Raw genomic sequence first — 43,450 nt, 5'->3', positions numbered from 1 at the left:
CGGTGGCAGACGCTGTCGCGCTGCCTGTCGGTGGCCGGGCCCTTGTGGCCGGGCTGACGGGCGGCGCGATCCCCTTGTTGGCGTTCATTGGCAAGGAGCTTTTAACGCGTTGCTCTGCCTTGCCCCACGTGCCACCGCCAAATTCAAACCCTTCTTTATTTCTTTCCAGAAATAAAGAAGGAAATACAGACACACCGAAACAACAACACCCCCACCCCCTTCTCAGGTGTCCCCACACCCCACCCTTTTTTACCTAGCCCTGCTTGCGTTGTTTTATATAGCGTGAAGGTTTCCAGCCGGGCTCCTACTCCACTGCCGCAGAGGCAGCCAAAAGAGCCGCGATCCGTGCCGTGATTCACCACTGGATGGGAAAGCACCAGCCCACTTCTCAGGCCCACCGCTAAGAACCACCCCCGCTCCGTTCCCTCGCGGCCGCTCTCCCGGCGACCGCGAGGGAACGGATAAGAAAGGACAACGAAACGCCATGGAACGGAACTACATTCACACCTACACCCGCGAGCAAGCCATCGCGGATGGACAGCTCGTAGATGTCAGCGCGGCCGCGGTGGAGTCCGGCTTCCGCATGCCCGTCGCCGTTACTGCCGGCACCTGGTACGAGGCCATCGCCTGGGACGAAGGGCAGAGCGGCCTCCAGGACGAAACCGGCCGACTGTGGGACGTACTCACCACCGCCCACCATGCAGCCCGCGCCAAGAGCCGGAACCGCGAGCAAGGAACGCAATGCGCCTTCACCGTCTATCGGATCCCCAACCACCCCGCAGCAGAGGAACCAGAACCCCTCGACCTCATCCTCCAGCTCTGCCCCGGTGACCACTCCGAGCCGGTACTAACCATCACCCTCCCCGACGAGGACTAACCCCAAACAAACCCCGGTCCTGTCCCCCCCCGGCCAATAGATAGGCAAGACCGGGACAGGAACTGTTCCTTGGCCATTTTGACCAACTCACGGGCAGTCTCGGCCTCGGATTTGTCGCTCTTCGTGTTGGGCCGGATACACCGTTATTCACACAGTCCCGCTACACTTTTTCGGGTGAGGTGGAGTCAAGACCAAGGAGGCGTGTGATGCCGTATACCGATGCTGCTCAGTTGTGTTCCCGGCTGATTCGTTTCGATACCACGAACTACGGCGGGGGCAGCAGCCAGGGGGAACGGGGTATTGTCGAGTACATCGCCGGGCTGCTGATTGAGGCCGGATATCAGCCGACCGTCCTCGGTCCCACCTACGAACGGGCCTCGGTCATGCTCCGGGTACCAGGCACAAACCCGGATCTGCCCGGCCTGCTGGTGCACGGCCACCTCGACGTGGTTCCGGCTGAACCGGACCAATGGAGTGCCGACCCGTTTGCTGGCACAATTGAAGACGGCTACATTAACGGCCGTGGTGCCGCGGATATGAAAGACATGGTCGCTATGTCTTTGGCCACTCTGCTAAACTGGGCCGCCGCCGGTGTCCGGCCCCAGCGCAATGTCGTCTTCGCCTTCGTCGCCGACGAAGAAGACAAAGGTGACTACGGTGCCGTGTGGCTGGCCGAAAAGCATCCGGAACTCTTCGAAGGCGTAGAAGCAGCCATCGGTGAATCCGGTGGCACGGCGACACTGTTGGAAGCGGCAGATGGTTCAACCGTGCGCCTGTATCCGGTGGCCACTGGAGAGCGCGGCACCGCACACATACAGCTGCGCGCAACCGGCACCTCAGGCCATGGCTCCCGGCCGAATGAAGATAATCCGGTCAAGCATTTGCTGGACGCGCTGCAGCGGATCAGCAACCATAATTGGCCGCTCGCCTTGTCGAAAACAGTGCAGAGCTATTTGGAGCAGAGCAACGAGGCCCTGGGGTACTCAGTTGACCTTAGTACCGAGGCCGGAGTCGATGCTGCTGTGGAGCATATCGGTGAAGCCGGCGAGGTGGCCAGGGCGACCATTCGCTGCTCTGCCACCCCGACAGTGCTTAAAGCCGGCTACAAGGTCAACGTCATTCCAAGTGTTGCTGAAGCCGAAGTTGATGTGCGCTGCGTGCCTGACAGCGAAGCGGAAACGCTGGCGACCATCGACCAATTACTCGGCGAAAAGGTGTCCCGCGTCTTCCTCTCCCATCAGCCGCCCCTGGAGTCTCCAGTTGACTCACAGTGGTTCGCTGCGATACGGGATGCTCTACTGCGGCACGACCCGGAAGCTGTCGTCGTTCCACATTGTCTGGGCGGCGGAACGGATGCCAAGGCGTTTGCCCCCTTAGGAATCCAGTGCTACGGCTTCGTCCCCCACGGGGCCGATCCCGAGGGACGGACATACCAGGGAGTACATGGCATCGACGAGCGAATTCCGGTGAGTTTCGTACGGACCGGGCAGCGGATCCTGCACGACTTTCTCACCGCTGTTTAGTCGACGAGCAGGACGTCAGCGCTGAGTGCGGCAATGCTCTGAATGGCCTCGTCGGCTTCGTCCTGCTGGTAAGCGCGGGTACAGACCGCAAGCACATAGCTGCCGACGGCGCTGCCGTTGGCAGGCTGAAAGAATGCCACATCGTGCCGGATGCCGTCCACCCAGCCGGATTTGCTTCCCCATTCCGTGCCTGGCGGAAACGCTGGACCGATAATGCCGATCTGTTGCGCCCGCAGTAGCTCCAACATCAGTTCAGTTCCAACAGGTCCTGCTGCCGCTCCGGTGATTATGGAATGAAGGACAGCGGTGAGATCACGTGCGGTGACATCGCAGGTGCGGCCGGCTCCGCGGGCCGGCAAGTCCCCAATCAGCCGTTCCATTTTGGAATCTGACGCTCCGCAGTTTCGCAGCGCAGCGTTGATTGAGTCCAGACCGACCAGTTCCACCACCATGTTGGTCGCCTCGTTCGACGAGACGGTGATCATGCGACGCAGCACCTCGTTCAGGCTGACTTTCGCTCCGGGCGGGGGCATTCCCGGATCTGCCTCCTCCGGATCGAAAGCGAAATCACCGGCGCCGCCGATCGCGCTGGTGAAGGTGTCCTGGGAAATCAACTGCTGGTCCAGGCGGAGGCCGCCTCGTTCCACTTCCTGTACCGCGGCCACCAGGACGGCGAGTTTCATGGTGCTGGCTGCATAAAAGCCCGTCCCTGCGTTCCGCGACGCCAGTATGTTGCCGGCAGGATCCAACAGACAATAGGAAATGGCGGGAACTCCGTCGCTGTAGTCAGAGAGGACTGGCATGGATTCCTTCCAGCCTAGAGACGGTTGGGGGCAAACGGCAGGTGGGGCAGTGTCTGGTACCAATACGCCACAGACGAGTATGCGTCTCCACGCTTGTTGGCGTGCCCGTGTTCAATGCTCACCCTGATTTCGGTACTGAAGGTCACTGGGTCCTCGACATGGAACCGGTACATCGAAATCTCCCCACTCCAGTTCTCTCCCCCGGGTAGAGTCAGGCCGTGATACGGCGCGGCATAGGACTGGGTAGGGCACCACGCCGTGTTGAAGTAGTCCTCGGTTCCGGTGCCGTGCAGGCTTGGAGGAAACGGCTCGCCATCGATGAAGATCATGTCATCACCCTCGCCATACCAGTTCCATTCATCAGTCTCGCGCAGGTTCTTGATCGACAACATACACCCGACATAGTGCCCGCGACCACGGGCCTCAAGAATCGTGTAATTATTCCGGCCATCCAGATTGGTGCCGGTCGTTTGGAACTGATGATTGGTCTCATCACCTTGGTCAGCGGGGGTGAAAGTCTGCTCCCGGTATTGCGCATGGAAGTAGCCAAGCTCGGCGTTGAGAGCATCAAGTTCTTCCCAGTCAATGTAGTAGTAGAAGTAAACCTCGGTCTCGGTCAGCTCGCTGATCAATTCAAACCTCGCGCGCTGGGCAAAGGGCATGTGGAAGAAGCAGTTCAGCCCCTGCCCGTCCTCCGGGCTCATTTGCAGGGGCACGGAGATGAAGTTCACTGTCCGCCCGTGACCCATGCCGAAGAAGTCCGACAGCGGAGCGAGCACGCTGGCGGACGGTTCGTCGTCCCACGTGACTTTTAACCAGAGTTTGCGCAGGTAGTCCGGCTCCCTGTCCGGTGATCCGGCCACCGGTGCAACAGTTGTCCAGATGTGCTGCACTGAGCCGGGCCCGCTGATGTCTGCGAGCTGCACGGTTGCTCCGGGAGCCACTTGGAGCCGGTCCCGATTACCTCCGGTGCGGTCCCAGCTGGATTCCCTGCGCCGGCGGGAACTTCGCAACCGGGGTAAGTCTCTCAAACTCGAGCCAAAATCTCCGTATTCTTGCTGCACTTGCTTTTGTCCTGTTGCCATGTGGCGTGCTTATCCCGTCTCTGATGGTGGTGTAGTCGTTGCGGTTAGCGCAGTTCCGGTTCTGGCTTGAAGCGCCCGTCGTTTCGTCCTTTCCGCAGGTCTTCAACGGTGAGGAAGATGGTGTAGTCCTCGCCATCCGGCCCGATTAATCCAAGGTCGCATTTGGCTCGTAGCGCGACGGCTTCCGGATCCAGCACTGAACGCAGAGCCGTCTCGCATTCTGCCAGCACCGGTATGTATCGGGCTTCGCCTGCCAGATCCTGCAGCTCCTGCGGATCTTGGTGGATATTGTAAAGAGTGGGACGCTCATTGCAGTAATAGGTGTACTTATAGTCTCGGAGCCGGATCATGTACCAGCTGTCCTTGAAGAAGTTGCCGTGGTGTTCGGAGAACACCCACTCGGGGCGAGCCGTGGCCTCGTCCCGGATCAACGACAGCCAGCTTGTTCCCCGCCGGTCAGGCTCGACATCCAGGCCGGCCATACCCAACACGGTTGGGTAGAGGTCCACCAGCGACACTGGTTCATCGCGCACCTGCCCGGCCGGCAACTCCGGCCCACTGACGATCAATGGGATACCGACGGAGCCCTCGTAGGAACACTGTTTATAGAATAACCCGTGCTCGCCAAGACTCTCGCCGTGGTCGGAGGTGTAGATGATGTAGGTGTTGTCGTACAGGCCTTGCGCCTTCAGCTCATCAATGATGCGGCCAATCATCGCGTCCATTGCGGTAACCATGCCGTAATAGGCGGCTACCGTCCGCCGAACATCCTCCTCCGTGATGCCATCGGTACCTTGGGCACGCTGGAAATGCCGCAACGCCGGGTGCAGGTTCTCATTGGGGAACGAAGCATCGAACGGCATCTCGACCTCGTCGGGGTAGTACTGATCGAAATACTCCTCGGGTACGCAGTATGGCCAATGCGGATACAGCAATCCGACGTACAGCGCCCATGGCTCTTCACCGCCGGCTTTTCCCTTTTCCCGTAGATAGTCGACTGCCCAGTCCATCACAATGCGGTCATGGTCCCAGAAGCCATCCCGATCGTCATGGCCGGTTCGGCCATCAGTTAGGTGCGGCTGACGAATACCGGAATTTTTGATGTGTGCCAGCTTGTCCGGTCGAACATAACCCTCCAAACGAGGCGCGAACGGTGTCTGCCGGGGATACTCGGTCCAGGCCGGCCGGTATTCGAGAATCTTATGCTCGTTAAAACCGGCATCCTGGTAGTCGCCGCACATATCGAGTTTGCCCAGCATGGTGGAAGGAATGCCGGCTTCCCGCAGCCTTCGCGACCAAGTCGTCTCGCTTCGCTCCAGCGGAATGTACAAGAACCAACTGCCCACCTCGTGCGCATATTTACCAGTCATGAAGCTCATTCGGGACGGCACGCACACCGGAGAGTTGCAGTATGCGTTGGTGAAGTACGTGCCGGCGTCCGCTAACGCGTCAAGATTGGGTGTCTCGACGTAGGGGTGCCGGCGGTAGCCGGACATCAACGGATGATGCTCATCGCTGCAAATCACTAGTATGTTTGGTTGCGTCATCGGTTCCTTTGGTGGTCCTGCCGCTCCGGCCGCTGAACGCCCGTGCCGTCAGCTCATTTGAAGGCCGGAGGCATGGAGCGGCTTCCTGTCAGCGGGCGCTATGACTTCTCCCGGCCGATTATCGCCTCTGCTTGGTTGCCCGCAGGCACTGTCTGGATTTTCTTTATTAAGCCATGTGCTGGACATGACCACACAAAAGATCATAAGTGCCAATAATTGCCAATACAATATCCCTATTGTTACATTACAATGATGAGTGAAGTGACGACCGCGACCACACTGGGATGGTCACCGGAAGAGCCGACGGCTCGAGGCGTAGCCAACGCGGTCAGCCGGGCAATACGTGAAGGTACCTTGAAACCGGGCATGAAGCTGCCCCCGATTCGATCAGTAGCCGCAGAACTCAGGCTGTCGCCCACCACCATTAGTGCCGGCTGGTCGCTATTGGCCAGGTCCGGAGCGATCCAGACCGATGGTCGACGCGGGACCACTATTGCAGAGATCCATCCCGGTTCGGCGCGATACCGGAAGGCCATGGATCGGCACAGTTTTTTCACACAGGATTTGTCTACCGGTGTGCCCGATCCCTCGCTGCTGCCGGATCTGTCGACGGCCCTGCAAACGCTAACCACGGCTGCCACCCCCGGGGGATATTTAGACGAACCGGTAGTGCCGGAATTACTTGCACTCCTTCGGCAGGACTGGCCGTATCCAGCCGAACAGTTCACGATCGTCGACGGTGCGATGGACGCCATCGAGATGGTCAGTCGCGCCATGGTGCGCTTCGGCGACCGCGTCGTCGTCGAACATCCCACCTTTCCGCTGTTGCTCGATCAGTTGGAGGCAGCGGGAGCCGACGTTGTCGGGGTCCCCCTTGATGATCAGGGCATGCTGCCTGGACCGCTGGCGGAGGCCCTCTCCGTATCGGCCGCAGCCGTACTGGTACAACCTCGGGCACACAACCCCACCGGGGTGTCACTCACGACCACGCGGGCCCAAAAGCTGGCAGACATCATCCGCGCTGCTGGCTCAACAGTCATAGAGGACGACTCGGCCGGCTCAGTCGCCGTAACCGAAGCGATCAGCCTTGGTTCCTGGATCCCTCAGCAGACACTGCATATACGCAGCTTCTCGAAATCTCACGGTCCAGATTTGCGTCTGGCCGCGATGAGCGGACCAGAGACGGTAATCGATGCGATCGTCTCGCGCCGCCAGCTCGGCCAGGGTTGGAGCAGCCGGTTCCTCCAACGGATCCTGCTTGGCCTGTTGATCGAAGAGGAGCCCGTCGCCCAGGTGGCGCACGCCCGCGAGGAATACCAACGCCGTCGGCAGTCGGTCATCACAGCACTGGCCGAACGGGGCGTCGAAGTGGGAGGAAATGACGGCATTAACATTTGGGTTCCGGTCGCCGATGAGTCTGCCGCCATTGTTCGACTGGCCAGTCAAGGGATAGGCGTTACGCCCGGGGCCCCGTTCACAGTTCTGGCTGACTCCCCCGGACACATCCGGGTGACAGTTGGAGCGGTGGCCCATTCGCACACCGAACTGGCCGAGATGATCGCACAAGCCTCCCGCGCCGGCGGGTGGGTCGGCGGCCGCTGACGGTGGATTCGGTCAGAGACAGCAACCAGGCGAGCCGAGGTTATGAAAATTTTCGGGGCATTGCCCGTGAATTAGCCTCGGAATCGACACCGTCGTGGCCACCGGAGCGCCGAGCAGCCTCCGGCGCCCCGAACGTGATCGTCGTGCTGCTGGACGACATGGGTTTCAGCGATGTCTCCCCCTATGGCAGCGAGATCGATACCCCACATGCGCAGGCCCTGGCGGATGCTGGCTACTGCCTGACCAACTTTCACAGCGCACCGGTCTGTTCGCCGGCTCGGGCCGCACTGCTCACCGGACTCAACCCTCACCGGGCCGGCTTTGGCAACGTTGCGCACAGTGATCCTGGCTACCCGGGTTATAGCATGGAAATTGCCGAGAACGTGCCCACCATCGCTGAGTCCTTCCGCGCCGGCGGTTACACCACCTTCATGGTGGGCAAGTGGCATCTGACCAAGGAGTCACAACTCCACGACGGGGCAGACAAAAGCTCGTGGCCACTGCAACGCGGTTTTGACAGCTATTACGGCTCGATGGACGGCTTTACTACCCTGTTCCATCCGCACCGGCTCATACGCGACAACACGGCACTGGTTGTGAACGAATTTCCGCCGGACTATTACCTGACCGATGATCTAACGGATCAGGCCCTGCGGATGATGAAGGGATTGCGCGCCAGCGAACCCGAAAAGCCGTTCTTTTTGTACTTCGCACATCAGGCAGTGCACGGTCCGCTGCAGGCCAAAACTGACGACCTGAAGAAGTACCGGGGACGCTACAAAGAGGGCTGGGATTCCATCCGCGCTCAGCGCTTCGCGCGACAGTTGCAGAACAAGCTCTTTCCCCCCGGAACAGTGCCGGCGGACAATACCCAAGACGCCGACGTAGGGGTGCCAGCCTGGGAAAGCCTGACCAATAAACAGCAGCAGCTCTTCGCCCGGTACATGGAAGTTTATGCGGCCGCTGTCGATAACGTGGACCAGAATCTCGGACGGCTGATCGAGCACCTCAAGGCGAGCGGGGAGTATGAGAACACCATTATTGCCTTCACCTCGGATAACGGTGGCACTGGGGAAGGCGGCCCCGGGGGCACCCGCAGCTACTTCAGCCAGTTTGTCAGCCTTGCCGGGATCCCTGGGGACTGGCAGCGGGATGTAGCCCGGGACCCTGACGATATCGGTGGGCCACGCGCATTTGTGCACTACCCCCGTGGCTGGGCCTACGCTTCCAATACCCCGTTCCGGCTCTTTAAGTTCCACACTTTCGAAGGCGGCGTTCGGGTGCCGCTGATGGTTTCCTGGCCGGCCGGTCTACCACGGGCCGATAACGATGACGGGGTCCGGGAGCACTATGCGTATATGACCGACTTGGGCCCCACCCTGCTAAAGCTGGCCGACGTCACCGCCTTGCCTGAACGGCACGGGCACATGGCGCCGGCCGTCGATGGAGTGTCTTTCGACGCCTCGCTCCGCGAGTCCGGTTCCTCCGCCAGCCATCGGGAGCAGTACAGCGAGTATGCTGGCCACCGCGCATACGTGGCCGGCCCATGGAAGATCGTGACCCAGCACCGCCCGGGTACGGAATTTTCCGATCTCGAGTGGCAGCTTTACCATCTGGGTAAGGACCCGGCGGAGACCCACGACCGCGCCGCGGACCATCCGGATAAGACGGCCGAGCTGGCCGAGAAGTGGCGGGCAGCCGCGTGGCGCAATACCGTCTTCCCGTTGAACGACGACGGCTCGCTTTCCCGGAACCGGCCCTCCACTGAACTGGTGCTGGAGGAGCCGGTGACCTTGTACCCAGGAACTCCCACTTTGGAGCGCTTCCGGTCAGCCAAGCTGACCAAGCTTCGCTCGTTTGACGTTGCCATTGACTTTTCCTGGTTCGAGGGGGACGCCGGCGTCTTGGTCTCGCACGGCGATCAGGGTGGCGGTTACGCGTTATACGTTGAGCACGGCTGTGTCTGCTTCGCCTATAACCAGTACGGTGTCATGCATCGGTTTTCCAGCAGCCTTACACCTGGTCAGCGGTCGGTGCTTCTACAGTTTAATGCGCTTCCTGAGGTCAAGTGGCGCGTAGTCGCAGAGTTGGACGGCGCTCCCATCGGCGAGCTGAAGGCGGTGCTGCAGTTGGTGGGCATGGCTCCCTTCACCGGAATAAGCATAGGCGTAGACCGCGGCAGCCCGGTGGACTGGAATCTCCACGAGCGCCACGGCAGCTTCGCCTACACCGGTGCCTTGCAGACCGTTCGCTACCTTCCCGGGACGAAGGCATTCTACAACGCTGAGCAAATAGTGCAGGTTGAGCAAGAGCTGGCACGCATATACGACTAATGGCTTCGATTAAGGGCACAAACGGATGAATGATCAGCAAGAAGAGTGGAACGAGCGCTCTCACCAGTGAATATTCTGGTCCTCACGGCCGATGATACGGGCGACCAATTGGCTGCCGAAGGAATGACTTCCGGCGTACACATGTGGGCGCCACAGAGTATGCCAACCGGGCAGATCGGCCATCATGACCTGCAGATGGCCGCATCGGAATGAAGCTGGGTGCTTCGGATCAACCGGGATGATGTGCCGGTGCTGACGGAGCTTCTCAAGCTGCGCGGTTACAGCACCAACCCGTTGAGCGGTTCAACTGGACCTTCCGCCGTGACATGCGCGGAGCTCAGACTGGGCCGCGACGCTCAACGATACAAGGATGCGGCACTGGCTTTTTTCGGGAAGCGCCAACCCCGGGCGCGCCTTGGTTCTTCATGGTCAATGCACCATGACACGCACCACCGATTCCACGGCAGTGAGCAGGAACAGGAGGAGTTTCGTGCAGCCTTGCGGGCCGAAATTCCCGCTCCATCCCGGGAATCGGGGCCCGAAGACGAAGTCGATTCTCCAGGGTTCCTCGAAGACATACGGCTCGAGTATGCCGAATACCTCAATTCCTCGCGGCGTTGCGCCGACGGCGTGCTGACCGTGCGAGAGGAGCCCCAAGTCCGCCGACAATGGCATGTCGTTCCCCATTGCGAAAGCCAACTGCTATCTACGCATAGCATAATGACGCCGCTAATCACGCGGTGGCCCGGGTCGGTGCAGACGAACGCTTTCGCCAGCATGCTCGATCTATTCCCAATTCTGCGACGTCGCCGCGATCGGTGCCCTGGACGGCATCGACGGACGGTCTCTGCTGCCGCTCCTGCTGTGACAAACCATCACTCACCGTTCGGAGTTATTACCATCTTCCACGAGACCGCCGTCAAGCGAAGATATGAAATGCGCTGCAGAAGGGGGATTAGGGCTACATTACAGTGACGTTCTCACGCCGGTACAAGCGCGGGTCGCGGCGTGGGTGAACTGCACCGATGACCCGCTGCGCCCAACATTCCTGGCCTTCCGACAGGGAGTGATGAAGCTCTTAGCTTTCCTTCTCCCAGCCAATGTCTTCGGCAGGAACAGTCAAAAATCCCGCGGGGCCCCAGTTGGCCAGACCGGTTCGCACTGCGGTCATGAGCGGTCCGGTGGACCGTGGGAAGGTGCCAAACAGATGTAACGCCTCCGACTCAGCTTCGTTTGCAGCCGCTTTTGCTTTTTCCGGATCCTTGATGGTCGAGATCGCTTTCAGCTCCTTATCGAGCTCTTCATTTCCCACGCCCGGATAGTTACTGGCGCTGTCTGAGCAATAGAGTTGGCAAGCAGAGTCCGCGTATCCGAAAGGAGCGCCCCCAAAGGCCCAGTACATGGAAAGCATGTCGTACCTGCCTTCGGAAAGCGTAGTGCTGAATTCGGTACCCGGCCGATTGTCAATAACCATATCGATACCGATCTCTTTCATCATCTGCTGTTGGGCACGAGCCAGGGCAGCAGTCAAAGCAGAGTCACCGAAGTTGACGAGATCAAAGGTGGCTCGTTCGCCCTCTTTGGTGCGGATGCCGTCCTCGCCTTCGACCCAGCCAGCCTCCTCCAGGGTCTGTTTCGCCGCTTTCGGGTCGAAGTGCAAGTCTGCAATATTGTCTTCGTAGCCGGCCTGGAATGGACGCATTAACACGGAGCCAGGTGGCTCTTCCTCCCAGTCGAGCCCTCGGAACTCAATCTCGGACAGTTGCTGGCGGTTGGTGCCGAGAAATACCGCCTTGCGCGCCGCATCATCAGCAAAAAAACCCTCATCCTTTTTACGCAGTACATAGACATTGGTATTGGTATTGATTCCACGGCGAATCATCGCTTCGCCGGGGTCCATTCCTTGCACTTGTTCCAGCCGGTCGGCCGTAGCGACGCTCGTGGAATCCAGTTCTCCGTTGACGAATGCGTTGATGCTGGCGGACGGGTCCATCACGGTGAAGGTAATTCGGTCCAGCTTCGGTGGGTCCCCCCACCAGTTGGGGTTGGGAACCAGGGTGATGGTCTCGCTGGTTTTGTTGTAGTTCTTCACAATATACGGGCCGGAGAGCATATCGGTCGGGATCTCTTCCACCCAGGCCTCATTGAATACCTTGGGATCCGCGTTGTCGGGGTGCAGCAGCCGGGAATTGCTGAAGAGCGATTCAAATGGATAGAACGGGGTCTCGAAGGTCACAACCACGTGCTTGGGGGTTTCGCCCTGTTCGACGCTCTCAATATTGCTGTAGCCGTCCGTGCTGTATGGCTGGAATTTCTCGTTCTCGCCATTCATGGCGGTCCAGGTGGCTTCGAACGCGGTCCAATCAATCGGCGTGCCGTCGTTCCACACCGCATTCGGATTGATCTCATACTCAACCACCATAGGTTCTTCGCTGGTGACTTCGGCTGAGAGCAGGTAGTCCTCGTTGAGAGACGGTTTCCCGTCAACGGTCAACATCCATGGCTGCGGAGCCAGGTAATTCATCAGCGTACCAGTGTAGACGGTGTTGCCGGCCACGTGATTGACGTTGAATTGTGGGCCAAGGTCACCGATTGCCAGCCGAAGTTCTCCTCCGTCCCGAATGTCTTCCCGGTCAGTGGGATTATTGTAGGCCTCGCCCGCTTCCGGCATCGGAAGCTTACCTTGATACGAGGCAGGCACGCCGTCCGGCGGCTGCTCTTTGATCGCTTCGCCCGTGGGTCCGGTATTCGTAGCCTCACCGCCGCTACAGCCGGTAAGGGCAAGTGCCGACGCCATCACGACGCCGACAATCCTCCGAGTGATTTTCATCTGACCGCTACCTCTCTCGTTGTCCCCTCCGGCGAAAGTCTTAGTGTCGGACGCTATATACCAGTTTGCCCCGTGTCAATAACTACTTTGTGTGGTCTATTTGCCAGCGATAGTCGAATTGAGATCGCGGCTCCGGGCAGCAGCGCAGTGTTACAAATCACACACTTCATAGTCCTGTTACCTGATTGTTATGAGCGATTTGTCGAGGGGGTGGAAAAAGGCAGCCAGCCCTACGTCCTGCGGCCCGGCACCCCAAAGTTACCGGGCCGGCGCGGGGTTGAAACTCGTTCAGGCTTCGTTGCTGTTTGCGCTGATATTGGGCTCTACAAGGGGTAGTGACATGCCTGTCTGTGTTCGGCTTCGGTACCGACCAGCTGTGGTTCCACCTCATCGCACTGCTTCCGGTCCTCGTCTGCGAGCACATCGCGGTATTTCGGGCAGCGGCTGGTGAACGGGCACCCCACATTCGGTTCACTCGGACTGGGAAGGTCTCCGCTGAGCATCACCCGCTCCCGGTTTCGCTCCACCTCGGGGTCCGGAATCGGCGCTGCGGAGAGCAGTGCGTGGGTGTAGGGGTGGGTCGGATGGTTGAACACCTGCTCAACCTCGCCGAGCTCAATGACCTGTCCCAGGTACATCACGGCAATACGATTGGTCAGGTGCCGCACTACCGAGAGGTCATGGGCAACGAAGAGGAAGGAAACACCCAACCCGGCTTGCAGATCTTCGAGCAGGTTAATGATGCCGGCTTGAATTGACACGTCCAGGGCTGAGACGGGCTCATCCAGCACCACGAGCTTCGGCTCGACTGCCAACGCCCGCGCGATCCCGATGCGCTGCCGCTGCCCGCCCGAGAAATGCTGCGGAAAACGGTCAGCATGACCGGATTCCAACCCGACCAGCTCCATCAATTCATCGACGCGTGCTGAGACCTGCTCCTTCTTCCGCCCCTGGGTGGCCAGTGGCTCGGCAAGAATCTCGTACACGGTCATCCGGGGGTCCAGGGACGCAACAGGGTCCTGGAAGACGATCTGCAGGTCATTGCGGATCTGCAGCCTTTCCCTGCGACTCTTAAGCTCTTGCACGTCCTTGCCCATCACCTGGATGCTGCCTGCCTCCGGCGGCATCAGTTCCATGATCGAATGCAAGGTGGTTGTCTTGCCGCAGCCTGATTCGCCCACCAGCGCCAGAGTTTCGCCTTGGTGGATATCGAAGGTTACGCCGTCGACGGCCCGCACTGTGCCGGTGCGGCGCCGGAGGAACCGTCCGCTGGTCAGTGGGAAATGCCGCTTCAGGTTTCTGACTTCGAGTATGGGATCCCGTTCCAGGCGCTGCGTGTCCGCCAGGATCGACGGAAGCGTTTCCGGGACTGGATAGATATCCTTGTAGCTCAGTTCCCGTTGTACGATTTCCTCGGAGCGTACACAGGCTACCAGGTGTTTGTCGTCGGCCGATGTACCGGTCAGCGGGGGTTCGGCTTCACGGCACCGGTCTTCCACCAGCGGACAGCGCGGGGCGAAGGGGCAGCCGGGTGGCAGGTCCACCATCGAAGGAGGGTTGCCTTGCACCGGCACAAGCCGGGCGGAATCGGTCTCATGGGGTCGGGGAACCGCCCCGAGCAGTCCCATGGTGTAGGGCATTTGAGGGCGGTAGAAGATGTCGTCCACCGTCCCCTGTTCCACCGGCCGGCCAGCGTACATTACCAGTACTTCGTCAGCCATCCCGGCGACGACCCCAAGGTCGTGGGTAATCATGATGACGGCCGCACCGGTTTCCCGTTGAGCGACCTTGAGCACATCCAGTACTTGAGCCTGAATAGTGACGTCAAGTGCCGTGGTGGGCTCATCTGCGATGATCACGTCCGGGTCGTTGGCGATGGCAATGGCAATCATCACCCTTTGCCTCATACCGCCGGAAAATTCGTGAGGATACGATTTCAGCCGCGACTCGGCGTTCGGAATCCCTACCAGCGCCAATAATTCGATGGAGCGTTTTCGTATCTGCGCGCGCGACAGGTCCTGATGGATCGCCAGGGCCTCGCCAAGCTGCTCCCCAATACTAAAGACCGGAGTCAGCGCCGAAAGGGGATCCTGAAAGATCATTCCGATCTCATTGCCCCGGACCTTCGACATCCGGGCATCGGTGAGACCCACGAGTTCACGGTTGTTGAGGCGGATCGACCCGGAGACTTTCGCGGCTTCGTCCAGCAAACCCATGACAGCGGTGGACGTGACCGATTTTCCGGAACCGGACTCGCCTACGATCCCAAGGGTCTGGCCGGGTTTGATGTCGAAAGATACCTCACGCACCGCATGTACCAGCCCACTCTCGCTGGGGAAGGTAACTGTCAGATCCCGCACGCTAAGAGCTGCGGGGTGGTCGGGCGCCCTGTCGTTCACTGCGGAATCGGCGGTAATAATGCTGCTCATGCTTTGCCTCCAGATTGTGAAGTGGGATCCAGGGCGTCCCGCAGACCGTCGCCGATCAACGTCATGCTGAAGGTTAGAGCCACCAGCAGGGCCATCGGTACAAGGAGCATCCACGGGGCGGTCAAAAGAGTGCCTGACCCCTCCTGAATGAGCACCCCGAGTGAAGTGTCAGGGGGTTGGATGCCAAAGCCCAGGAACGACAGACCGGTTTCGGCCAGCACTGAGACCACTACGCCGAGCACGAACTGAATAATCAGGATGGAACCCAGATTCGGGATGAGGTGCCGGGTGATGACCTTGGCTGAGGGTACACCCATGTATTTGGCTGCTTGAACATATTCGCGCTCCCGCAGGGACAGTGTCATCGAGCGCAACACCCTGGCGTAACCGAACCAGCCGAAGATCATCAGGGCGAAGGTCAGAGCCAACCAGCCATTGGCGCCGCTGCCGAACGCACTGACGATCATGGCCAACAGCAGGAAGCTCGGAATCGCCAGAAGCATATCGATCAGCCACATGCCGACCCGCTCCACCCATCCCCTGAAGTAAGCAATAGAAGTACCGACGATCGCGGCAATGACGGAGGTACCCAACGAGGCGATGACCCCGATCATCAGCGACTTGCCGAGTCCGCGGACGGCCAGGGCAAACATGTCGGCCCCGGCCACATCCGTGCCGAGCCAGTGTTCCGCGCTGGGCGGCTCTGTGAGCGACATAAAGTCCAGCTCGTCATACTCCCAGGGACTGATGTATGGACCGAATACTGCCAGCAGCACCAGGAGCGTGAAGATCACTACGCCAATATCGGCCGGCACATTGCGTATAAAACGACGCAGAACGAGCCGCCGCTTGGACATCGGCCGCTGTTTGGTTCGAGCGTCCTGCTCAATGACCGGCGTCGACGCTGTGCTCGTGTTCGTCATAATGTCACCTGCTCTAATTGATCCGGATCCGCGGGTCCAGCCACGCAATGACAATGTCAGCCAGCAAAGCGCCGGCGAGGGTGCACGCCCCGCCGAAGGCAGCCACTGCGACGGCGCCATTGACGTTGTTTTGATTGATGGTCTGAATGAAATACTGTCCGAGTCCGGGGATGGCGAAGATCTGCTCAATGAACACCGCGCCGGTGAAAATGGTGGTGATGCTGAAGGCAACGCCGGTCGCCGTCGGAATCAGCGACGGCCGCAGGGCATGGCGGCGGATGGCCTTGGACTTTTCCAGCCCCTTGGCCCGGGCGGTGCGCACATAGTCAGCATTCATCGTGTCCAGCAGGTAAGTCCGTTGCGTTTGGTGATAGAAGTACCAGCCGGCACCCGTCATCGCGATGGTGGGCAGGGTGATGTGCCGCAGCCAATCGAGCAGCGAGGGGAAGAACCCGTTGACGCCCGACTCGCTCAAGCCTGTGACGTAGAAAGCGGTGATGCCAATGGTGTCATTGAAGCTGACAGCGACCAAGACGATGAGCAGCGCTAGGACAAACACCGGCATCACCATGGAAGCAACGCTAAAAACGTTAATTATCCGGTCCCGCAGCTTGTAATGATGGATTGCCGCCCAGATTCCCAATCCCACACCGATGATAATGCTGAGGAAGGTGGCCAGAAAGACCAGTTGTGTGCTGACGAGCATCCGGCGGGCCATCTCGCCGTTGATCGAGGCACCCTCCGGGCTCAGTCCCCAATTCCAGCTCAACACCACATTTTGCAGCCAGGTCCAGTATCGCTCCAGAAGTGGGGTTTTGTCGTTCATGTTGGCGGCGCTCAGGGCTGCATCTATGGCTTCCGGCGGAGGTGTGGGATTCTGGTTGACGTAGTTGCTCCGCGGGTTGAGGAACGCCGACGCCATGAAATATGCCAAGCTGGTTGCGATGAACAGCATCAATGCATAGTTGATCGTCCTGAAAAGTGAAAATTTCAGCATATGCGTTCGCCGAAGATCGTATGAATGACCCTTTGCCGAAGTTGTTGCACGGGATGTATCCCTCTCGAGCCTCGTGTTGTCCCTGGTTGGCGGCGCTCAGTAAGTGGCACCGGTTGCGGTGTCACCGAGTGCCTTGGGTGCCTTGGATCGTATGCCCGTTTTGTAGTGACAGACGTTATACACCACTGTGATCCATGTCAATCGATACTTTGTGTGGTCAGAGACTGGACAGTAACGAAGTCAGCAAGTGCTGACCACGGGGCGGATGCGTGTCTCGAGTCACGCTGGAAGTTCCCTGCCGGCCTCGGATTCTGCGCCGACTTGCCAAGCTGCGGGGTTGATCCGGCCGGAGTAGAGCGGCAACTCGACAGGTTCGTCATCGGGGCTGAACTGCTGCCATGGACGGGAAACGCCTGCCGTGCCGAACTCCCGTACATTGGCGACTTCATCCAGGTCGATCACATCGGTCAAAACCGTCGACTCGGCACCAGGGGCCACGGCCATCGCTCGCCCCTGCGGATCCACCAACAGACTTTGGCCCACACCCTGTGGTGCGGCCGCATTCACGCTTGCCACGTAGACCTGATTCACAATGGCGTTGGCACGCGCCAGCGTCAGTTCTTGAGGGCGGTCCGCCGTCGGGGTCTGAACGAAATTGAGGATCAACTCGGCACCCATCCATGCCAGGTGCCGGCTGCTCTCGGGAAACCAGGCGTCGTAGCAGATGGAAAGTCCCACCCGGCCGATGTCATCCATGTCAAAGACGACAAAGTCTGCCCCCGGAGTTAGCGTCTCGATCGGACGCCACGGGAAGACTTTACGATAAGCGGCAACTCGTTGGCCCGCGGGCGAATACACTGCGGCCGTGTTGTAGAGGCGGCCGTCATCGCCGCGTTCATAAAAGCTTCCCGGTGCCAGCCATATCTTCAAATCCCCTGCCAACCCGGCAAGAAAATCGTCACGCGGTCCGTCGATCGGCTCTGCCGCCAACTCCTTCCCGGGCTCAGCTTCACTGGAGTCGACCACGCCGGCTCCGCACAGGTGCATTTCCGGGTAGACGAACAGTTGCGTAGTTGCATAAAAGCGGGTCAGCTGTTCGAGGCGGGAAGCAAATGACGCGAGGTCATTTGCCGGATGGGCGGGCGCCTGGACGAGCGCGAGCGGGAGTGGCCTTGTCATGGTGCAGCTACCTCATTCCGGAGGGGTGTGATGAGTCACAGTGGACGGAACGAAAACTTAGTGAGAAAAGTGATCGGCTGTCAACAGCAGCGAGGGTACGTCGAGTTCCATATTGGTGGGCCCACTCTCAGCCCAATGCCTCAGCTTAGCCACCACCGCGGAAATCTCCGACGCCGCGTAATGCTCAGCCTCCCAGGCAGCATATAACCGGATGACAAGTTGCCGGCCATTGACACACAAATGAGCTGCTTCAAGCCCAAACAGGGGCGGCTCAACGACGATGGCCGTCCCTGTCCCCGAAGCGGCATGTGACTGTGCAACCGTTGCGGAACTGACCGTTCTTCGATGCCGTAAAGACAGTTCGTGTTCGACCTCAGCGGCAGACACCACCTGCCCAATCGCGCTGCCCGCCCCTGGAATGAGCAGTTCATCGTCCTCAAGTTGCGCCAATTCGACCCTCCCGCCTGCCGCAAACCGGGGGTGTCCTGGTCGGAATTGCAACATCAGTTCTGAGTCGATCAGGGGCTCACTGAAAAATCGGGCCGGCGGGCGGGTGGTCCCCACGGCAAAATCAGCCGAACCGTGCTCCAACTGCTCATAGACCGAAACAGGGCTGAACGCCTGCACGTCGGCGATTGATGACGGCCCCGAAGCGATAAAAGGTGCGATGACGTACTCCATTGTGGTCAACGGGCAGGCCACGACCAATCCAAGTGACCCCGACTCCAATGAGCGCATCAGATCCGTACCACGATCAAGGCGGCGCCGAATGTCTCGGGCGATCGGATAAAACTGCTGACCAGCAGCATTGAGCCGCAGCCCGGTATTCGTCCGATCAAACAGCTGTACACTCAAGTCCTGCTCCAGTGCCGCGAGTTGGCGGGAGATGGCCGGCTGGCTCACATAGCAGCGGGAAGCGGCAGCACTTACCGTGCCCAATTCAGCTACAGCTAAGAAGTAGTCAAGGATGCGCAGTTCCATTATGACTATACGTTATAGCATTCGACACTCATCGGTATTGGACGTTGGAGCAGACACCCCTCAATGTGGAAAGCACCCGTACCGTGAGTTCGTTCACATTCGCTGAGGATGCGCGGACTGAGAGGAAACCGATGAGATCAACCAGGAAGACTTTGGGCATCGCTCTGGCATCGATGCTTGCCCTTGCCGGATGCAGCGGGGGTGACGCGACAAGCAACACCGCTGGCGGCGGCAGCACTATGGAGACCCAGCCGGCCGAAGGCGTGCCGGCCTCATATCAAGGTGAACTACCGCTGCCGGAGGCCGATCAGGCATATAACAACCCCACCGATCGGGAGAGCATCCAGGATGGTGGAAAGTTGCAGTTGCCCATCGGCAGCCTCGGACCGCAGTTCAACAACGCCCACGTCAATGGCAATACCATTTCCAACGGGGAACTGATGCACAAAATCGGCCCGCAGATCTGGGATGTCACCGTCGGTGGCAAGATCACTCCTAACGAGGAGTACCTGCTCTCAGCCGAAGTCACCAGCAAAGATCCGATGGTGGTGGAGTATGAGATCAATCCCGACGCGGTGTGGAACGACGGCACGCCGATTGACTGGACCGCATTCGAAGCCACCTGGACCGCCATGAATGGCGAGAACGAGAAATTCCAGCCATACAGCACGGACGGCTACAGCAACATTGAGAGCGTCGAACAAGGCGATAATCCCAAACACGTCGTGGTGACCTTCGATAAGCCGTTCTACCCCTACACCTCACTCTTTGGCCGGCTGCTGCACCCCGACAATGCGGACCCGCAGGTCTTCAACAAGGGCTGGGTGGACCAGATCCCCACAGAAATGCTTGCCGGCCCCTATACGGTAAAGAAATACGACAAGACCGCCGGCCGGATCGTGATGGTGCCCAACCCCAACTGGTGGGGAGCCGAACCAAAACTGGACCGAATTTCCTACACAGTCATGGAACCCAGTGCGAGTATCAACGCCTTCGTCAACGGAGAGGTCGATGCGACCGAGGTAGGTTCGGCGGATCGGCTTGAGCAGGTGCGCGGCATGGGCGACGAAGCAATGATTCGCCGCGGAATCGGAACCGGCACCCGCACTTTCATGATGCAGGAACAGGAGGAGGGTTTCTTCTCCGATCCCATGGCCCGTAAGGCTGTCATGCTTGGCACCGACCGCAGGCAACTCGCTCAGATTATGTCCCGTGGCCTCGACTGGGAAGAAGAACCGCCCGGCTCTCTACTGTGGCGCCCGTTCCAGGACGGTTACGAAGACCTGATCGCTGATCTGCACTACGACGCCGAAGCAGCCCGACAAACTCTGGAAGAGGCCGGCTGGGTCAAAGGCGAAGATGGCATCCGCACTAAAAACGGTGAGCGGGCCACGTTCCAGTACGTCGACTTCACCGACTCACAGCTCAACGCTGCCGTGGCACGTGCCTACCAGCAGATGATGAAAGCCATCGGTGTCAAATTGGTGATTGACAACCGCCCAGGCAGCGAATTCGCCACAACCGCCTCTGAAGGAACCTATGACATGCTCTCCATGGTCTGGGGTTTCGGCGGTGCACCCAACGCCTATTCAGACTCCGCGTGCCAGATCTACTGCGGCGGAGACGAAGGGACATACTACACCAACATGGTCCATAAGGAACTTGATCAACAGCTCAAAAAGATCTCCACCATCAGCGACGTGCAGAAGGCAAAAGCAACGTCCAAGGAAGCCGAATCGGCAGCATTGCACAACTACGGCGTTTTCCCCTGGTACACCGGACCAGACATGGTCGCAGTAAAGACGGGGCTGGCCAACTACGGCCCCGCAGGGTTCAAAACCGTACCCGCCGAAAACATTGGCTGGGAGAAGGAAAGCTAAGCCAATCCCCACAACCTGCGACGTATGGTGACCCGGCCCGGTGCTCAGGACACCGGGCCGGGTCCCCGGTACGTTTGATTACCAAACATCGGACGAGTTCAAACTCTGCTTTCGGTTCTGCACGACAGTGCAGAACTGACCAGATCACAAGTAACAGAGCTGTGGAGCACGGTGTGGAAACAAATCAATCCATCGGCAGGACTTCTTTTCCTACTACTGGAGGCATGATGCAGCCTGGAGCTGTTGCTACAGATATTCGCGACAACAGACTATTTGGCCCGCCACGGCTGATTCCGGAGCCGGCTTTTGGAGGTCCCGGCAATGATGACATGCAGCTGACGCCGCGGCCGAGCCAGGGGCGGGGAGGTATGGAATTCGACTTTCCCGGCATATCCGTGGGAACCGCTGAGTATTCCGAGGGGCCAACCGGCGTCACGGTGATCGACATGCCGGCCGGTGTGAAGACAGCCGTGGACGCCCGGGGAGGCTCGTACGCGATCAGCGGCGGTGGAAGTGTCAACTACGCTATCTGTCTTGCCGGCGGCTCCATCTTTGGGCTGTCTGCGGGCGGGGGCGTCGCTGCTGAATTACTGCGCCGAAACGGAAACAAAGCCGGTTTCGGGGAGGTGAAGCCAGTTCCCTCGGCTGTCATTTATGACATGTCTGCCCGGGCCAACGCGGTCACGCCGGACGCGGCTTTGGGCCGGGCAGCGCTGGAGAATGCCAAGCCAGGCTATTTTCCGATCGGCAGGGCAGGAGCCGGAGCCAGCGCGTCGGCGGGAAAGGTCACCTGGGCGCGGACGGAATTTTGTGGTCAGGGAGCGGCCTTCGAGCGGTTCGGCGGAGTAAAGGTTCTCGCCGCCGTCGTCACCAACCCTGTCGGGGTTATCGTCAGCCGTGATGGCAGCATCGTCCGCGGCAACTATAATCACGAATCCGGTCGGCGGCGTCACCTGGCAGAGGATTATCAGGACGCCTTGGCATCCGGGCAACCGCCACAGGTCGAGGGCGGCAACACCACGCTGAGTATCGTGCTCACCAACGCCCGAATGGATGACCACCAACTCAACCAGTTCGGAAAGCAGGTACACACCTCGATGGGCCGGGCGATTCAGCCGTTCCAGACGATGAGCGACGGTGACGTCCTGTTTGCGATGACGACCGACGAAGTCGACCTGACACCGGCTGAGTCGAACCAGGATCGGCGGGCGCCGGAAGTGTCCACCGCTGTCGGTGCCCTCGCCGCAGAAGTCATGTGGGACGCCATCCTTGAAAGTGCACGCTGACTGCGTCACTCACAGCCCGGTTTGCGCCAACCGCGCCCACTCCACCGCACAGCCGCCGAGTACGGAAAGAGGAAGTCCCCTGATGCGCATTGACGCAATCTACACCAACGGCAGATTCCGCACGATGGACCCGGCCCGGCCCGCGGCGACCAGCATCGGCGTGCATGGCGGGCGCATCGTCGGAGTGGATGAAGAACTGGCCAATGTTTATGCACACCGTACCGTGGATCTGAACGGGGCTCCGGCGTTACCCGGATTTCACGACGCCCACTACCACCTGTCCATGACCGGACGGCGGCTCCAGTCGCTGGATCTTGGCTCCTTCAGCAGTATGGGGCCACTGTTGGAGGCGGTCCGTGAGCGTGCGAAGAAGGTGCCGCCGGACGGTTGGCTCCTCGGAGCCGGCTACGACCAGAACATCCTCGGGTCCCACCCGGTTGCTGATGCGCTCGACCGCGTGGCCGGCGGCCGTCCCGTACTGCTGCAACACGTCTCGGGGCACATGCACGTGGCCAACACGGCCGCCTTCGAACGGGCCGGCTACCACCGCCGCGAAGGTGTTCCCGACGTCGACGGCGGTTATGTCGTGCGCGACGATGACGGACGCGCCCAGGGGTTGCTGCAGGAAAAAGCCATGGGCCTTATCCAAGAGGCCGTGCCGGGGCCGGGATTGGACGATGTGCAACGAAACCTCGCAGCCGCTTCGGAGCAAGCTGTTGCCTACGGGCTGACCAGCCTGACCGAACCCGGCCTTGGCGGCGGCCAAACGATCGGCAACACCGCCGCCGACTTCCACAGCTATCAGGCCGCTGTCGAGAACGGTGCCCTCAAGCCCCGCATGACCCTGATGCCCTCCATCGGTGCCTTTCACTATCTTGAAGGTTTCCCGGATCAAGGCTGGTTCGGACTTGATCTGGGAATTCGCACCGGTTTCGGTGATGACCGGATCCGGGTGGGCCCGGTGAAGATTTTTTCGGACGGCTCCCTGATCGGAAAATCCGCCGCGATGCATCAGTGTTATCACGGTGAACCCGACAACAAGGGTTTCCTGCAACTGGACGCCGTGGCCCTGATGCGCATCATCGTCGACGCGCACAAGGCCGGTTGGACCATCGCAACCCACGCCATCGGTGATGAGGCAATCGACCATGTAATGGACAGCGTGGAGCAGGCCCAGCGGGAAGCGCCGCGACCCGGGGTCCGCCACCGCATTGAGCACTTTGCGGTCGCCAACGCCGAACAAGTCAAACGGGCCGCCGGTTTAGGTATCGTTCCGGTACCGCAGGGGCGTTTCATTTCGGCTTTCGGCGATGGGATGATTGAAGCCCTGGGCGCCGAGCGGGTTGAACACTGCTATCGCATGAAGTCGCTGTTAAAGGCCGGCATCGAACTGCCGGGATCGACGGATTCACCCGTCGCCGACGGCAATCCACTGCACAGCATCCACGACATGGTGAACCGGTTGACGCACTCAGGCCAGGAGTTGGCCCCGGACGAGCGGCTCTCGGCGCGGCAGGCTGTCCGGGCCTACACCTATGGATCCGCTTACGCCGCAGGCGAGGAACACAACAAGGGCACCCTCTCGGCCGGAAAACTCGCTGACTTCGTCGTCCTGTCCGACGATCTACTCGAAGTTGACCCGGCAACAATTCGCGATGTCACCGTCGGTGCCACTGTCATTGGCGGCCAGAGCGTCTACGACGACGGCGCCCTGCGCACGTGACCGGCACCCAGCAGGCTGACACCGGCACCTGGCCAATGGACTTCCCGGAAGGAAATGCAGTGCACCGCGTCGACGTGGCCGAATTATGCGCCCGGCTCATTCGCTTTGATACCACCAACTATGGGGAAGGCGACTGCAAAGGCGAGCGGGTGATTGCCGAGTTCATCGCCCGCATGCTCACCGACAGCGGCTACCATCCGCACGTCCTGGGGCCGTGTCCCGAGCGGGCATCGGTGGTTCTGAGGGTTCGTGGATCGGACCGTGACTTGCCTGGACTGCTGGTTCACGGTCATCTCGATGTGGTCCCGGCCGAGCCGGAACAATGGTCGATTGATCCGTTCGCAGGCACAATCCAGGACGGGTACATTCACGGCCGCGGCGCTGCAGATATGAAAGATATGGTCGCGATGATGCTGGCTACACTGTTGAACTGGGCCGTCGACGGCACCACCCCCAAACGCGATATCGTCTTTGCCTTCGTCGCCGATGAAGAAGACCGGGGCGATTACGGCGCTGTCTGGCTGGCCGAACAACACCGCGATCTCTTCCACGGTGTTGAAGCGGCCATTGGAGAGGCCGGCGGCTCTCCGAAAGAGCTCGGGGCCGCAGACGGCTCGTCGATACGGCTGTATCCGGTTTCCACGGCTGAGCGCGGCACCGCGCACATGCGGCTGTGCGCGACCGCAACGTCCGGGCACGGCTCATACCCTACAGAAGATAGTGCCCTGGGACACTTGCTGGCAGCTCTGCATCGAATCAACACCTACAAGTGGCCGCTCGTCCTGTCGGCGGCGGTCCGCTCCTTTTTGGAGGAGGCAAACCAAGCCTTAGGCAAGACGGTGGATTTACAGTCCGATGCTGGAGTGGAAGCGGCTGTGGACGCACTGGGCAAGGCCGGATTCATGGCACGCGCAACGATACGTTGCTCAGTCACCCCGACCATGGTTCATGCAGGGTACAAGGTCAACGTCATACCCGGGCTGGCGGAGGCGAAACTGGACATCAGGTCCGTGCCCGGCGGCGAGGTGCAGGCCCTGGCTATCATCGACGAACTGCTCGGCGATAAGGTCACGCGGGAATTTCTCTCGCCAGACGGGCCACGGCCACCGTTGGAAGCGCCGATGGACTCCCCCTGGTTCGCTGCAATGCGGGAGGTGCTGCTGCGGCATGACCCCGAAGCCGTCGTGGTTCCGCAGTGCCTCGGTGCCAGTACTGATGCCAAGGCCTTCGCCCCCTTGGGGGTGCAATGTTACGGCTTTGCCCCCCACGGGCCAGACCCCGAGGGACGCACCTTTCAAGGGGTCCACGGTATCGATGAGCGGATCCCGGTGGCTTTTGTACGATCCGGGCAGCGGATCCTGGATGACTTTTTGACGTCGGTCTAGACCTCAACACCACTTGCCACTCACGCGGACACATCGATCGGGTGCGGTTGGCCCCGTGGCGCTTCGGGTGGCCGTTCCGTCGCGGATTGGTTGCGGCCCCGGTGCACCTGAAGGCGTCGCCCATATCCTTCAGTTTTCATCCCGAAGGTGCCAAGCCATACATCGACAACGCTCGAATCGACGTGTGTGACGGCAGCCTGTGAATGGATCCTTTGGATCTGCTGCGGGCATCGTCAACTAAACCGAAGTTACGTCTATTAAAGATGCTGGGACCCCCGTGTTTGCGGGGGCCCCAGCATCTTTTGCTGGCTTGCTTTCTGGCTACGGTCTCGATTCGGTGAGGTGCTTGTCGATGAGTTCGGTCGCTTGGCGTTGGGTGGTCGTTGGCAGTGCTGTGAGGTCGAAGGCCGCGTCCGTGCCGGCGGCCCGTAGGGTGTTGCGGGTGCGTGTTCCCAGGTGAGCGAGCAGGCTTTGGAAGCTGTAGGCGGCGGTGCCGTCGGCGAGGGTGCGGGTGGAGGCCTTGGCTTGGGCTCGGCTGGACCGGGTGGCGGTGGTGACGGGGTTATCCGGTGTAGGCCTGTCTTCGTCGGTGTAGGTCAGGGGTTTGAGGGCTTGGCGCAGGTGCCAGGTGAGGTGTCCGGCGAGCATGCAGAGGAAGACGTGGGCACGGGTTCGGGTCTCGGTGTGGTGCTGAATCGGCCGGATGAGCAGGTCAACGGATTTGAGGGATTTGAAGATTTTCTCCACGTTCGCCAGTGACTTGTAGACGCGCACGGTTTCAGCGGCGCCCATCGCCTCGGCTGGCACGCTGGTGCGGATGACGTAGATGCCGTCCAGGGCTGTTTCGGCGTCAATCTGGTCCTGCCTGCGAGTGTAGGTCAGGCTCGTGTCGGTGATGTCCGGATCGAAGTGTTTGGCCATCTTGTACTGGTCGATGATCTTGCCGACCTTGACGCCGATTTTGCCGGCTCCGGTCAGCCGCCCGGCGGTGACGGCGGCGGCTACGGAGGCGAGTTCGGCTTCGGTGGCGGCGAGTAACTCACTGCGTTTACGTGCCCGTTCGGCGGCCAGGTCGGGGTTGCGGCAGGCGATCAATCGCTCGCCGGGGTAGTCGGGGTGGCTGATTTCGGCCAGGTCCTGCTCATCGAACAGGCTCATCTGCAGCGGCCCGTCATCGGCGGCCAGCGCTTTGATGGCCGGGGCCCGCAGGCAGGTCACCCAGCCCAGCGAGCCGGCTTTCTTCAACGCCTTGATGCGGGCGGAGGTGATCATCCCCCGGTCACCGACCATGACCATCTCGTCGACGCCGGCGAGGTCCTTGATCTGTGCGGCGATGGCCGTGAACGCGGTCGGATCCGCGGTATTGCCCGGCACCACGCGCACCGCGACGGGAACCCCGTCGCGGGAGGCGAGCATGCCGTACTCGATCTGCTCGAGGCCTTTCTTCCGGTCACGGGAGTAGCCACGGGCGGCCAGCCGGTTGTGGTGGCCGGTCACCCACGACGAGGACAGGTCGAATAATGCCAGCCGATCCGGGTTCGGCCCCTCACCCAAGTACCGGAGGGCCAGCTTCTTCTCAATCTTCTCCTGCCGGCCGGCCAGCCAGTCCATCGCCGCATACGCTTCGTCCGAGGTGACCGGGCCCAGATCGGCGGCCAGGGTGGTGTCTTCGAACCAGCGCAACGACGCCAGTTTCGAGGACGGGGCACACACCCTGGCGATGATCAACCCCATCGCGACGTCGCGGGCCCGGCACGCCGGGCCCAGCATCGCTTCGAACCGAAGCCCGTGTGCCATCCGGGCCACGGCATCGATATGCCCGGCCGGCAGCGACCGGGTGACCTCGAACCCGGCAGCCGCCTCGACGAGGGTCTTACCGGTCAACGACGCGCGCAGATCCTCGACCGCATGCTCGGGCAAAGCGGCGAGGTTGGCCAAGGTCTCGTGTCTGACCTTGGCCCCATCGCGGTACGAGCGGCGCAACAGTACCGACTCGTACTCCACCGTTTCGCCGGCCTTGTTCACCCGCCGCGACTTCGTCCGGGCTACATGCACTGCCTGCTGCGACTTCGCCATGGCCCGACTCTACTCCCGCACACCGGAGGCGTGGCAACCGACACGCCGTAATTTAGTGGCTACATTGCAAGGCCAAAAAGAGAGCTGAACGCCCGGAACCACAAGGAACCAGAGCGATCAGCCCACGTAACTTCGGACTAAAGGTCAGAGGGACAGGTCCCCATGCGTGAAGCGCTGGTTGAACCATCAATGCTCCGAAGAAATCTGATGACAGACCGGCGGCCTCCAGACACGGAAGAGGAGGCTGTCATTGTTATCCGGCAAGCAGTTGTTGCGGCATCCGGACGGGCACCGTGTTCCGAATTTCAGGTCCGGCGACCGGGTTTCACGCCTTGGCCCGCCCGTTTGAGCGACCGGTTTCAGCGCCAACCCCGCCCAGATGCTTGGACACCGTACCGGCAGGGAGCGCGTGGGCCGTGACGCCGTCGGCACCTGTCATGGTCTCGGCCGCGAGCATGGCATTGAGGATTGCCTCTTCAGTGGCTTCGATCGTGGCGTAGAACAAATCGTCGATGTGCCGGTTGGTGAGCATGGAGATGTTCGCGGTGGTCCGCTTGTCGTCCGTGCTGAAACCTGCGGGTAGTTCGTCATTGCCTGTGGAGAAGCACAGGAAGATGTCGCCGCTGCCGTTCTCCCCCGCGCCGCCGGTGCGCGCCATTCCAAGCCCGGCCCGTTGGGCCAGCCGGGCACACTGCGTGGGAATGAGGGGAGCATCAGTGGCCACCACAATGATGATTGACCCGGTGCCGGCCCTGAGCGGAGAAGGTGTCCGGGGGGTGGGAATGGTCTCGGGTCCGATCAGGTGTCCGATGGGGACGCCATTGACCGTGAAACGGCTTCGGGTGCCGTGATTGGCTTGCACGAGCACCCCGATGGTGTATTCCGATTCGCCTGCCGGAATCAGCCGCGATGCGGTGCCAATGCCGCCCTTAAATCCGTGGCAGATCATGCCGGTGCCGCCGCCGACGCTGCCTTCGGTGACAGGTCCGCCGCCGGCCGAGTCGATGGCTGCGAGGACATCTTGTTGCCGCACATGGAAGCCATTGATGTCGTTGAGGACCCCGTCCCAGGTTTCGCCCACGACAGGCAGCGCGAAGAAGGACTCGCCGGCATCGCGTTGCGAGGCCTCATGAGCCACCAGCGCGTCCCGCACTACTCCGACGCTGTGGGTATTCGTCAGGCCGATGTGGCTGGTCAGCATGCCTGACTCGCGTATCCACTCCAAGCCGGTTAGCTCGCCATTGCCGTTGAGCCGGTGGGGCGCCGAGAACAGCGGTTCCTTCCAGGGGTCGGTGCGGGGCATGACGACGGTGACGCCCGTGCGCACCGGTCCCTCCCCCACGACCCGGCTCCCCTCTCCGCTGACACGCGTGGTATGTCCGACTTTCACGCCATCGACGTCGGTGATCGCGTTGTACCGGCCGGGCTCGTATTGGCCGATCACGATACCGAGCTCCCGGGATCGCTGTTTCACCACTTGAAATCTCCTTAGCTGTGGGCGCGCTCTTCGGCCTGCTGCCGGGTACTGTCGATGTGATCGCCAAAGTCGGTGAGCAATGTATTCAGTTGCTCGAGTACGCCGGGATGAAGGTCGGCGAGGTTGTAGCTTTCCTGCGGATCGGCCACCACATCGAACAACTGGGGCAGTTCGCTGAGATCGGTATTCGGGAAGCGGTCCACGTGGAGCTTCCAGCGTCCCTGGCGGATAGCGTTGAGGTGCCAGCCGGCATAGAAGTACAGCGCTTCGCGTTCCAGCCCCGCATCACCGGAGAAGAGGCCGCTGATGTCGATCCCATCAATCGGACGGTCCTGCGGAACCTGCGCGCCGGTCAGACCCGCCAGGGTGGGCAGCATGTCGATGAAGCAGGCCGGTTCCTGCGAGCGGGACCCGGGGTGAATGGTTTGTGGCCACCGGGCGATGAAGGGCATTCGTATTCCTCCTTCATAGGTGTCGATTTTCCGGCCGCGGAATCCGCCGGTGCTGCCCTCGTACCAAGGGCCGTTGTCGCTGGTGACCATCACCAGTGTATTTTCCGCCAATCCGAGCTGGTCCAAGTGATCAATCAGCCGGCCGACGTGGTGATCGAGGCATTCGATGACATCTCCGTAGGTCCCGGCGGCCGAGGTGCCCCGGAAGTCTTCTTCCACGTGCAGCGGAATGTGCGGCATGGTGTGGGGAAGGTAGACGAAGAATGGTTCGTCCCGGTGGCGTTCGATGAAGTCCATCGCGGAGTCCGTGTAGCGGCGGGTCAGCGAGGTCTGGTCAACGGGTCCGTCCTCGGGCTGGTCATTGACGTACAGGCTCAGCGGATCCATGTCATTGCTATAGGGCAGCCCGACAAACTCCTTGAACCCGTGACGCAGGGGATGATGCTGCTCCTGGGCGCCCAGATGCCATTTTCCGTAAATGCCGCAGGCATATCCGGTTTCGCTGAGAATGTCCGCGACCGTCACTTCCCACGATGAGAGACCTTGTGGCTCCTGCGGGAAGATCACCCTTGGCAACCCGACCCGCTGAGCGTAGCGGCCGCTCATCAGTGCCGCCCTGGACGGCGTGCAAGTGGGCGCAGCGGAGTACATGTGGTCGAACATCATGCCGTCGGCGGCCAGCTGATCCATTCGGGGTGTTTTGATCAGCTGGTTGCCGGTGCACCCCAGGTCGCCGTACCCCATGTCGTCCATGAAGATGAGCACAATGTTGGGCCGCAAGGAAGTGGTGGGTTCGTCAGTCAATGGGGTTCCTTTTCGCTGTAGTTGCGGGGGTGGTTATCCGGTCTCAACGCTTAGATGAGGTCCGGTTCGGGTTTGAACCGTCCGTTTTGCCGTCCGGCTCGCAGGTCGTCGACGGTGAGCGTGCGGGTGTAATCCTCGCCGTCCGGTCCGATCAGTCCCAGGTCGCGCTTTGCCTGCAGGGCGACCGCTTCCGGGTCCAGGACTGACCGCAGTGCCTGTTCGCATTCACCGAGGACGTCTGCGTAGTCGGGCTCCGGTGCGAGGTCAGTCATCTCCCGGGGGTCGTTCGCCAGGTCATAGAGCGTGGGACGGTCGTTGCAGTAGTAGGTGTATTTGTAGTTCCCCATCCGGATCATGTACCAGCTGTCTTTGAAAAAGTTGCCGTGATGTTCGGAGACTACCCAGTTCGGCCGGTCGGTCACGCTGCCCTGGATCAGCGGAAGCCAGCTGTGCCCGCGGCGGTCAGGTTCAGTCTCGAGCCCTGCCATGTCCAGCACGGTGGGGTAGAGATCGACCAGCGACACCGGTTCAGTGCGCTGCTGGCCTGTGGGCAGTCCGGGCCCGCTGACGATCAATGGCACGCCGACCGAGCCTTCGTAGGAACACTGTTTATAGAACAACCCGTGCTCGCCTGCGCTCTCGCCGTGGTCGGAGGTGTAGATGATGTAGGTGTTCTCGTACAGGCCTTGCGCCTTCAGCTCATCGATGATGCGGCCGATCATCGCGTCAGTGGCGGTGATCATGCCGTAGTAGGCTGCCACCGTCCGTCGTACATCCTCATCGGTGATGCCCTCGGTTCCCTGCCCTTTCTGGAAGTGCCGAAGGGCCGGGTGTAAATCTTCGTTCGGGAATGAAGCGTCGAAGGGCATTTGTACCTTGTCCGGATAGTACTGTTCGAAGTATTCCTCCGGCACGCAGAAAGGCCAGTGGGGAAAGATTAGGCCCACGTACAGTGCCCAGGGCGCGGCGGACTCGGAGCCGCCCTTGTTTCTGATCCAGTCGACGGCCCAGTCGGTGATGATCCGGTCGTGATCCCAGAACCCGTAGCGGTCGTTGAAGTCGCTGCCGTCCGTGACCGCGGGCTCCCGGATCCCCGAGTTTTTGATGTGTGCCAGCTTGTCCGGCCGGACATATCCCTCCAGCCGTGGCGCGAAGGGGGTTTGCCGGGGATACTCTGACCACGCGGGTCGGTACTTCAGAATCCGGTGCTCACTGAAGCCCGCATCCTGATAGGGTCCGCACATATCCAGCTTGCCGATCATGGTCGAAGGAATTCCTGCTTCGTGCAGCCGGCGTGACCATGTCATTTCCGACCGATCCAGCGGCACGTGCAGAAACCAGCTGCCGACGTCACTGGCGTATTTGCCGGTCATGAAGCTCATCCGGGACGGCACACACACCGGTGAATTGCAGTAGGCGTCCGTGAAGTGCGTGCCTGAGGCGGCCAGCGCATCGAGGTTCGGTGTCTGCACATACGGATGGTTTCGGTAACCGGACATGAATGGGTGGTGTTCGTCGCTGCACAGAACCAAAATATTCGGATTATTCATATACTCCTCGCTTGACCGGGGACCGAAACCCGGAGTGTTTAAACTGTCGACGCTTATTAGAGTGTCACGTCTCCGCACAGGTGAACCGTGATGCCCAGCTCATCCATCATGGCGGCCTTGGCGGTCAATGCCTTATCGGCGGTGGTCGCGTCGGGGGCGTAGACGACCTGGACGTGGTTGGCCTTGTGGCGGGCCATCAATTGATCCCGGCCCACCCCGTTCAGTACCGCGTGCATGATGGGCCATTGGGGGTCGGTGGCTTCGAGCCTGCGCCGGGTCTCTTCCTCCGGCAGTTCGACGACGTGTCCGCGCCCGATGTCGGCGTGCAGCGCCCCGTCCATGATGAAGATCCTGGAGAAGACGATTTCACCGGGTTTCGACACACCGGACAGGGTGGATCCGCCCTTGGGGAAGAACATCGGTGGCTGGCGCATCCCGTAGGACTTGCCGTAACCGCCGTTGTGCGAGGCCGGGACCGATCCGGAAATCTCGAAGACCCAGACGAATTCGCCGTCGTACTCCTCGCCCCAGCGGATGTCGTGGAGGGTGTTGGCCGGGTCCAGGCCCATCGCGTTGAACAGACGGGTGGTGATCAGCGTGTCAACGGCGACGCCCTCGTCGACTTCATTGAAGTGCGGCAGCGAGGTTCCGGCATAGAGTTCGCGGGAACCGTCACGGGAGAACACCGCCGGTCGTTCCACGTTGTTCAGCAGCCCCTCGGGCAGGTCCGAGGCCGGAGCCATGTCCTTGAGCCCTTGCTGATATTGGATACCGATGGCGTCGGCCCCGAAATCATCGGCGATGCGCACCGCTGCAATGTACATCTTCATTTGTGCGTGAACCTGGGACTCGGTCAGGTCGCTGGCCTCATCGGTGCCGAAATTGAAGGTGAATCCTGCCTCTTCCAGCCATCGCCGCGCGGCCGCCGCTGCTTCGTCCGGCACCCGGCCCATTTCGGCCAGCAGCGCGGACTGGGAGAGCCGTTCCTTGTAGATGCCCAGCTGGTTGAGCATCTCGTCGTCGAAGATGGCGTTGTACATTCCCATGCAGCCTTCATCGAAGATGCCGATGATGGCCTTTTCGTCCTTGAGCTGGTCCGCCAGCGCGGTTCCCAGCCGCTTCTCCTGAGAGGCGGGCAGAGCCGGCAGGTCCCGCACATGGGACACATCGTGCTTAATGCTGCCGGTGGCCAGCCATTCATCGAGCTTTTCCAGTGCCCATGCGTCGGTGAAGTCCTTGCTCCACAGAATGGAGTGCCCCACTGCGGCCTTCGTCAGTGATGCCGTCAGGTTCAGCAGACCCACCAGGCCGGGGAAATCGCCGGCGAAGTTGCCAACGATGAGGACAGGTCCCCGGTGCGAGCGCAGACCGGCCAGCAGATGGTGGCTGTACTGCCAGATGGCGTTAACCACCACCAGCGGCGCATCGGCGGGAATGTTCTTGAACACGTCCATACCGGCCCGCTGGCTGGTGGTGAACCCGTGCCCGGTCACCGGGTCAATGCCGTGGGCTCGTTCGACGCCGTAGCCGCGGTGTTCGACGGCGGCGCCAAAGTCTTTCTCTAGTTTTTCCTGGGTGGGCCAGCCCTCTTCATTGGCACTGGGGCGTAGATCTCCGCTGGCCACGGTGTAGATGGTGTTTTCCTTCAGCTGCGGGCGTTTCAGCCGTTCGGGGAAGACGTAGCGTCTCATGCAGTACTCCTGGTGTCTGTCGCATTGGATAGTCTGTGCTGGCGGCGGGCCAAGGTGTGCTGCACCGCCTGGGTGTTTGGATAAAGCTGCCGGTAGAGGTCGTACAGCTCGTCATAGTCCTGCCGCAGGCCCGGGTTGGGCGTGACGGTGTGTGAGGGCGGGTTCCAGGTGGCAATGTCGACGCCGGGTCCCGACGCTGCGTACGGGACGCTGGACCCCGTCGGCGCGTCCGCTGCGCACGATGCGTCTGCTGCGCGGCCGGCCAGATAGGCGGCGCCGTAGCTGGCACCAATAGTTTTCGAAGGAACCAGTTGCTCCCGGCCGGTGATGTCGGAGACGATCTGCGTCCACAGATCCCCCTGGGTGCCGCCGCCGACGGCCACGATCCGTTCGATGGACCCGCCGGCCGCTTCCATGGATTCGATATTGTGCCGCACTCCCAATGCTGTCGCTTCCAAAGCCGCCCGGTAGATGTCGCCGCGGCCATGGGACAGCGTCAGCCCGGCCACTACCCCGCGGGCGTCCGGGTCGGCGATGGGGGTGCGTTCGCCGGCGAAGTAGGGAAGCATCAGCAGGCCCTGCGCCCCGGGACCGGATTGGCCGGCTTCCAAGAGCAATTCCGGATAGTCGGCGGACCCGAACAACTCCTTCAGCCAGCCGGTAATCCCTCCGGAGGTGGCCATGCCGCCGGCCAGGCTGCGGGTCCCTTCGAACGCCCCGTTCGTGCCCCACAGATTGGCAGTGCTCACCCGCTGTTCAACGGTGTGCACCAGGAACATGGTCGTGCCGTACATCAGCATCAGGTCGCCCGGGTTCTGCGCATCCACGCTGACCGCTTCGCTCCAGGCATCAATGGTCCCGGCGATCACCGGGATGCCTTCGGGCAGGCCCGTTTCGTCTGCCGCTTCCGCCGTTACGTTCCCGGCAATATCGGTGGGCCATACCAAGGGCGGCAGGTCCAGGTGCGGGGCGATGTCGCCGGCCCACGGTTCGTACCACTGGCGGGCGTCGGTGTCATAGAGCGGTGTGCACTGGCTGGCCGAATGGTGGTCGAGCACGTAGCTGCCGGTGAGCCGGTAGACCAGCCACGACGAGGGCATGAACAGCCTGCGGGCCTTGGCCATTGCGTCCGGTTCATGCCCATCCACCCAGGCCAGCTTCGGGCCCACCGCCTGCGTGGACAGCGCCGATCCGCACCGGTCGAGAATCGCCTCATCGCCGCCGAACCGTCTGGTCAGTTCCGCGATTTCGGCGGTGGCCCGGGTGTCCACCCCGTAGAGGATCGCCGGACGCAGCGGCTCACCGCCGTCGTCGGTCAACAACACGCAGGGCCCCATCCCGCTGACCCCCACTGCGGTGACGTTGTCGCCGTCATGCACTAAAGCGCGGCTGATGGCCGCGAATTCCTCCCACCAGATGCCGCCGTCCATTTCCACCCAGCCCGGATGGGGACGGTCCACGTGATGTTCGCGGGTCTCGCTGGCCAGCACTTTACCCGCCGGATCGACCAGCACACCCTTGCTGCTGCTGGTACCGATGTCGACACCCAGCACGACGTCGCTCATTTATTGCCCTCCTGTATGGTCGCGCTGAACCGCTTGATGATGGCGTCCGCATGATCGGGGGTTCGTGGCTCGGCGTATAGCAAGGCACCTTTTGCGATGTTGCCCGTGCCAGTAGAGTGTCGCCCCCGGCACCTGTCGGGCAGTTGGATCGTTGCTGACAACGCTGAGAAAGAGCCCGTTCCCAGAAAACGGTCTGTGACGGTGGGGCAGGAGAGCCGGTCGATGTCGATGGCACATTCCATGGATGGCCGGCTTTTTGTGTGCTTTCCTGAACATCATTATGTCGATTGTAATATGATGTACAACACAACTTTGTTTATTTTCCAGGAACAATGGTCCACTTAGTGCAAGGACAGACAAGGGGAACGACCAGTGTGTACCTGTGGACAGGCAACACCGCGCCCCGATATTCGTGGGTCTGCTGCCATGGATTTCCAGCCGTCATCCAGTAGGGCCAATGACGATGTATTGATCCCGGCTGGCACTTTCGAAATGGGTGATTCCTTCAGTGAAGGCTACCCCTCCGATGGTGAGCAGCCGGTGCACCCGGTCTTTCTAGACTCATTCCGGATCGACGTGACTGCAGTGACCAATGCCCAATTCGCGGAGTTCACTGAAACCACCGGTTACCGCACAGAGTCAGAAATCTTCGGATCTTCAGCGGTGTTCTATCTCGCGGTTCGGGCGCACCCATCGGACATTCTCGGGCCGGCGCAAGGCGCGCCTTGGTGGTTCAACGTCCGAGGCGCCGACTGGGCCCATCCCTCCGGCCCGGACTCACACTGGTCAGACATCCCCGACCACCCGGTCGTACAGGTGTCCTGGAACGATGCACAGGCATACTGCAGATGGGCCAGCCGCCGGTTACTCACGGAAGCCGAATGGGAATATGCAGCCCGGGGCAGACTCCATAACCGCCGCTATCCATGGGGTGATGAACTGCTCGACGCAGATGGCCACCACCAATGCAATATCTGGCAGGGGACCTTCCCAACTCAGAATCTCCTCGACGACGGTTACCTAACCACTTCGCCAGTACGCAGTTTCCCGCCGAACGGCCACGGACTGTTCGAAGCCAGCGGCAATGTCTGGGAATGGTGTAACGACTGGTTCCTGCCGAAGTACTACCGCAACTCTCCTGACCGCAATCCGCCCGGTCCCACCATCGGCGAAGGCAGAGTGATGCGCGGCGGCTCCTACCTTTGCCACGAATCCTATTGCAACCGCTACCGGGTCGCTGCCCGCAGTGCCAACACCCCAGACTCAGCCAGCGGCAACTGCGGCTTCCGCACCGCCGGCGGACCTCTGGCATGACATCATCAGCATTTGCATCGGCTTGTGCACGCCGACTCTTTAGTAACTGGTTCACCGAAGACCATGCCCCAGGAGCGTTCTATACGGTGTCCAGCCCGGACGGCATCCTCGCAGAAGGAGACTTTGGTCGGTACGACGACCACGGAAACCGCCCACGCCACGACACTGCTTTCCGCATCGCATCCTGCACCAAGAGCTTCACGGCAGCTGCCATCCTGATGCTCCGCGACCGGGGGCTGCTCAGTCTCGACGACGACATGGCAGGTTTCGTTCCGGAATTAGTCGTAACTCGCCGGGCAGGGCACCAGCCGGTACTAACAATACGGATGTTGCTGACGATGGCCGGCGGCCTGGGAACCGACGATGCCTGGGCGGACCGGCAGGAATCACTCAGCAACTCCGAGTTTCGAAACATGCTGGCAGCCGGAATCCGATTCGTCTCGACTCCAGGCACGAGGTTCGAATACTCCAACCTGGGCTATGCTCTACTCGGCCAAGTGATTGAAGCAGTCACTGGTACCCCCTTTCGTCAGGTGATCCACAGCGAGCTGCTCGGACCATTGGCGCTGACATCAACCGGTTTCGACGTTGATGTGCGGGCAAGAGGTGGCATCGCTACGGGGTTTCGGCGTAGCGCTAATCGATGGCAGCCAGAGCCTTTCAGCAGGCCGGGCGCCTTCTCCCCCATTGGAGGAGTCTTTAGCACAGCCGCTGACCTCAGCCGTTGGGGCCAATGGCTGTCAGGCGGATTCTCGGAGAGTGCGGATGAAACAGCAGTGCTCAGCCGTGCCTCCCGCCGTGAAATGCAACAGTCACATCGCCTCACCGGTTCCACTACCAATAGTATGCCGACCACCTCCACCTGGGCGCCACAAGGATACGGCTACGGGCTCGTGGTGCACCTGCACCCTCGGCACGGGCCCATTATTTCCCATTCCGGCGGCTATCCTGGTTTCGGTTCCCACATGCGCTGGCATCCGAGCAGCGGCCTTGCCATCATCGCCTTGGCCAACGCAACTTATGCCAACGTTGCTCATCCAGCAGCCAAGACGCTGGAGATACTCTTGGAAGACCACCCATCCGATGCGTCGCGGTTCCAACTTGAGGAGCTCTGGTCGGAGACCCGCACCGCGCGCACCGACGTGGAGGCCCTGGTGAAAAAATGGGACGACGGTTTGGCGGCACGCATTCTTGCTGACAACGCGCGACTGGACGAACCGCTGGAGCGGCGTAGGGAAAGACTCGCAGAATTGCTGGAAGAAACCGGTCCAGTCATGGCATCAAGTGACTCCCTGCCCGACAGCTCTTTCAGCGCTTCGCCGGCGCACTTGAGGTGGACCATCCCGGCCGAACGCGGGAAGCTGGAGTGCGAGATCAGGCTGCACCCATTAAACCCGCCAAAGATCCAAATGATGCGGTTTGCGACTCATCCACAGAATTCGTCTGTCTGCTAAGACCAGACCGGAAGAAAAGCAGTTATGGGTAGCACGGACAGTTCTACAGAAGTCGTTATTATTGGTGCAGGGGCAGTGGGAGCCGCCACGGTCTACGAACTGGCCCGACAAGCGGCTCTGGTAACAGAGCTGGAGGCTGGCGGCGACATTGGTCAAGGATGCTCCTACGCGAACGCCGGGCTCCTGGCACCCCAGTCATGTGGAGCCGCTTGCGACGCCGGCCAACGTCTCAGCCGTGCTGCGGTACATGCTCACGCCGGGTAGCTCCTTCTATATGCACCCAGACTTCCGCCTTTTGTCGTGGCTGGCAACGCTTCACCGCTGCATCACACCCCCGAAAGGCCCGTATCCTGACCAGGCGATTACAGGAACTGGCCCACCGCAACCTCAATCTACACTCCCAATATGCCAAGACAGGCTTAGACACCGGATTCCAAAGAAACGGTTCCATGGATGTATTCCTGACCGGAAAGAGTTCGACCAATCCATCCGGAATATGCTGGCCGACAACATCAGGGAACAAGTACGGCCGGCCGATGAAGCACGGGCCCTTGAACCCAGACTGGGAGAAGTGGCAGGCGCCATTCATCGCCCGGACGAGGCCCAATGTGGCACCCAGGAATTCGTCCGGGCAACCCTTGCAGCGGCCGAGCGCCATGGCCCAACGATTGTCTGGAATACACAAGTCCAGCGACTTCATGTAACCACTCGACGCATCACCGCCCCTGAGACGGTTAATGGACAATTCACGGCCGAGACCTATGTCGTAGCTGCAGGACTCGGATCGCAACGGTTGTGCCGCAGCGCCGGTCTCCGCATGCCGCTGCAGGGTGCCAAGGGATACGTCGTCGACCTCCACGCTCCCCACGGAGCTCCGCAACTTCCAATCCTGTTCAAGGAATTGAAAGTCGTAGCCACGCCCTACCCGGACCGGTTGCGACCTTCAGGAAACCTTGAACTTGGCAGCGGAGCAAAAACCAAGAGTACCGGAAGGATCCGGGCCATCCGCGAGGCGGGAATACGCGGATTACCACATCTGGACACCCAGCGGGCTTTCCAAACATGGGCGGGACAACGTCTATGCACTGCGGATGAAGCCCCCGTGCTGGGCCGCAGTGCCCCCTATCCAACCTTGTCATCGCCGCGGGTCACGGAATGTGGGGGCTGGTGCTTGCCCCTGCTACAGGTGAGCTGGTCGCACAAGGTGTGCAGGAAGCCGCGCCAACCCTACATGAAGCGTCCTTCTCGCGGAACGCTTCGAAGCCAAAGGACCGGCTAGTCGATGAACTACGATCTGGCGATCAATAACGCGTTGATCATAGACGGAACCGGATCGGCTCCGGTACTTGGTTCCGTCGGCATACAGAACGGGACCATTGTCAACGTTCTACATCATCATGACCCACTTACGGCCACGGACGTGATCGACGTCGGCGGCAACGTCCTCTCTCCCGGGTTCGTGGACCTGCACTCCCACGCAGATTTCTCCCTCCCGACAAACCCCGAAGCCATCACCCAAATCACCCAAGGTGTCACCACACTACTGACCGGCAACTGCGGATTCAGCCCGTTCCCGGTCGAAGATCCCGCCACGTTGCAGACAGCAACTGCTTTCCTTGGTTCAGATCTGGATTGGAGCTGGCGAACGGCTAACGGTTTTACCGCCGCCTTGCACCACAAAGCCCCGACAGTTAGTGCAGTATTGCAAGTAGGACACGGTGCGCTACGGATCGCAACCATGGGCACCGCTCAACGGGCGCCGACCAAGAGCGAGCTGAGTCGCATGTGCGACCTACTGGCTGAAGCGGCTGAGCAAGATATACGGGGCTTCTCCACCGGGCTGATCTACTCCCCCGGTTCATATGCAGCCTCCGCCGAGATTGAAACATTGGCGCAGGTGGCCGCCGAGTACGACTTGCTGTACTCAACGCACATGCGTAACGAGAGCGACACCGTTCTCGAAGCAGTTGCCGAAGCCATCTCCGTTGCCCGCACCACCGGCGTGCGCTTGGAAATATCCCACCTCAAAGCGATGGGCCCTCGGAACCATGGGAAAGTGAATCAAGCACTACAGCTGATAGACGAGGCACGCGACGATGGAGTGGACGTGGCGACAGATGTTTACCCTTACGCAGCCTCCAGCACCACTTTGACGTCCCGTTTACCGGGGTGGGCACTTGATGGCGGCATCGCCGCCCTGCTCCAACGCCTTAACGATCCGGAGCAGCGCCAACACATCAGTTCGGCATTGTCGAAGCGATTCGACGGCGAAATAGACCCGGCCGGCATCGTATTAGCCGAGCTTCCAGATGGACCATATTCAGGGTGGATCGGGCGCTCGCTCGTCGATATCGCGAAAGCTCTCGCCACCACCGCCCATGATGGTGCCCTTGATGTACTCGCCGCTCACCAGGCATCAGTCGGAATCATTAACCACGCCATGTCAGATACCGATGTCGAAACCGTCCTACGTTATCCGCATACGGCGGTGGCAAGCGATGGTGGAATCTTGACAGCAAGAGGTGCTGGCAGCCCACACCCGCGTAGTTTCGGAACCTTCCCCCGGGTGCTCGGACACTATGTTCGAGAACGCCATCTCCTCTCCTTAGAAGACGCGATTCGCAAAATGACTTCTTTACCGGCGTCACGGGCCGGTTTGACAGACCGGGGGCGCATCGCCGGCGGGCTGGCCGCTGATCTCACCATCTTTGACCCACTGGCTATAAACGACCGCTCCACCTATACCGATCCGTGGCAAATGTCCGTGGGGGTTCAACACGTCCTCATCGGCGGGCGACTAGTTCTATATAACGGCCAAGTAATAGCCTGACTGACTATCGGGGCTTTCTCGCGGTAGGGGTGCGCGGAGTCATGCCCCAGCACCCGGAAGGCTTCATCGGCGATCTCACGAAGTAACGGATTGGATACGAGCGAGAGGTACGGCGTCCTCTCCTCTTCCACATTTGCTTCACGGTCAGTGGCCATGGCGGCTCCCTCGAACCCGCGCACAATATCGGTTGGGCAAAATAGTCCAAGTCGCTGGCGTGGACGAATGCCCGGAACGCGGTATGCTCGGCAATTTTGCCTGCTGTTATGCGTCACCCGATGCAACAGAGAACAATACCGACGCCGCTGAGCCAATGTGGGGAGATGTCGATGTGACCATAAGTGGCAGTGTCCAGGCGTTGGGTGCCGAACTGGAAATTCCGGACGATAGCAACCACGATCACGGCCCACGGCGGATTCCCAGGAGATAGCCAGCGACGGCCACGTCTATGTGCCAAACTCCTACAGTTCATTGGCTCATTAGCTCCGGTTCGGCAGGCGTTGGGCAGCAACACTTTCCTCGTGAATTGTGTACAAGGAAAGGAGTTCACAGACGCGGGTGGCCACAGATTTCCAACGCTCCCCTTTCGCCCCACAGAGAACTGAGTGCACGCGCATCAGATGAGCGAGAGAGTCGAATGGCTCATGGCCTGCCGTCCCTGTCAAAGTTCTCCTGACAGGGACGCGCGGGCTCGAGCGTACTTTACTGCCAGACGTTTGCGGGTCTTTTCATCGAGCCGTGCGACTCGGATGGGGTCGGTGTTGTCGTCGATGTCGGCATGCTTGACCGCGAGCGCGATGCGGTTTGATCGTATTCGGGTGTAGTAGCTGTCTGGGTTTTCGTTGTGGCGTTTGGTGATTGCGTCGATGCTGGTCACGACTTCGGGTGGGAACATGGTGGCGAGTTCTTTTAGCGCCATGTGGGTGTCTTCAATTACGTCGTGGAGCCAGGCGACTGTGCGGGCTGTTTCCAGATCCGCCGCGCTTGCGTGGTGGGTCACGTTTTTGGCGACGCGGGCGGGGTGTTCGATGTAGGGGTGGCCGGTTTTGTCTGTTTGGCCTTGGTGGGCGCGGGTGGCGATTGTGATGGCTTTTTGTTCCATGGCGCTCATATCTTGTCCCCTTGGTCCATTTTTGCTGACGCAGTAGTTGTAAGTGCTGCGGGTGTGGTGCTCTGTTGCTCGTCCTCGGAGCGCCGCTTGTCGAAGTTTGTGTCGTTGCCGTTCCTGGCCTTTGTCTTTTGCGTTGCCTTGGCTTCTACTACGGATCGCTGTCCGTGCGAACTGACACGCAGCTTCATGCCGGGCAGGCCCAGCGGCTGCGAGCGCCTGGACCATTCGCTGATGAATTGTCGTGGTGCGCTGCCGGCGTTTTTGTTGTAGAGCTTGATGGTGCGCCAGCGGCGGCCGCGGCGTAGTAGTTCGGGTAGTCCGGGGGCGCTCATGGGCTTCATGCCTGTTTGTGTTTGAGTTAGGCCCATTTCGGCGTTGGTGCGCTGCTGTGCCGTTGGTAGGGCGCGGTATCGTGCCATGATTCGGCGTGCGGTGTCGCGGCGTTCGTCGAATGGCTCCATTTGGTGGATTAGGTGTGCTGCCTGGTCGGCGGTGATCGGTTCGTAGATGCCGTCTTCGTCGCCGAACAGGTAGTCGTTTTCCAGCGATGCTGTGTGCATCCACAGTCCGGTGTTGGGCACCCAGCGCAGCAATAGCTCGGCTTGTTCGTCGGCTGCGACGACGATCGTCGTGCCGGGCGGCTGCCCTGGGGCGCGCAGGCGATAGAACTGGGTCATGATTCATCGCCTCCTTTCGCCTGGTTCTAGGTTAAGTATATCGTTTTTCCCTGACGGCACAATCGCCAAGCTGGGTTAGGTTGTTCAGCCCGTGGGGGGTGGGCAGCCCCTTATAGAGGGCTTTGTTGTCCTCGGCTGATTTTCGGCGTTCTGCCCATGAACGGCTGTTGTCGCGGGAGATTTCATAGAGCACGTGGGCTCGGTCTTTGAGGTTCTGCGAGCGCTGGGACTGGATCTGTAGCTCGGCTATTTGGCCATCGTTGTGCTGCATGAGCAGGTGCAGTCCCTTGTAGGGGTTTCCTGATACGTAGGATTGCTCGGCTTCGATGACGGTCCATCCTCGGGTGGTCAGCTCGGCGACGGTCGTCTTGGCGGTGGGCACGATGTCGTCATGGTCGGCCGACAGGGCGGTGTAGCGGGTCACGTCGGTCATCGAGTGGGCTATATCGGCCGCTTCGAATCGCCTGCCGGCCGCCTCGGCGGCGTCGAGTTTGGTGGTGATTTTCCGGGCCATCGACGCTGGTGATTTCAGGCGAAACGCTGCACCGTGCAGTGTGGCGCCGGTCGATGCGGCGGCAGTGTTCATGTCTTCGAATGTGCGCCTGTCGTGTGCTGCTGCGGTCTCGATTTTTGCTATGGCTGCGCACACTGTGGGCCGGTCGTGTTCGGTCCAGACGGTGGCAATTTCCTGGTCTGCCCAGTCCAGCGCGGGGGCGCCTGGTGTGGATGGTGTCAGATCGGCGGTGGTGAGTTTTTCCAGTCGCTCGGATTGAACGCATCGCCGACCGCCGGCGGCTTGGGATCGACACATGCCTCGATCGTACGTGTCCCGCCCGATATTTCTCTGACCGATCACCCGTTCATCGTGTCCAGAGGGAGACGCGGATGCACCGATCCGCACCCCATCCTCCGTTGCACCTCCATAGTTATAATTATCTAGGCCCCCTTGTCTTGTTGTATCTAGGGGCGATACCCTGGATATATTGCACACGGACAAACGGGAAGGAACACACATGAACAACGCAACCGGCACCGCACCCGCACCCGCACCCGCACCCGCACCCGCACC

General features: G+C 60.6%; 33 protein-coding genes. 13 read left to right on the top strand and 20 right to left on the bottom strand.

Annotated elements, in window-relative coordinates; translation table 11 throughout:
- The coding region (locus tag H535_RS29710) for a hypothetical protein (protein WP_211236651.1) at positions 1-193 on the bottom strand (193 nt) is incomplete at its 3' end.
- A 291-nt stretch (positions 194-484) separates the two neighbouring features.
- Here H535_RS29710 and H535_RS0120490 point away from each other — a divergent pair.
- Positions 485-877 (top strand): DUF6573 family protein, encoded by a 393-nt coding sequence (locus H535_RS0120490; protein WP_026821017.1) that lies wholly within the window; start codon positions 485-487, stop codon positions 875-877.
- A 206-nt stretch (positions 878-1,083) separates the two neighbouring features.
- Positions 1,084-2,400, top strand: a complete 1,317-nt coding sequence (locus tag H535_RS0120485) for a M20/M25/M40 family metallo-hydrolase (protein WP_026821016.1) — start codon at positions 1,084-1,086, stop codon at positions 2,398-2,400.
- Here the strand turns inward: H535_RS0120485 and H535_RS0120480 are convergent.
- From H535_RS0120480 to H535_RS0120470, 3 genes are all read right to left on the bottom strand, one after another.
- Positions 2,397-3,203 (bottom strand): serine hydrolase, encoded by an 807-nt coding sequence (locus tag H535_RS0120480; protein ID WP_026821015.1) that lies wholly within the window; start codon positions 3,201-3,203, stop codon positions 2,397-2,399. The genes H535_RS0120485 and H535_RS0120480 overlap by 4 nt on opposite strands.
- A 14-nt stretch (positions 3,204-3,217) precedes the next feature.
- Positions 3,218-4,129: a glycoside hydrolase family 172 protein gene (locus tag H535_RS0120475; protein ID WP_245580404.1), complete on the bottom strand. Its 912-nt coding sequence runs from the start codon at positions 4,127-4,129 to the stop codon at positions 3,218-3,220.
- 203 nt (positions 4,130-4,332) lie between these two features.
- Positions 4,333-5,835 carry a sulfatase-like hydrolase/transferase gene (locus H535_RS0120470; RefSeq protein ID WP_081416857.1) on the bottom strand — a complete coding sequence of 501 codons (1,503 nt, stop codon included), beginning with the start codon at positions 5,833-5,835 and terminating at the stop codon, positions 4,333-4,335.
- A gap of 252 nt (positions 5,836-6,087) precedes the next feature.
- Here H535_RS0120470 and H535_RS0120465 point away from each other — a divergent pair, with 252 nt between their 5' ends.
- Complete coding sequence (locus tag H535_RS0120465) at positions 6,088-7,437, top strand: aminotransferase class I/II-fold pyridoxal phosphate-dependent enzyme (protein WP_051299612.1); 1,350 nt, start codon at positions 6,088-6,090, stop codon at positions 7,435-7,437.
- A 2-nt stretch (positions 7,438-7,439) separates the two neighbouring features.
- A complete protein-coding gene (locus tag H535_RS0120460; protein ID WP_026821011.1) occupies positions 7,440-9,770 on the top strand; it encodes an arylsulfatase in 2,331 nt (776 codons plus the stop codon).
- A gap of 429 nt (positions 9,771-10,199) precedes the next feature.
- On the opposite strand, the gene H535_RS0120450 is transcribed toward H535_RS0120460, so the two are convergent.
- From H535_RS0120450 to H535_RS0120420, 7 genes are all read right to left on the bottom strand, one after another.
- Positions 10,200-10,457 carry a hypothetical protein gene (locus H535_RS0120450; RefSeq protein WP_026821010.1) on the bottom strand — a complete coding sequence of 86 codons (258 nt, stop codon included), beginning with the start codon at positions 10,455-10,457 and terminating at the stop codon, positions 10,200-10,202.
- A gap of 391 nt (positions 10,458-10,848) precedes the next feature.
- On the bottom strand, positions 10,849-12,600 hold the full coding sequence (locus tag H535_RS0120445; protein ID WP_026821009.1) for an ABC transporter family substrate-binding protein: 1,752 nt from the start codon (positions 12,598-12,600) through the stop codon (positions 10,849-10,851).
- Positions 12,601-12,923: 323 nt separating this feature from the next.
- On the bottom strand, positions 12,924-15,029 hold the full coding sequence (locus tag H535_RS0120440; protein ID WP_051299609.1) for an ABC transporter ATP-binding protein: 2,106 nt from the start codon (positions 15,027-15,029) through the stop codon (positions 12,924-12,926).
- Positions 15,026-15,952, bottom strand: coding sequence for an ABC transporter permease (locus H535_RS0120435; protein WP_026821007.1), 927 nt, complete (start codon positions 15,950-15,952; stop codon positions 15,026-15,028). Before H535_RS0120435 ends, H535_RS0120440 begins: the two co-directional genes overlap by 4 nt.
- Before the next feature lie 13 nt (positions 15,953-15,965).
- Positions 15,966-16,907: an ABC transporter permease gene (locus H535_RS0120430; RefSeq protein WP_245580402.1), complete on the bottom strand. Its 942-nt coding sequence runs from the start codon at positions 16,905-16,907 to the stop codon at positions 15,966-15,968.
- A 321-nt stretch (positions 16,908-17,228) separates the two neighbouring features.
- Positions 17,229-18,128 (bottom strand): carbon-nitrogen hydrolase family protein, encoded by a 900-nt coding sequence (locus H535_RS0120425; protein ID WP_026821005.1) that lies wholly within the window; start codon positions 18,126-18,128, stop codon positions 17,229-17,231.
- Between the two features lie 57 nt (positions 18,129-18,185).
- Positions 18,186-19,109, bottom strand: a complete 924-nt coding sequence (locus H535_RS0120420; protein ID WP_026821004.1) for a LysR family transcriptional regulator — start codon at positions 19,107-19,109, stop codon at positions 18,186-18,188.
- A 131-nt stretch (positions 19,110-19,240) separates the two neighbouring features.
- Between H535_RS0120420 and H535_RS0120415 the strand changes: the two genes are divergently transcribed.
- The 4 genes from H535_RS0120415 to H535_RS0120400 all read left to right on the top strand — a co-directional run bounded on the left by H535_RS0120415 (position 19,241) and on the right by H535_RS0120400 (position 25,383).
- Positions 19,241-20,989, top strand: a complete 1,749-nt coding sequence (locus H535_RS0120415; protein ID WP_026821003.1) for an ABC transporter family substrate-binding protein — start codon at positions 19,241-19,243, stop codon at positions 20,987-20,989.
- 368 nt (positions 20,990-21,357) lie between these two features.
- On the top strand, positions 21,358-22,275 hold the full coding sequence (locus H535_RS27015) for a P1 family peptidase (RefSeq protein ID WP_211236650.1): 918 nt from the start codon (positions 21,358-21,360) through the stop codon (positions 22,273-22,275).
- A gap of 82 nt (positions 22,276-22,357) precedes the next feature.
- Positions 22,358-23,998, top strand: a complete 1,641-nt coding sequence (locus tag H535_RS0120405; protein ID WP_026821002.1) for an amidohydrolase — start codon at positions 22,358-22,360, stop codon at positions 23,996-23,998.
- A gap of 59 nt (positions 23,999-24,057) precedes the next feature.
- Positions 24,058-25,383, top strand: coding sequence for a M20/M25/M40 family metallo-hydrolase (locus tag H535_RS0120400; protein ID WP_026821001.1), 1,326 nt, complete (start codon positions 24,058-24,060; stop codon positions 25,381-25,383).
- Positions 25,384-25,704: 321 nt separating this feature from the next.
- Here the strand turns inward: H535_RS0120400 and H535_RS0120395 are convergent, their stop codons facing one another.
- From H535_RS0120395 to H535_RS0120370, 6 genes are all read right to left on the bottom strand, one after another.
- Positions 25,705-27,459, bottom strand: coding sequence for an IS1634 family transposase (locus H535_RS0120395; protein WP_051299607.1), 1,755 nt, complete (start codon positions 27,457-27,459; stop codon positions 25,705-25,707).
- Positions 27,460-27,784: 325 nt separating this feature from the next.
- Positions 27,785-28,933: a DmpA family aminopeptidase gene (locus H535_RS27010; protein WP_081416858.1), complete on the bottom strand. Its 1,149-nt coding sequence runs from the start codon at positions 28,931-28,933 to the stop codon at positions 27,785-27,787.
- A gap of 14 nt (positions 28,934-28,947) precedes the next feature.
- Positions 28,948-30,192, bottom strand: a complete 1,245-nt coding sequence (locus H535_RS27005) for a sulfatase family protein (protein WP_051299606.1) — start codon at positions 30,190-30,192, stop codon at positions 28,948-28,950.
- 50 nt (positions 30,193-30,242) lie between these two features.
- A complete protein-coding gene (locus H535_RS0120380) occupies positions 30,243-31,742 on the bottom strand; it encodes a sulfatase-like hydrolase/transferase (RefSeq protein ID WP_026820999.1) in 1,500 nt (499 codons plus the stop codon).
- Between the two features lie 56 nt (positions 31,743-31,798).
- Positions 31,799-33,433, bottom strand: coding sequence for a fucose isomerase (locus H535_RS0120375; RefSeq protein WP_026820998.1), 1,635 nt, complete (start codon positions 33,431-33,433; stop codon positions 31,799-31,801).
- Complete coding sequence (locus H535_RS0120370; RefSeq protein ID WP_026820997.1) at positions 33,430-34,998, bottom strand: FGGY-family carbohydrate kinase; 1,569 nt, start codon at positions 34,996-34,998, stop codon at positions 33,430-33,432. The genes H535_RS0120375 and H535_RS0120370 overlap by 4 nt, the downstream gene beginning before the upstream one ends.
- A gap of 426 nt (positions 34,999-35,424) precedes the next feature.
- Here H535_RS0120370 and H535_RS0120360 point away from each other — a divergent pair, with 426 nt between their 5' ends.
- From H535_RS0120360 to H535_RS0120350, 5 genes are read left to right on the top strand one after another with little or no spacing between them, the layout of a single operon-like run.
- Positions 35,425-36,312: a formylglycine-generating enzyme family protein gene (locus tag H535_RS0120360; RefSeq protein ID WP_081416856.1), complete on the top strand. Its 888-nt coding sequence runs from the start codon at positions 35,425-35,427 to the stop codon at positions 36,310-36,312.
- Positions 36,309-37,766 carry a serine hydrolase domain-containing protein gene (locus H535_RS27000; protein WP_081416855.1) on the top strand — a complete coding sequence of 486 codons (1,458 nt, stop codon included), beginning with the start codon at positions 36,309-36,311 and terminating at the stop codon, positions 37,764-37,766. Before H535_RS0120360 ends, H535_RS27000 begins: the two co-directional genes overlap by 4 nt.
- A gap of 24 nt (positions 37,767-37,790) precedes the next feature.
- A complete protein-coding gene (locus H535_RS30455) occupies positions 37,791-38,030 on the top strand; it encodes an FAD-dependent oxidoreductase (protein WP_081416854.1) in 240 nt (79 codons plus the stop codon).
- Positions 38,014-39,045: an NAD(P)/FAD-dependent oxidoreductase gene (locus H535_RS30450; RefSeq protein ID WP_155838801.1), complete on the top strand. Its 1,032-nt coding sequence runs from the start codon at positions 38,014-38,016 to the stop codon at positions 39,043-39,045. The genes H535_RS30455 and H535_RS30450 overlap by 17 nt, the downstream gene beginning before the upstream one ends.
- A gap of 3 nt (positions 39,046-39,048) precedes the next feature.
- Positions 39,049-40,596, top strand: a complete 1,548-nt coding sequence (locus H535_RS0120350) for an N-acyl-D-amino-acid deacylase family protein (protein WP_026820994.1) — start codon at positions 39,049-39,051, stop codon at positions 40,594-40,596.
- Positions 40,597-41,254: 658 nt separating this feature from the next.
- Here the strand turns inward: H535_RS0120350 and H535_RS0120345 are convergent.
- Genes H535_RS0120345 through H535_RS0120335 form a run of 3 tightly spaced genes read right to left on the bottom strand, consistent with a single transcriptional unit; the run spans position 41,255 to position 43,192 of the window.
- Positions 41,255-41,704 (bottom strand): HD domain-containing protein, encoded by a 450-nt coding sequence (locus H535_RS0120345; protein WP_026820993.1) that lies wholly within the window; start codon positions 41,702-41,704, stop codon positions 41,255-41,257.
- Entirely contained in the window at positions 41,701-42,381 is a 681-nt protein-coding gene (locus H535_RS0120340) for a hypothetical protein (protein WP_026820992.1), read from the bottom strand. Before H535_RS0120340 ends, H535_RS0120345 begins: the two co-directional genes overlap by 4 nt.
- Before the next feature lie 31 nt (positions 42,382-42,412).
- Positions 42,413-43,192 (bottom strand): nucleotidyltransferase family protein, encoded by a 780-nt coding sequence (locus H535_RS0120335; protein WP_035770356.1) that lies wholly within the window; start codon positions 43,190-43,192, stop codon positions 42,413-42,415.
- Positions 43,193-43,450: the final 258 nt, after the last annotated feature.

This window comes from Arthrobacter castelli DSM 16402 (genome assembly GCF_000430705.1).
In the GTDB taxonomy this organism is placed as follows: Bacteria; Actinomycetota; Actinomycetes; order Actinomycetales; family Micrococcaceae; genus Arthrobacter_C; species Arthrobacter_C castelli.
Note: the sequence above shows the minus strand (reverse complement) of the source record. Positions and strands in the feature narration are given on the sequence as shown.

Coding starts and splice junctions, on each gene's coding strand:
- H535_RS0120450 (WP_026821010.1), bottom strand. CDS start 10,457: ATGGGGAACGACATGCCATTGTCGGCGGACTTGGGGCTCCTCTCGCAC.
- H535_RS0120380 (WP_026820999.1), bottom strand. CDS start 31,742: ATGAATAATCCGAATATTTTGGTTCTGTGCAGCGACGAACACCACCCA.
- H535_RS0120350 (WP_026820994.1), top strand. CDS start 39,049: ATGAACTACGATCTGGCGATCAATAACGCGTTGATCATAGACGGAACC.
- H535_RS0120490 (WP_026821017.1), top strand. CDS start 485: ATGGAACGGAACTACATTCACACCTACACCCGCGAGCAAGCCATCGCG.
- H535_RS0120430 (WP_245580402.1), bottom strand. CDS start 16,907: ATGCTGTTCATCGCAACCAGCTTGGCATATTTCATGGCGTCGGCGTTC.
- H535_RS0120370 (WP_026820997.1), bottom strand. CDS start 34,998: ATGAGCGACGTCGTGCTGGGTGTCGACATCGGTACCAGCAGCAGCAAG.
- H535_RS0120465 (WP_051299612.1), top strand. CDS start 6,088: ATGAGTGAAGTGACGACCGCGACCACACTGGGATGGTCACCGGAAGAG.
- H535_RS0120445 (WP_026821009.1), bottom strand. CDS start 12,600: ATGAAAATCACTCGGAGGATTGTCGGCGTCGTGATGGCGTCGGCACTT.
- H535_RS0120485 (WP_026821016.1), top strand. CDS start 1,084: ATGCCGTATACCGATGCTGCTCAGTTGTGTTCCCGGCTGATTCGTTTC.
- H535_RS0120405 (WP_026821002.1), top strand. CDS start 22,358: ATGCGCATTGACGCAATCTACACCAACGGCAGATTCCGCACGATGGAC.
- H535_RS0120440 (WP_051299609.1), bottom strand. CDS start 15,029: ATGAGCAGCATTATTACCGCCGATTCCGCAGTGAACGACAGGGCGCCC.
- H535_RS0120425 (WP_026821005.1), bottom strand. CDS start 18,128: ATGACAAGGCCACTCCCGCTCGCGCTCGTCCAGGCGCCCGCCCATCCG.
- H535_RS27015 (WP_211236650.1), top strand. CDS start 21,358: ATGGAATTCGACTTTCCCGGCATATCCGTGGGAACCGCTGAGTATTCC.
- H535_RS0120340 (WP_026820992.1), bottom strand. CDS start 42,381: ATGACCCAGTTCTATCGCCTGCGCGCCCCAGGGCAGCCGCCCGGCACG.
- H535_RS0120420 (WP_026821004.1), bottom strand. CDS start 19,109: ATGGAACTGCGCATCCTTGACTACTTCTTAGCTGTAGCTGAATTGGGC.
- H535_RS0120335 (WP_035770356.1), bottom strand. CDS start 43,192: ATGTGTCGATCCCAAGCCGCCGGCGGTCGGCGATGCGTTCAATCCGAG.
- H535_RS0120470 (WP_081416857.1), bottom strand. CDS start 5,835: ATGACGCAACCAAACATACTAGTGATTTGCAGCGATGAGCATCATCCG.
- H535_RS0120415 (WP_026821003.1), top strand. CDS start 19,241: ATGAGATCAACCAGGAAGACTTTGGGCATCGCTCTGGCATCGATGCTT.
- H535_RS0120345 (WP_026820993.1), bottom strand. CDS start 41,704: ATGAGCGCCATGGAACAAAAAGCCATCACAATCGCCACCCGCGCCCAC.
- H535_RS27000 (WP_081416855.1), top strand. CDS start 36,309: ATGACATCATCAGCATTTGCATCGGCTTGTGCACGCCGACTCTTTAGT.
- H535_RS0120435 (WP_026821007.1), bottom strand. CDS start 15,952: ATGACGAACACGAGCACAGCGTCGACGCCGGTCATTGAGCAGGACGCT.
- H535_RS0120395 (WP_051299607.1), bottom strand. CDS start 27,459: ATGGCGAAGTCGCAGCAGGCAGTGCATGTAGCCCGGACGAAGTCGCGG.
- H535_RS0120480 (WP_026821015.1), bottom strand. CDS start 3,203: ATGCCAGTCCTCTCTGACTACAGCGACGGAGTTCCCGCCATTTCCTAT.
- H535_RS0120360 (WP_081416856.1), top strand. CDS start 35,425: ATGGATTTCCAGCCGTCATCCAGTAGGGCCAATGACGATGTATTGATC.
- H535_RS30455 (WP_081416854.1), top strand. CDS start 37,791: ATGGGTAGCACGGACAGTTCTACAGAAGTCGTTATTATTGGTGCAGGG.
- H535_RS30450 (WP_155838801.1), top strand. CDS start 38,014: ATGCTCACGCCGGGTAGCTCCTTCTATATGCACCCAGACTTCCGCCTT.
- H535_RS0120375 (WP_026820998.1), bottom strand. CDS start 33,433: ATGAGACGCTACGTCTTCCCCGAACGGCTGAAACGCCCGCAGCTGAAG.